Below are 55,622 nucleotides of genomic sequence, written 5' to 3'. Positions count from 1 at the left end.
CCGAAGGACGCCCGCGTCGCCGTCGCCAAGACCGACTCGGCCACCGGCACCGCGACGATCAAGGACCAGGACCCGGCGAAGCTCGCGAAGTCGTTCACCGACGGGCTGATCTCGCTGCCGTCGATGCCCGCGCTGCCGTCCATCCCCGGCCTGCCCAAGCTCGACTTCGGGCTGCCGTCGAGCAACACCGCGTACGTCGTGGTGGACCGGCCGCTCGGCGTCGGACCCGCGGCGGACACGGCGGCGGAGGCGGCGGCCAAGGGCGTCGCCGACCACATCGCCAGCACGTTCGCCGAGGCCGAGGGCGTCGCGAACGGCGACCCGAAGGTCCAGGCGGGTGCCGAGGTCGAGATCGCGGGTGTGCCGGAACAGTTCTGCGGCAAGTGGTACGTCACCAACGCGCGGCACGTGTTCGACCCGGAGGAGTTCGGCTACCGCACCAGGTTCTGGGTGTCCGGGCGGCAGAACCGGTCGCTGCTGGGGCTCACCTCCGGCGGTGCCGCGGCGAAGCGGACCGACTTCGGCGGGCTGGTGTGCGGGATCGTCACCAACGTCGCCGACAAGGAGAAGCTCGGCCGGGTCAAGGTCTCGCTGCCGTGGCTCGCCCCGAACTTCGAGTCGGACTGGGCGCGGGTCGTGCAGTTCGGCGCCGGTGCGAAGACCGGCGCGCTGTTCCTGCCGTCGGTCGGCGACGAGGTGCTGGTGGGCTTCGAGTTCGGCGACTCGCGGCGGCCGTACGTCCTGGGTGGACTGATCAACAGCAAGTCCGACTTCGGTGAGCTGAAGACCGCCGTGGCCGGCTCGGGGATCGTCACCAAGCGCGGAATCGCGAGCCCAGCGGCGAACCAGCTGACGTTCACCGACGAGCTGCCGCCCGGACCGCCGGGCAGTCTGCCGCCGATCCAGTCGAAGGTCCAGCTCGGCACCAAGGGTGACAAGCTCGGGCTCGTCATCGACCAGGTGGCGGGCACGGTGACGCTGGCGTGCAACCCGAAACCACCGGAGTCCAAGTCCCCCAAGGGATCGCTGACCATCGAGTGCGGTGAGCTCGGCGGCATCACGATCAAGGGCGGCATGGGCGGGATCAAGATCGAGACCGACGGGCAGCTGTCGCTGAACGGGAAGATGGGCGTGAAGATCGAGAGCAGCGCCATCGTCGAGGTCAAGGGCTCTCTGATCAAGCTGAACTAGGGGATTTCGTGACCACACAACAAGACTTCATCGGTGCCGGGTGGGCGTTCCCGCTCGGGGTCGCGCCGCAGGGCGGCATCGCCCTGGTGCGCAGGGAGATGGAGCTGGAGCAGGCGATGCGCCTGATCCTGTCCACCTACCCCGGTGAGCGGCCCATGCGCCCGCAGTTCGGCAGCCGGATCCGCGACTTCGTGTTCCGGCCGATCAACATCGAGACGATCGGCGAGCTGTCGCAGGTGGTGCGCGAGGCACTGCTGCGCTGGGAGCCGCGCGTGGACGTCGAGGGGGTGCTCGTCACGCCGCACCCGGAGGAGGACGGCGTGCTGTACATCGACATCCAGTACCGCCCGAAGGACACCAACGACCGGCGCAACCTGGTCTTCCCCTTCTACACCATCCCAGAGGACGGGAGTGACTACTGATGGCGCTGCCTGCCCCGAACCTCGATGACCGCCGGTTCCAGGACCTGGTGGACGACGCGAAGCGCATGGTCATGCGCCGGTGTCCGGAGTGGACGGACCACAACGTGTCCGACCCGGGCGTCACGCTGATCGAGACGTTCGCGTTCATGACCGACCAGCTGCTGTTCCGCCTCAACCAGGTGCCGGACCGGCTGTACGTGAAGTTCCTCGAGCTCATCGGGCTGCGGCTCATCCCGGCCACCCCGGCGCAGGCGGACGTCACGTTCTGGCTGTCCGCGCCCGCGATCACCCCGGTCGGGGTGGCCATGGGCACGAACGTCGCGACGCTGCGCACCGAGACCGACGAGTCGGTCGTGTTCGCCACCGGCGCGGACCTGCGGATCGTGCCGTGCGCGCTGAACTTCGTCGCCACCAGGGCGGCCGACGCCGACGCGCAGGTCGACCGGACCGACGAGCTGAAGATGGGCCAGTCGTTCCAGGCGTTCTCTGCTGTCCCGCGCTCGGGCGACACGGTGCTCGTCGGCCTGTCCGACCCGGTGCCGAACTGCGTGGTGCGCCTCGACCTCGACTGCCGCGTCGAGGGTGTCGGCGTGCACCCCGACCACCCGCCGCTGGTGTGGGAGGCGTGGAACGGCAAGGAGTGGCGCAAGTGCGTGGTCAGCACCGACGGCACTGGTGCGCTGAACACGGCCGGTGAGATCCACCTCCACGTGCCCGCCGACCACGAGTCGGCGGTGCTCGGCGGCAACGCGGCAGGCTGGCTGCGGGCGCGGGTGATCGAGGTGGCCGAGGACTGGCCGACCTACCAGGCGTCGCCGCTCGTGACCGCGCTGTCGGCCAGCACGATCGGCGGCACGGTCGAGGCGAACCACTGCGAGATCGTCGAGGAGGAGGTGCTCGGCGACTCGGAGGGCGTGCCAGGTCAGGAGTTCCGGACGACCCGGCGCCCGATCGTGATCGGCGCGGGCGAGACGGTGCTGGAGACCACGTCCGAGGAGGGCTGGCAGGAGTGGACGCAGGTCCACAACTTCGCGGGCAGCGACCCGTCCGACCGGCACTACCTCCTCGACGGCACCTCCGGCACTGTCCATTTCGGACCGGTGATCCGCGAGCCGGACGGGGGTCTGCGCCAGTACGGCGCGGTGCCGCCGTACGGGTCGACGGTCCGGCTCCGCAAGTACGCCACCGGTGGCGGCCGCGTCGGCAACGTCGGCAAGGGTGCGATCCAGACGCTGAAGTCGTCCATCCCCTTCGTCTCCCGGGTCGAGAACATCGAGGCCGCGTGGGGCGGGGTCGACGGCGAGAGCGTCGACGAGGCGAAGGCGCGCGGCCCGATTCTCCTGCGTACGAGGAGTCGTGCGGTCACCGCCGAGGACTACGAGGCGATCACGCAGGAGGCGGCGCCGGACGTGGCCCGCGTGCGCTGCGTGACCGCGGGCGACGAGGACACCGACCCCGGTTCGGTGCGGGTGCTGATCGTGCCCGCGGCCGCCGAGGTGGAGGGCCGGATCGACTTCGCCGAGCTGGTGCCGGAGGAGGAGACGCTGCGGCGGATCTCCGAGCGCCTGGACGAGGTGCGGCTGATCGGCACGCGAGTGCTGGTGTCGCCGCCGAAGTACCGGGGCGTGACGGTGGTGGCGCGGGTGATCGCCCGGCCACGACTGGACAAGGCCCGCGTCCGCGCCGATGCGTTGGCGGCGCTGTACGAGTACCTGAACCCGATCAGCGGCGGGCGCGACGGCCGCGGTTGGGACTTCGGCAGGCCGGTGCAGTCCGGGGACGTCTACGCGCTGCTGCAACGGGTGCGCGGCGTGGACCTGGTGGAGGACGTCCGGCTGTTCGGCGCGAACCCGGTGACCGGCGAGCGCGGTGAGGAGTGCCAGCGGCTCGACGTCGACCGGCACAGCCTCATCTTCTCCTTCGAGCACCACGTCAGGGTGGAGGACCACTGATGCGCGGCATGGTGACGGGCATGGCGAACGCGTCGCCGTTCATCAGGATGCTGCCCGCGGTGTACCAGGAGGACCCGTTCACGGACCGGTTCGTGGGCGGCTTCGACGACGTCCTCGCGCCGGTGTTGTCCACTTTGGACTGCCTGGTGTACTACTTCGACCCGTACCTGGCGCCGGAGGACTTCCTCGAGTGGATCGCCGACTGGGTGGGGATCTCCCTCGAAGAGGGCTGGCCGATCGAACGCCGCAGAGCGGTCGTCGCGACGGCGGTCGAGATGTACCGGATGCGCGGCACGGTAGCGGGCCTGCGCGCGAACCTGCAGGTCCTGACCGGCGGCCGGGTGGAGATCGCCGACAGCGGCGGGGTGGGCTGGTCGAAGAACCCGGACGCCGGGATGCCGGGCGAGGCGTCGCCCCGCCTGGCCGTCCGGATCCGCGTGCACGACCCGTCCACCGTGCCGATGGACCTGGTCGACTCCGCGGTGGCCGCCGCGAAGCCCGCGCACGTGGTGCACAGGGTGGAGGTGGACAGACCATGAGCGACGACGCACTTCTTTCCGCGGAGGAGCCATCATGATCGTGTGCAAGACGTGCGGTTTCCACAACAAGGAAACGGACGCGTTCTGCGGTTCGTGCGGGGCGTTCCTCGAGTGGACGGGGGAGAAGCTGGCCCCGGCGCCGGTGCCCGCGGCGCCGCAGGAGGAGGAAGAGGAGACGCCCAAGCGGGGCTGGCTGTCCCGGCTGCAGTCGGCGCTGTACCTGGATGTCGGTGAGCGGGAGCCGGTGCAGACCCCGGCGAAGCCGGGGATGCCAGGGCGTCCGGGTGCCGGTCCGCCTGGTCCGCCCGGCGCGAAGCCCGGGCCTCCTGGACCGCCGAGGCCACCTGGTGCCGGCGGGCCGCCGGCCGGGCCGCCCAAGCCACCGGGCGCGGGTGGGCCACCGCCGCCGCCCGGACCACCGAAGCCACCACCGCCCCCTGGACCACCGAAGCCACCGCCTCCGCCGGGCGCGGGTGGGCCGCCGTCTCCGCCCGGGCCGCCGAAGCCACCGCCGCCCCCCGGACCACCGAAGCCGCCCCCACCACCGGGAGCGGCCGGGGGACCGCCTGCCGCACCGCCGAAGCCCCCGCCCCCGCCGGGCCCCCCGCCCGCGCCACCGGGGCCGCCGACGGCGGCTGGTCCGGCGCTGCCACCACCTCCGCCACCGAAGCCGCCGACGGCTCCGCCGACGGCTCCGCCGTCCCCACCCGGCGGGGCGGCCGCGCCACCTGCGCCGTCCGGCGGGCTCGCGCTGCCCCCTCCGCCACCGCCGAAGCCGCCCGCACCGCCGTCATCGGACGACGCGAAGGCGCTGGTCACCCCGGTCACCGGAACGGCGACCGCACAACCGGACGCGGTCGTACCCCAGGAGGCGCAGAAGAAGCCACCCCAGGTCCGCAAGCAGCCGCCGTCCAAGAAGCTGCAACCGGGCGAGCTGGTCTGCGGCGACTGCGGTGAGGGCAACGCCCCCACCCGCAAGTTCTGCAGCCGCTGCGGCACGTCCCTCGCCGCGGCGGAGGTCGTCAAGACGCCCTGGTGGCGCAAGCTGCTCCCCAGGCGTGGCGCGAAGGTCCGCACGGCGGGCGAACGGTCGAAACGCCGTGGCCGGGGCGGCAAGTCCAAGCTCGGTGTCGCGTTCAGCACCGTCTTCAAGGTCGCCCGCCGGGTGGTCGCGCTCGCGCTCGTGCTGGGTGGCATCGCCTACGGGCTGTTCGCGCCGTTCCGCGGCTGGGTGAACGAACAGGCGGCCGAGGCCAAGGGCACGTTCGAGCGGCTCGTCTTCCCCCAGTACGCGCCCGTGTCCGCCGCCGAGGCGCCCACGGCGTCCGTCGCGTTGCCCGACCACCCCGCCAACAACGCGGTGGACGGTGCTTCCGACAGCTTCTGGGGCGCCCCCATGGGCGGCGCGGAGCCGAACCTGGTCGTGAAGTTCGACCGCACCGTGGACCTGGCCCGCATCATCGTCCACAACGGCGACGGCAACGACTTCAAGGCGACGGCCCGCGCCCAGAAGCTGCACCTCGTGTACTCCACCGGCAAGACCACCGACGTCAACCTCCAGGACCTGCCCGACCCGCAGACACTGGAGTTGGAGAACGGCGACGGCGTGTCCAGCGTGGAGGTCCACGTGGTGTCGACCTTCAAGTCGGTCACCGGCAACACGTTGGCGATCAGCGAGATCGAGTTCTTCGAGGAGGTGTAGAAGCTGCCGCCGCCCTGAAGGACGCTTCGGGACAGCTGCGATGCCACGAAGGGCCCCTTCATAACGCCCGGCGCGATGAAGGGCCCCTTCGTTGCGCTCAACATAATGAAGGGGTCCTTCATGACATCGAGCCACGTCCCGGCTGCACAACGGACGTCGTGAGGGTGCGAAAGCAAGGGGGGCGCAAGCCCCACACCACCCCCGAGGCTGCCTGCCATCCCGTCGACCTGGCAAAGCCCGATCACACCGGATCAAGGGGGCACCCAGCAACCAAACCGGCGCCAAACGCTGGAACCGCCCCCTTGAGCCGGTGTGATAGCCCGAAGGGAGGTCGACGGGATGGCAGGCAGACCGATCCTCGCCAAAGAACCGAAGATGCCAACCCGCAAGGCCATCCCGGAGACCTGCCCCTCCGGCGAGGACCCGCCGGAGGCAAACCCGCCGGAGGCAAACCCTGTCCGGCGAGAACACACCACGAACCCACCCCGGCCAACGCAAGCAGACACAGCTAGCCCAGCAGCGCACCCAGATCGATCGCCGCTCGCGCGAACTTGAAGCCCTCCGGGGGCACGCCGTCGGGGGAGTTGAGCCAGTCGCCCTTGCCGCGGGCGTGGAACTTCGCGTCGTCGAGCAGCAGTGACACGTAACAGCCGTAGTCGATGGCGAACCCGTCGTAGAGCGCGCCGGGGTTGCCGGGGTCGGCGATCCCGCGGCGCAGCAGGTGCAACAGGCGTGCGTCGTGCAGGTCCTCGACGACCCCGGCGCGGTCGACGGCCAGCTGGTCCACCACGAACGTCCGCGCTCTGCGGTGCCCGACCACCTCGTCGACCAGGGCACGCAACGCGGTGCGGGCGTCCTCGTTGCCGCGGATCGCGGTCTGCTTGTCGCGCAGGTACCAGTCGCGGGCGGCGCGGCGGACGTCGGCGACCGTGACCTGCTTGTCGTGCGCGTGCTGCGCGGCGAGCGCGGCGATGTTGATCGCGTCCCTCGGCACGCCCTCCGCGGCCCGCACCAGCTCGGCGAACGCGTTGCGGCGGAAGCATTCCTCGACGAACTCGGGCACGTCCCGCGGCGGGTCCTTGACCATCGTCGCCAGCCAGACCGCTGTGTGGTTGTGGAACAGCCGCGCGAAGAACTCCCGCGCGCGGGCCCCGCTGTTGTCGAACACGAGGAACTCGTCCAGGTCCACCGCCGACGCCGCGTCCGAACCGACCTCGATGCCGACGTACTCGCCTGCCCCGGTCGGCGCCGCGAACCGCGACCGCCGCTCGATCGCCGCGATCTTCACCGTCAGCCCGCCCACCGCCAGCACCGCTCGGCGCAGCAGGTCGGCGAGGAACGGCTGCAGGTCCTTCGGCACGCTGCTCCACTCGTCGAGCAGCAGCCACAGCCGCGCGGGCGCGAGTGCGCGGGCGACCCCTCGGACGGCACGGCTGAGCGGCCCGAACATCACCTGGTGCCGCTCGACACCGGTGCGCAGCAGCCTGCTTTGCGCCGACACCGACCGCCTGCTCGCCGCCGCGCCGCGCAACCCGGGCCCACGTGACAGCGTCACCTCCGCAGACCGCGTCGACTCCGCCGCACCGGAGTACGTCGTCTCCCGCTCGACCTCCCCGACCACCTTCACCGTGGTGGCGGCCTCGGCGAGCCCGTCCAGCTCGCGGAGCAGCGCGGTCGGGTCGCGCAGGTCACGTTCCATGGCGACGGTGAGCAGCCCGTCGTGCACCTCCTCGAGGGTGTCGATGAGCAGCTGCGTGCCGCGCTCGGCCGGGGTCTGCGTCCTGTCGGCGTGCATGCCACCGGCCGACCCGATGGTCCGCAGGTCGACGTACACGGCCACGTCGTCCATGCCGGTGAGCAGGTCGGCGAGGTGCAGCAGCGCGTGCGTCTTCCCGGTGCCGCGCCTGCCGTACAGGATCTGGTGGTCGCTGGAGTGCAGCAGCGCGGCGAACGACCCGGCCTCGACGTAGGTCTTGGACACCGTGTGCGGCGCGGAGTTCTCCGCACGCCGCGGGATCCGCAGGAGTGCCTGGTTGAGGTGCTGCTGCCGACCAGTGACCAAGCGCGCTCCCCGACAGGCTGGATGCCGTGCCTTTCCAGCCTGCCCCGCACACCCGGGGACGGGGAGCCGCCACCCGGGTGAAGATCAGTTCCGGATCACGAAGTCCGCCGGGCTCACCGACGGGGCCACGATCAGGACCGGTTTGGCCGCGGCGATGGCCGGGTCGGTGCCGTCGATGGTGGCGACCACCGGGTGGGTGCCGATCGAGGACTTGGGCATGATCAGCAGGTTCACGCGGAACGCGCCCGTCGCGTCTGGGGTCACCGTTGCCCTCTCCACCGAGCCCGTCACCGCGATCGTGGTCGGACGGTTCGGGGCGAAGCCCGTGCCCGACACCGTGATCGCGCGGCCCGGCTGGGTCACGCCGGGGGAGACCTCGACCGCAGGGGTGCTGCCGGTGCCCGTCAGCGCGATCAGGTGCGGGGTGCCGCCGGGGATGTCGTCGGTGAAGCGGAGCACCGCCGCCCGGGGGCCTGCGGCCTGCGGCGAGAACGTCACCGCCACCTGGCACGTGCCGTCCGGGGGGACCGGACCGTCATCGCACGTGTTGGTCTCGATCGTGTAGTCGGCAGGCGTGAGCGGCGGCGCCACGACGGCGACACCGGTCACCGTCAGGTCCGAGCCACCCGTGTTCGTCACCGTCACCGCCTGGGCGGGCGCGTTCGACAGGAGCAGCCGGTCACCGAAGGCCAACGGGTCCGGGCTCGCCGCGAACCGGGCGTCGTCCGGTGGCGGGATCTCCTCCTCGAACCCCGTGCCGCGCAAGGGCACCGTGAACTCGCGGCCGTCGCGCAGCCTGATCACCAGGGTGCCGGTCCGCTCGCCCTCGGTCTCCGGCGCGAACGTCACCGACACCTCGCAGCTCCCGGTCTGTTGCAGCACAACGGTTTCCTCGCCGGTGCACGTCTGCGCGCCGACCGTGAACTCCGCCGACCCGTCGACCGCCAGCTCGGTCACCGCGAGCGGGCCGAAGCCGACGTGGTCGAGCCGCACCACGCGGTCGAGCGTCTCGCCGAGTGTCACCTCGCCGAACTCGAGCGGGGTCGGGTCCGCGCGGAGCTCCGGCCGGAACGTCCGCACGAACACGTCGGTCTGCTCGTTGTCGTCCACCGCGTCCGGCACGAGATCGGTCGCATCAGAGTCGTACGCGACGGTGGAACCGTTGCGGGACAGCGAAGGCGCGGTCGCGCGGTACGGCGGCGAGTTGTCGTCGCCCGCGCACGTCGCGTCCTCGGGCAGCGTCTCCGCGCAGCCCGTGCCGGTGCCCGGCGACGCGAGCGTGCCCGGCAGCCTCGGCTCCCCGGTGACGAGCCGCTCCCGGTCGACCACCAGGTCCCGCACCACGACCTGGCACACGACCCGCTGGTCCCGCTCCTCGGTGACCGGCGGCAGCGCCCGCTGCACGGAGTCCGTCGAGTCGTCGTAGAGGCAGGTGTAGTCGTAGTAGTCGAGGGCGCGGTCGACGCCGTCGTGCGCGCCCGCGTTGTCGGTGACGAACGCGAGGAACCGGCCGTCGCCGGACAGCGCGGGGCGGAAGCCGTTGACGATCTCGTTCTCGTTGTCCCGCGACGCGATGGCGGAGTCGACCGGCGTGCCGTCCTCCCGCACGCGCACCACGTACACGGTCGGCTGGTCGGCGACCGAACGCCAGCAGGAGCCCTCGGAGCAGTTGTCCTCGTACGCCTCGGCCTCGAACGCGACCGTGCCGCCGTCACCGGCGATCGCGGGGGACGCGAGGTGCACCGACTCGTCCTCCGACAGCGGCGCGGGCTCCTCCGGCGTGGTGTTCACGTCCAGGTCCACGCGGGCGACCGAACCCGTCACCGTGTCCTTGCGGACGACCGCGTGGAACGGGATGTAGTCCGGGAACTCGCCGCCGCCCTCCTGCCGGACGTAGTCGGCGACCAGCACCACGAACCGGCCGTCGGCGGACACGTCCGGCTGCTCCTGGTGGGTCGGCGACAGCTCGCCGAGCGACGTGCCGAGCACCTCGGCCGGGCCCGCGCCGGCGGGCGTGACCGTGGCGGTCCGCACCACCTGGTGGTACGTGCCGTTGTCGTCGGTGAACTCGTCCTCCCACACGACCCGGTTCGCGTCGTCGGACAGCTTGGGCCGCTGCGGGAAGTCGCTGCGGTACACGTACCCGTCGCCCTGCTCCCACTGCGGCTCGTTGGCGCGGAAGTACCGGTAGTCCAGCTCGCCGTTCTCGCGCTCCTCGTCGAACTCGCCGTCACCGTCGGGATCGCGGTCGCACACCAGCAGGTCCTGGTCGCTGTCGGCGTCCTCGACGATGATGTTGTCGGCCTGCGTGATGAACGCGACGAAGCGGCCGTCCGCCGACACCGTGGGATCGCTGCTGCCGCCGTTCGGCGCCACCTCGCCGTACTCCGGCTGCGGCTGCTGACGCCGCCCGTTCAGCGACACCAGCGGTTTCCCGGCGAGGTGCGGCGGTTCGAAGGTCGGCTCGCTCGGCACGGACGTCCCGGGTTCCGGTTCCGGCTCCGGCTCTGGTTCCGGCTCCGGCGGGCGCACCAGCTGGCCGCGGCTGATCATCACCGTGCGGCCGTTGCGCAGGTCACGCAGGTACACGGCCTCGTTCTGCTCGTTCGACAGCGCGTCGAGCCGCGCGTAGCTCGTGAACACCACGGACGTGCCGTCCGAGGACAGCTCCGAGTACGCACCGCCGCTCGCGGTGCCTTCCACGCCGTCGTCGGAGACGGACGCGCGTACGGTGGAACCGGGCGCGGCCGCGGCACGCGCGGTCGTGTTCTGACCGGACAGCAACACCGCGGCGGAAACGCCGACCAGCGTCGCGGCGACGACAACGGCGACGGCACGTTTGCCGCGGAGCAGGGATTCGGGCACGGGGACCTCCATATTCACCGCGCCCGACCGTATGGTGGATGGCGTGGCGCCGGTCCCGGCGCGTGGGTGGCGTAGTGGACGCCCGGGTACGCCCCATCGGGCAGCCGGGGCCGCCCCGCCACACTCCCCCGCGCAAGCTGTCCCGGCAGGCCCGCGCCGCGACACTGCTCTCTCATGGGAGCAACCACGTCGCTGGCCAACAGGCAGCTGTCCGTGACTCCGGGTCAGGCGGTCGAGGCGACGGTCCTGGTGCGGAACAACGGCACACTGGTCGACCAGTTCACCTTGGACATCGTCGGTGATTCTCGGGAATGGTCCGAGGTCACACCGCGCGTCATGAACCTGATGCCGGGGCAGGACGGCGAGGCCACCGTGCGGTTCGAGCCGCCACGGAACTCGTCGGTGCCCGCCGGGCAGGTGCCGTTCGGCGTACGGGTGATCTCGCGGGAGGACCCGCCGAACTCGTCGGTCGCCGAAGGTGCGGTCGACGTCGAGCCGTTCATGGACCTGCAGCTGGAGCTGTCGCCCAAGTCGTCGCGGTGCCGCACCAAGGCCGTGCACGAGGTCGTCGTCGAGAACTCCGGCAACTACCCGATCCCGGTCGAGGTCATCACGAACGACCCGGAGGAGCAGCTGAAGCTGTCGCTGGACCACAGCGCGCTCACCGTGCAGCCGGGTACCTCCGCGTTCCTCAAGCTGAAGGCCAAGCCGTACGACCGGTTCCTGCGCGGCGCCGACAAGCGGCTGCCGTTCGGGGTCACCGCGATCGCGCCGGACCAGCCACCGGTCAACATGGACGGCACGGTCGTGCAGCAGCAGATGCTGCCGAAGTGGCTGCTGCCCGCGGCGGTCGCGGTGCTCGCCGCCGCGGTCGTGCTGGCGGTGCTGTGGTTCACGCTCGTCAAGCCGACGGTGCAGACCGCGGCCCGCGAGGCGGGCAAGGCGGCGGCCGAGGAGGCACAGGCCGAGCTGCAGGAGCAGGCGAACCTGGCCGAGCGGCGTGCCGTGGCGGCGGAGGAGAAGGCCAACGCGGCGGAGAAGAAGGTCGACGAGATGGCCGCGAACGGTGGTCCCGGCGACGGCGCGGCCGGTGGCGGTGCCCGGGGCGCGACGACGGACGATCAGGGCGTGGACATCTCCGACGGGACCGCTGTGGACTTCCGCATCACGACCGACGCGGACGCGCAGGCCGACCCGGCCGAGTTCGAGTCGTTCGCCGTGCCGAACGGTGCGATTCCGCCGGACAAGACGTTGGTGCTGACCGACATCATCCTGCAGAACCCGCGCGGCGACAGCGGCACGCTCGCGATCAAGCGCGGTGACGACGTCCTGTACGCGACCGGGTTGCAGAACTTCCGGGACATGGACTTCCACTTCCTGGAGCCGTGGACGTTCAGCCCCGACCAGCCGCTGACCGTGGAGGTCAGCTGCCAGCTGCCGGGCGCACCGGAACCGGCGACGGGCAAGTGCACGCCCGCGGTGTCCTTCTCGGGCAGGCTTTCCGGTCCGACACCCAACTGAGATCTCCGACCCGTAACGGGGCCTCCGGCGACGCCGGAGGCCCCCGCTGTGTGCACGGGCGGGCACGGTCCGTGGTACGGACGGGCAAACCCGGGACACCGGTCCCATGTGCCTGGGACGCACGTTCGGGCAACCTTCTCGGTGCGCGGGCTTCGACGTGCTGGGCGTCGGGTCGGGGGCGTGCTAGAGAGCGGAAGAACGATGTTGGAGCAAAGCCGTATCCCGGTCGTCGTGCGTGCGACCGATCCCATCCTGCAGAGCGGTGTCCAGATGGCACTGCGGACGCGGCAGGAGGTGTGGCTGGTCGACGAGGAGGCGGCGACCCCGGAGGCCGTGGCGCTGGTGGTGACCGACCGGTTCGACGACCGGGGGGCCCAGGTGCTGCGCACGCTGCAGGTGCGGGGGTTCACCAGAGTGGTGCTCATCGCGGGGGAGCTGGAGGACACGGAGATCCTGACGGCCGTCGAGGGCGGCGTGTGCGCGGTCGCTCGCCGCGCCGACACCACACCGGACGTGCTGGTCCGTCTGATCAAGGCTGCTTCGGCAGGCGAGGGCGCGTTGCCGCCGGACCTGCTCGGGCGCCTGCTGAACCGGGTGTCCCGGCTGCAGCGCCACGTGCTGGAGCCCCGTGGTCTGCACCTCGCGGGCATCACGAACCGCGAGACGGAGGTCCTGCGCCTCGTCGCGTCCGGACTGTCCACCAAGGAGATCGCTGACAAGCTCTGCTACTCGCAGCGAACCGTGAAGAGCATTCTTCATGACGTGACCAACCGTTTCCAGCTCCGGAACCGGTCGCACGCCGTTGCCTACGCCTTGCGCGAAGGCCTTATCTGAGCGCGCATGCCTTGAGGGGCCATTCAGGACGTTCCATCTCTGTCGTGCCCTCCGGGGGCTCCTCGCCGGAGGGGCAGGTCTCTGGGATGGCAGGGAGCCCCTTGTGGCGGGCTCCGCCTTTGCTCGGTTGGCCTTCGTGCCCTGAAAGGTCCTTTCAGGACGCGGACCGATGTCATGAAGGGCCCCTTCATTACACCGGGCGCAATGAAGGGGTCCTTCATCACGCCGGACGTTATGAAGGGGTCCTTCATCACGCCGGACGTTATGAAGGGGTCCTTCATCACGGTGGGCGCAACGAAGGGGCCCTTCGTCACGCCGGGCGCAACGAAGGGGTCCTTCATCACGGTGGGCGCAACGAAGGGGTCCTTCATCGCACCGGGTGTGACGAAGGGGTCCTTCATCACGCCGGGCGTGACGGCACCTTCAGTGCTTTCCGCCTTCTCCCATCCCTGCCTTGCGGGCACGGACTATCGCTTGTGCGCGGTCTGCCACGTGGAGTTTCGTGAAGATGCTCGACACGTGGTTGCGGACCGTCTTCGGGGACAGTGACAGCCGCCGTGCGATGGTGGAGTTGCTCTCGCCCTCCGCGATCAGTGCCAGCACCTCCCGTTCCCGCGACGTCAGCTCCGGGAACATGGTGTCGGTCTGTGTCATCGGGCCGCTGTTGAAGAAACCGAGCACCCGGGTGGCGATGTCGGGGCCGAAGATGGCCTCGCCACGGCCGACCGCGTGCACCGCGCGCACGATCTCCTCCTGGCCCGATCCCTTCAGCAGGTAGCCGCGTGCGCCGGCCCGCATCGCCGCGAAGACGGACTCCGTGTCGTTGAACATGGTCAGCACCATCACGCCGGTGCTCGCCCGTTCTCCGACGATCTGGCGGGTCGCCTCGATGCCGTCGATGTCGGGTAGGTGCAGGTCCATCACGACGACGTCGGGTTCGAACGTCCGGGCCGCGGACACCGCGTCCCGGCCGTTCGCGGCCTCGCCGATCACGTCCAGGGACGGTTCGGCCGCCAGTACGGTGCACAGTCCGAACCGGAACAGGGGATGGTCGTCGACCACCAGGACCCGCAGCTGTGGTGCCCCCTCCATCACGCGCCCTCCTTCGGCAGTGGAAGCGTGGCGAAAACCCGTGTCCCGCCTTCGGATTCCGCTTCCACCAGACACTCGCCCCCCAGTTCGGTCGCCCGTTCCCGCATCGACGAAAGGCCGACGCCGCCGTTCGTCACCGTGGGCAGCCCGACCCCGTCGTCGACGACCTCGATGTGCAGGTCGTCATCCACCCACAGGCGTACCGCGCACGAGCTCGCCGCCGCGTGCCGCGTCACGTTCGTGAGTGCCTCGCAGATGATCCGGTACGCGGCCACGTCCACCGGCGCCGGGAGCTTCGGCATCGCCGACGGCACCTCGAGCACGATCGTCACACCGGCGGCCGACGCGTCCCCGCCGCCGGTGCGGCTGGCGAGCGCGCCAGCGTACTCGCGGATCGCCGGGATCAGCCCGATCCGGTCCAGCACCGGCGGTCGCAGGCCGTGCGCGAGCCTGCGGATCTCCACGATCGCGGCCTGCAGCTCGTCGCGCAGTCTGCCCAGCAGCTCACCGGTCGGCGAGGTGTCGCCCACGGTCCGCCTGCTCACGTCCAGTCCCAGCGCCACCGCCGCCAGTGTCGGGCCGACCCCGTCGTGCAGCTCGTGCAGGATCCGCCTGCGTTCCATCTCCCGCGCCCGCACCAGCCGGTCGCGGCTGCGGCGCAGGTCGCGGGTGAGGCGCGCGGTGTACACGGCGGCGCCCGCGTGGCGCGCCACCTCGGCGAGCGCGATCCGGTCCGGCCGCGTCAGCTCCCGCTGCGCCGACCGCCTGCCCACCACCAGTGCGCCGACCCGCTCGCCGTGGAACGTCAGTGGCATCCGGTGCGGCTCGCCGGTCGGGACGCCGACGGTCGCCGCGGTCTCGCTGCGGCCACGCGCCTGGATCTCGATCGCCATGTACGGCAGCCGCAGCGCCGCGGACACCGTGTCGACGATCTCCGGCAGCATCGTGGCCGCGGTCGGCGTGTTCTCCAGCCGCGACGCGAGCGCCGACACGACGCGGTACGGGTCGTCCCGGTCGCCGTAGAGCCGCCGGTTGATCAGCGCCTGCAGCCGTCTGCGCACCGGCTGGGACAGCACGGCGATGCCCGCGACGACGACCGCCTGCCACCACACGCTCGTGACCGGCCCGAACAACGCGGTCCACGCCGAGACCACGCCGACGTACACCCCGATCGCGCCGATGGTCAGCGCGCCGTAGACGACCATCCTGCTGACCGCGACCTCGACGTTCAGCGCCCGGTACCGCAGCACGGCCGCCGACATCGCGATCGGCACGGCCATGAACGGCAGCGCCTGCATCTCGTACGGCACGAGCGGGCTCCCGGTGGCGAGCACCGGCACCACCCAGATCGTGAAGTACGCGACCACGCTCGCCAGGAGTGCCACCAGGAGCCACAGGATCGGCCTGCGTGTCGGCTCACCGCGCAGGCCGAGGTACTTGCGGACCAGCACGGTGGCGATCAGCGGCGGGTACACGAACAGGGCTGGCAGCACCGGCACGACGAGCGCGTGGACCCGTTCGAGCGGTTCGCTGTACACGACGAGCGTCACGAGCCACAGCAGCCCGTACAGCACGAGCGGCCCCGCGTACCCGCCCGCGATCAGCCACTTCTGCCTGCGCGTGATCGTCGTGGCGGGGAACGCGACCGCGAAGTGCAGCACCGCACCCCACAACATGGCGAACGCGACCTGCCCGGTGTAGTGCCGCCAGAACTGGTCCCCGGCCACGAGGTCCACGGCCATCAGCGGGAAGAACCCGGCCCCGGTGATCGCGACGATGCCGACCGCCGAGGTCAGCAGCGTGGCGTGCGCGGCCGGGTCCCGAGGGCGGGCCCAGAAGACGGTGACGCTCGTGGCCACGAGCAGCGCCGCCACGACCACCATGGGCCACCACTCGCCCATGGCACGCAGGATGGGGAACTGCTGCAGCGTGACGCGCAGCGTCAGCGCTTGCCCATCCCGCTCGACGAGGTAGCTGAGCACGTCCCCCGCCTGTGTCCTGGCACCGCCCGGCCGCTCCACCGGCAGCTCCGCGAGCCGCTGCCCGTCGATCGCGATGACCTCGTCACCCAGCCGCAGCACACTGCCCGGCTCGATGTCGGAGACGATGATGTGCCCGATCGAGACAGCACTCACCGCGGGGCTGACGGTGGCACCGTCCGTGGGCGAGGCGGCCCTGGACCAGACGCACCAGCCGGCGACCCCGAAGAGGGCGAGAGTGAGGAGGAGGAGCGAGGCGGGTACACGCCGCGCACCCACCGGGCCGATCACTCCCGGATCATCCCGCACCACCGGGGCTCACGACAGAGCATTTCGGCTCCGCTGCCCGATGGTGCGTTATTAAGTGACCTGCCGGTTCGGGGGCTACTTGTCGCTCTTGTCGTCCGGAGAGGACAGTTCGGGAGCCGGGGGAGCGGCGGGCAGGTCGGACAGTGGCGTCGGCTTGGCCGCCTCGGCCGGCTTGTCGGCGGTCGGCGCGTCGGCCCGCGGCTCGGTCGCGGGCGCGGCTGCCGGCTCGGCCGGGGCAGCGGGTGCCGCGTCGGCGGGCGGCGTTGCCGGGGACTCGGCGGGCGTTGCCGGAGCCGCGGGCGTCGCCGGAGAGGCGGGTGCCTCGGCCGAGGACGTGGCCGGAGTGGACGGTTGCGCTGGTGCCTGCTCGGGCACCGACGTGGTGGCCGGGGTGACCGGCGGCGCGGCCGCGGGTGACTCCGCCTCCTGGGTCGCGGGCGCTTCGGCCGAAGACGCCGGCGAGGTGGACGGCTCCGGCACCGCCGTGGTCGCCGGGGTGACCGGCGGCGCGACCGGGGCGGGTGGCACGACGGCCGCCGGGGGCACGACCGGCGCGGGCGACGACGGCGTGACCGGGGCGGCAGGCGCCGGGGCGTCCGCGCCACTGGCCGTGGCCGCGCTCACCACCTGCGTGTCGGCGGCGGCGTCCTCGTCGGAGATCTGCACATCCGTCGGCCGCTCCGCGACGGGCGGCTGCGGCCGGTAGCCGTACGGCGCCGGGAAACCCATGCGCGGCGTGTTCGGCTCCACACGAGCGGCGGCGGACCGCTGGCCCACGTGTGCCAGCACCACGGCGACCACGCCGAGCACGAGACCGCCCAGCGGCAGCCACAGGCCCAGCCCGGCCGTGAACTCGAGCGACTCGCCCGCGTCGAGTTCCTGCTCGTTGTACCGGTCCATCTGCTTCAGCACCGCCAGCAGCTGCAGCACGGTCACACCGGCGATGACGCCGACGCCTGCCGAGATCAGGGACCGGCTGCCCGACACGGGACCGGACGTCCTGGTCCGCGCCGCGACGAACGCGAACACCGCGCCCAGCACGAGAAGAGCGCCCGCGAGCACGAGCGTCAGGCCCGTGAGGACGCTCTCCTCCTCGACCGGGCTGCTGCTGCCCGCGTCGTGGAAGCCCCACCACGTGGTCGACGTGGCGTAGACCGATGGGTCGTCGTCGATGCGGTAGCTGTTGCGGTACTCGGTGATGGCGCCGAACGAGCCGCCCACCACCAGCCCCGCGGCGACGAGTGCGAGGAGACCCGCCAGCAACGTGGTGAGACCGCCTCTTGACCGCTTCGGCGGCGCAGGGGGAGCCATCATGGGCGCCATCGGCTGGTACGGCTGGTAACCACGTGCGGGCTGAGTCACACGCGCATGATGCCAGTGCCCGTAAGTGACGCGTTCGTCGCCCGAACGGTCTCCCGCGGCCCACTGCCCGGTCGTCGCGCGACCTGAGGTACTGGGGCCATGAGCGAGACGACCATCGTGCTCGGCGCGGCCATCTTCCGCGACCACCGGCTGTTCGTGGCACGCCGGTCGCAACCGCCGTCGATGGCGGGGTTCTGGGAGCTGCCGGGCGACGAGTCGACCGGTGACGAGCGCGGCACGCTCCAGGACCTGTTCGCCACCGAGTTCGGCGTCGCGCTGCGACCGGTCGACCAGATCCTGAGCGACCGCGTGCTCCTGAGCTGGCGGGACGCGGACAGCCAGACGGTCGATGCCGCGCTGCGGGTGTGGCGCTGCCAGTTCCCCGCGGAGGTCACCTTCGCCGATGGCGAGCCGCGGCCGAACATGTACCGCTACGACGACACGAGCTGGGTGCCGGTCGAGGAGCTCGACAGCGTCGGCCCGTGGCGGGACGAGGCACGGATCGCCGCGGGCGAGATCGCCGACTGGTTCCTCAGCGACGAAACGTGGCAGGGCGCCGACTGAGTGCAAACAGTTGCGCCTGCAAACGTCACGTTTCGCGTCCGATGCCCTCTTCTCTGTCAGTGCGGTGAGCGGCCCGCGCGAGGGCCGGGCCGCTCACCGCCTATCCATGCCAGTCCGCCGGCCGCGCGACCGGTACGAGCATCGGCCAGTCCTTCCAGTGCTTGTACGCCTCGCGGATCGTGTACGCGGCGGCGACCAGCGCGATGGACCAGCCGACGAACCCGACGGGCAGCGCGCTGCCACCGTTGGGGGCCGACAGGTAACCGATCGCGTAGTTGCCGGCGAGGTACAGGAAACCCAGCCAGGGCTGGCTGCCGCGGTTCTGGATGTTCATGCAGGTGATGGACCCGAGGAGCACGCCGGCGAGGGCGAGGATCCCGCCGACCGCGGAGTCGCCGATGGCCATGCCGAGCACCACGAGGGCGATGGCGACCAGCGACGACGGCTGCCGCAGCGCGTCGAACGCGGCGCCCCGGGTCGGCCACGCGAACAGCATCACCACCAGCAGCACGAAGCTCACGATGCCGGGACCGCCGACGACGCCCAGTACACCGAGGGCCAGTTCGTCCTTCTCGGGCTTGTCCCCGCTGATCAGCCGAGGTAGCAAGCCGCTCAGGAACAGCATGCCGTCGATGGCCGCGCCGACCAGCCACAGCTTGACGGCCTCCTTCGGCCTCAGCCTCTCGATCTGCGCCCGCTCCACGGCGATCCCCCTGGTCCGCAGCCACGGCACCTCGTGCGTGCGGCGGAACACCCGCGCGCTGTACCCGGCCCCGGCGAGCACCATGAGCCCGGCGAACAGGAACAGCACCGGCAGCGGGTAGTCGGCGAGCCCTTGCCGGTAGGAGTCCTCCTCGACGGGCTTGGTGGCGAAGAACGTGCCCATCACCATGCCGCCCGCGCCCGCGATGAGCACCCACGCGATCAGCGTGTAGGCGAACACGGGCGATCCGGAGAACGTGCGGTCGACCTCCGCTCTGACCAGGTACCGCTCGGACGCCCGTTTCCGCAGCCAGTAGCACCCGGCGTAGCCGACGACGGCGATCGCGACCACGACCAGCGCCGGTGTCCAGGACACGGCGGCCGGCTCGGTGCGGCCGATCAGCACGGTGGCCGGGGCGCCTGTGAGCAGGATCGCGACGAAGCAGAACGCGGCCACCTTGAAGTTCCCCATGACCCACGTGCGTACCGCACCGGGGCGGCGTGCGCGCCCGAAATACCGCGAAGGATCAGTCGTCGTGGGCGGCGAGCTCGGCGAGCATGCGCGACTTCCACTCGCGGAGCAGCGCGGTCCGCCGCGTCTCGTCGCCACCGATCATCGCGTCCAGCGCCAGCCCCCGGATCAGGTTGACGGTCAGCAGCAGCAGCGTCTCCGTGCGGTGCTCGTCGGCGTCGTTGCCGATGATCTGCCGGTAGAACTGCAGCGTGGCGTGTCCGAGCGCGCGGTCCACCGGCAGCAGGCTCCTGCGCAGCTCCGGTTCGGTGCGTGCCGCGACCCACAGCTCGACGGCCGCGGTCGACAGCGTCCCCGAGTACGCCGCCCACAGCTGGTCGACGCCGATCTCGATGCGTTCCGGACCGGGCGGCAGGTCCGCCGTGGTGTGCAGGATTTGTGCGGACAGCCGCGCGAACAGGTGCTCGAGCGCGCTGGCCATCAGCTCGGCCTTGGTCGTGAAGTGGTGCTGCTGCGCACCGCGGGACAGGCCGGCGCGCTGACAGATCTCCTGCACGGTCGTGTGCGCGTACCCCAGCTCCACCAGGCACTCGACCGTCGCGTCGAGCAGCAGCTCACGCGTGCGCTCACTGCGCTCGGCCTGCGTCCGGTGCTTGCGGGCGGTCGGGCTGGCCATGGTGCTCCTCTGCTTTACGTGCAGGTCTGCACGCAGGTACATTCGAGCCAGACTTTACATGCCATCCGGATTGTTTTTGGAGTCGTCAATGCCGATCACCCAGCGTTCCTCCTGGTTGGACCCCGATCTCGACTCGTTCCGCGAGCTCGCCCGATCGTTCTGCCAGAAGGAGCTGGCGCCCAACATCGAGCGCTGGGGTGAGCAGAAGCAGGTCGACCGCGAGCTGTGGAACAAGGCGGGCGAGGTGGGCCTGCTGTGCCTGTCGATCCCGGAGGAGTACGGCGGCGGTGGCGGCACGTTCGCCCACGAGGCGATCCTGCTGGAGGAACAGGCCAAGGCCGGGGACGACTCGTGGGGCAACTCGGTGCACTCCGGCATCGTCGCCCACTACATCGGCTCGTGCGGCACCGAGGACCAGAAGAAGCGGTGGCTGCCGAAGCTGGCGTCCGGTGAGCTGGTCGGCGCGATCGCGATGACCGAGCCCGGCACCGGCTCCGACCTGCAGAACGTCAGGACCAAGGCCATCCGGGACGGCGACCACTACGTGCTGAACGGCGCCAAGACGTTCATCACCAACGGCGCGCAGGCCGGGCTGATCGTCGTGGTCGCGAAGACCGACCCCGGCGAGGCCGCCAAGGGCGTGTCGCTGCTGGTCCTGGAAACCGAGGGAGCCGAGGGCTTCCGGCGCGGCCGGGTGCTCGACAAGATCGGGCTGAAGGGCCAGGACACCTCGGAGCTGTTCTTCGACGACGTGCGCGTGCCCGTGGAGAACCTGCTCGGCGGGCAGGAGGGCCTCGGCTTCGTCCACCTCATGCAGCAGCTGCCGCAGGAACGCCTGATCATCGCCGTCGGCGCGGTCGCGGCCATGGAGAGCGCGGTCGAGCAGACCATCCAGTACACCAAGGAGCGCACGGCGTTCGGCCGCGAGATCTTCAAGTTCCAGAACACGCGGTTCAAGCTGGCGGAGGCGGCGACCGAGGTCGCGGTGAGCAAGGCGTTCCTGGACCAGAGCATCGAGCGGCACCTGAAGGCCGAGCTGGACGTGACCGGCGCGGCGATGGTCAAGTGGTGGACCACCGACCGGCTCTCCCGCGTTGCCGACGAGTGCCTGCAGCTGTTCGGCGGCTACGGCTACATGAACGAGTACCCGATCTCGCGGGCCTGGACGTCCGCGCGCGTGCAGCGGATCTTCGGCGGCACGAACGAGATCATGAAGGAAATCATCTCCCGCTCGCTCTGACCTTCTCTGGACAAGGGGACGCTCCATGGGACCGCTCTCATCGCTGAAGGTCGTCGAGCTGGCCGGGCTCGCCCCCGCGCCGTTCGCGACGACCGTGCTCGCCGACCTCGGCGCGGACGTCGTGCGGGTCGACCGCGCCAAGCCGGGCTTCGACGTGCTCACGTTCCCCCACGACCCGCTGTCCCGGTCGCGGCGGTGGATCGGCGTCGACACGAAGAGCCAGGAGGGCCGCGACATCGTGCTGCGGCTGGTCGAGGACGCGGACGTACTGATCGAGGGCTTCCGCCCCGGTGTGACCGAGCGGCTGGGCATCGGGCCCGACGACTGCCTGGCCCGCAACCCAGGGCTGATCTACGGCCGGATCACGGGCTGGGGCCAGGACGGCCCGCTGGCGCAGGCGGCGGGGCACGACATCAACTACATCGGGCTCGCGGGCGCGCTCGAGCCGATCGGGCGGGCGGGGGAGCGGCCGGTCCCGCCGCTGAACCTGCTCGGTGACTTCGGTGGCGGCGGCATGCTCCTGGCCATGGGTGTGCTGGCGGCCCTGGTCGAGCGCTCGGTGTCGGGCCGGGGCCAGGTCGTCGACGCGTCGATGGTCGAGGGCTCGGCGCTGCTGACCGCCGGGATGCACGGGCTGAAGAACATCGGCCTGTGGAGCAAGGGCCGCGGCGAGAACATGCTCGACGGCGGTGCTCCCTTCTACGACACGTACGAGACGTCGGACGGCAAGTACGTGGCGGTGGGCGCGATCGAGGAACGCTTCTGGGGCGACCTGGTGAAGGTGCTGGAGATCGACCCGTCATCGGTGGCCGGACGGCTGGACCCGGCGCAGTGGGAGCCGGTGCGCTCGATCCTGGCGGCCGCGATTCGCACCAGGACCCGGGACGAGTGGACCAAGCGCGCGGAGGGCACGGACGCCTGCCTGACGCCGGTGCTCGACACGGCGGAGGCGGCGGCGCACCCGCACAACGTGGCGCGCGGGACGTTCGTGGCACTGGACGGGCACACCCAGCCCAGTCCGGCGCCGAAGTTCTCCCGCACGACCGCCGAGACGCCGACGCCTCCGGTCGAGCCGCGCTCGTCGACCACGGAGGTACTCACTGACCTGGGTTACGCGCAGTCGGAAATTGACCGTTTGCGTACAAATGGTGTCATTGCGTGATTCAGGGTCACACCCGGATGTGTGAACGCAGGGTTTCGACATAGTCTCCGCGTCATGACCTCCACAGGGCCTGAGAAACACTCGCCGGTGACGATCTTCGTCGACGGCACGTCGGGGATCAGCGTCACCGGCACCCTGGACGCGACCACGATCGCCGAGCTGAACCGCTCGGTGACCGACTTCTTCGAGGTGACGGACACGTCCGACCTGGACATGCTGACCCTCGACCTGAGCACGGTGTCCGCCTGCGACCACGCGGTGTCCGCCGCCGTCCGCCACGCACAGTCCGTGTGCGCGGAACGCGCGGTGGCGTTGCGCGTGGTCCCGAGCGAGGCGGTTCGGCAGGTCATGACAGCCCGCCACTGAGGCAGCCCCCCGACTTGTGATGAAGGGGTCCTTCGTCACGTCGGGCGCGATGAAGGAGTCCTTCAGCGCAGCCAGCGCAACGAAGGGGTCCTTCGTCACGCCCAGCGGATGAAGGGGTCCTTCAGTGCGCCCAGTGTGAGGAAGGGGTCCTTCGGTACGCCCAGCGCGACGAAGGGGTCCTTCATGTCAGCCGAAGGCGCCGTGGCGGCCCTCGCCCGCTGCGAAGCGGGCCGCCCCGGACAGGCCTTCCGCCAGCGCACGTCCGCCGTGCGCGAACTCCGCCGCCATCGGGTCCGGCGCGTCCCACTGCGACAGTGCCGAAGCCCGGTCCGACCGCAGGCACGTCTGCGGGAAGGCGGCCAGCGACAACGCCAGCTCCCGCGCCGAGGACAACGCCGTCCCGGCCGGGACCACCCGGTTCGCCAGTCCCATCGCGAACGCCTCCGCCGCGTCCACCGCCCGCCCGGTCAGGATCATGTCCATGGCCCGGCTCTGGCCGATGAGACGCGGCAGCCGCACCGTCCCGCCGTCGATCAGCGGCACGCCCCACCGGCGGCAGAACACCCCGAACACGGCCGTCGTGTCCGCCACGCGCAGGTCGCACCACAGCGCCAGCTCCAGCCCGCCCGCGACCGCGTGGCCCTGGACCGCCGCGATCACCGGCTTCGTCAGGACCATGCGGGTGGGGCCCATCGGGCCGTCACCGTCGGCCACCGGGGTGAGCTGGTTCCCTCGACCGGTACCCACCGACTTGAGGTCCGCACCCGCGCAGAACGCCTCGCCGACACCGCCGAGCACCGCCACCGACGACGAGTCGTCCGCGTCGAAGGCGCGGAACGCCTCGGCCAGTGCCTCGGCGGTCGGGCCGTCGACCGCGTTGCGCGCCGCTGGGCGGTTGATCAGGACCGTCGTGACCGGCCCTGCCTTCTCGACGCGGACTTCCTCCACCATGGGTAGGCCTCCTCGCTGGTTTGGATGAAGATGCTGTGCGCAGCGGTGTACGCACCGTAAGCTGGGGCTCAGCCATCTGCATGAACGCGGGTCCAACCGCATGGGATGGTTGAACCACGGGCGACCGACGGGGTAGTAGGCGGGACGGAGAGTCTGATGAACGCGAAGAAGGCCATGATGCTCGTGGGCGTGGCGCTGATCCTGTTCTACGTGATCACACAGCCTTCCCAGGCAGCTGAGGCCGTGCAGGGCATCCTCGGCTGGCTGCGCGACGGCGCCGAGGCGATCATCACCTTCGTCAAGAACGTGTTCGCCTGAGCCACTGGCACCCACGAAGCGCCGCCCGGCAGACGCCTGGCGGCGCTTCTCTGTGTCTGTACCACGCCGGATCACGGAACGTGACTGTCTTCGGGTCAACTACGCGCCACATTGGACCGTACGGGTGGATTCTGGCCCAGTACGCCCTGTTGGCGGCCTTTCCTCGAGATCAGGTCTGGCGAATTGTCGGTGGTGGCCTTTACGGTTCCCGCATCGACTTCGCGAAGCTCGCGAGGCGATCATCAGACACAGCCCGCGGGGCAGTCCGCAGTTCTCGGAGGAGGCAGGATGCTCGACGATCCCGGTGTGGATGACCTGGTGCGGCAGTGGACTGAGGACCACTCGAAGGCCGCCGAGTCGGACGAGATCAGCCGCATCGCGTCGGAGTGGCTCGCGGAGGTACCGGTCCAGCCGCGGGGGATCCCCGGCCAGCGCGCACGCGGCGGCAACAGCAGCAACCCCTGGGCCGCCGTCGAGGCGACGGACCCGAGGTTCTTCGCGGCCATGCGTGAGCGGCTGCCGGATGTGCCGGCCGAGCTGATCTCCGCGGCCGCGGGCTGGTGGCAGATGGTGGGCGGTCTCGCCGAGGCCAAGGAGTGGTGGGACGCCGGCATCAGCCCGCTCGACCAGCGCGCGCTGGACTACCGTGCCGCCGGTCTCGCGCCGTCCGACCTCAGTCGTCGCCTCGGTCCCCTGACCGTCCTCGACCACCTCCGCCGCGGCAGCGCCCCGGCCTGGTGCGTCAACCGGCTGCAGCGCGCCAACGAGCGCCGGTCGGCCTGATCTTCGTTTCGTAACGTTGTGGCACGGCCGTCGTTGACCTTGTGTGACCGACGGCCAGCTACCTGACATCCGAGGCGTGCTCGTCCGCGCCGGCCTGGTTCTGCTGGTCATCGCGGTCGCCGGTGGCGGCGTGTGGCTGTACAAGGCGGCGACGGCACCCGAGCAGAGCCCCATCGAGGTTCCGGCCGCGTCGGTTCCTGTCGCGAACGTGCGACCCGGCGCCGTGGCCCCACCGCAGCCCCAGGCGGGCGCGGTAGGCGAGGACCCCCTGCGGGCCTGGGCAGGCCGCGTGTCCGGCGGTATCGATGTCCCCGCCAGAGCACTCATGGCGTACGGCAACGCCGAACTGGTCCTGCGCACAGAACAGCCGGCCTGCCATCTCTCCTGGGCGACACTCGCGGGCATCGGCCGCGTCGAGTCGAACCACGGCCGCTACGGCGGCGCCCGGTTGAACGACGACGGCCGCCCCTCCAAGCCGATCATCGGTGTCCCGCTGGACGGTTCGCCGGGCGTGAAGGCCATCTCCGACACCGACAACGGCCGCTACGACGGCGACGCCGAGCACGACCGCGCCGTCGGCCCGATGCAGTTCATCCCGTCGACCTGGAAGCGCTGGACCGCCGACGCCAACCTCGACGGCATCGGCGACCCCCAGCAGATCGACGACGCCGCACTGGCCGCCGCCCGCTACCTCTGCGTCGGCGGCCGCGACCTCGCCACGCCGAAGGACTGGTGGGCGGCGGTGTTCTCCTACAACAACTCCGTGCCGTACGGCCAGAAGGTCTTCGGCCTCGCCGACGGCTACGCCAAGGCCGCGGTCTGACTGGGATTCCCACTCACGCCCTCCCGCCTGCGATCATGCTGTGATCGTTCGGCTACGGGAGGTAATCGGGGTGACGCCCACGTTCCGGCGGCGACGCCTGGCGCGGCGGCTGCGGCAGATGCGGGAGCAGGCGGGGCTGACCCTGGCGGAGGCCGCACTGCGGCTGGACAAGACCCGCAGCTCGTTGGGCCGCGTCGAGACCGGCCAGTCGAGGGCGGACGTGCACCTGGCCCGCTCGATGATGGACTTCTACGACATCTACGACCCGGAGCTGCTCGACCTCGTCCGGGAGGCCAACCGCCCGGGCTGGTGGACGAAGTACAACATCGACGACCGCGGCTACATCAGCACGGAGACCGAAGCCTCGACTGTCTACGAGTTCAGCCTCATCCAGATCCCGGGGCTGCTCCAGACCGAGGCCTACATGCGCGCGCTCTTCGCCGCGCACCGGCTGCCCGCGGACCAGGTCGAGAACGAGGTGATCGCCCGGCTGATGCGGCAAGGGCGGCTCGAGGACGAGGAGTTCCCCCTCGAGCTGACGGCGATCATCGATGAAGCGGCCCTGCGCAAGCTGGTCGGCGGAGCCGAGGTGATGCGTGCGCAGCTGCGGCACCTCGTCGAGTGTGCGGAGCTGCCCACGGTCAGCATCCAGGTGCTGTCCGACGCCGCGGGGGCTCACACCGGCACGAGTGGCGCCTACATCGTCCTGAGTTTTCCCGACGGGGACCCCGCTCTGCTCTACGTGGCGCACGTGACCGGCGCACTTCACATCGAGAAACCCGAGGAACTCGACCAGGCTAGACTGATGTTCGATCAGCTGCGGTCCGAAGCGCTGAGCCCGAACGAATCCGTGGCGCTCATCGAGCGGCTGGCCGGCGAACTGTAGTCCCGAGAAGGCGGTTGTGGTGTCCACGGTTGAGTTTTCCGGCGCGGTCTGGCGCAAGAGCAGCCGCAGTGGCGGCGGCGCCAACGACGCCTGTGTCGAAGTGGCTTTCGCCGGTGTCGCCGTCGGGGTGCGGGACTCCAAGAACGTGGCCGCGGGGCACCTCGTCTTCGGTGGTGCGGCCTGGCAGGCGTTCGCCGGGGGAGTGTTAGCGTCACGGTCGTGAACGTGGTGGCTCGCCGAGCCGGGATCGTCCTGCTCTGTGTGGTGTCGCTCGTCGCGTGTGTCGGGCTGGCCTGGTGGCAGTGGCAGCGCTTCGAGAACGGCGGGACCTGGCAGAACCTCGGGTACGTCCTGCAGTGGCCGCTGTTCGGGCTCTTCCCGGCGTTCATGTTCTGGCGGCTGCGCAAGCTGAGCCGCGAACACCCCCGAGAGCAACCCGTGTCACACGTGGCACCCCCGCCTGAACCGGACAAAACACCGCTCAGGCAGGATGAGGCGCACAGCGACACGCACGATGACGACCCTGAGCTGGCCGCGTACAACCGCTACCTCGCCCAGCTCAACGCACGACACGAGCAGGAGACGCGATGACCGCCGAGTCCCCCGTCACCGACGAGGAGAACCCCGCCCAGGCCGTCGGCGACCCCGGTGTCCGGGGTGCGCTGGCCCGGTTCCGGGTGCTCGCGTACATCGTCGGCGTCGGCCTGCTGGCGCTGTGCTTCGCGATGATCATGAGGTACGTGTTCGACGAGCCGCGGTTCTCGGCGATCGTCGGGCCGGTGCACGGGTTCCTGTACATCGTCTACCTGGTCGTGATCGTCGACCTCGCGCTGAAGGCCCGCTGGTCGCTGAAGGGCACGATCCTGGTGATGCTGTCCGGCGTCGTGCCGATCGGCTCGTTCTTCGCCGAGCGCAAGGTCACGCACAAGGTCCGCGCGGGCGAAGCGATCTAGCTCGGGGTGGATGCCCCCGCTTTCTCATCGATCCGGCGCGATCCCGCACCAGGTAGTTAGTGCTGTGTCCACTTACGTTGGCCGGGTTCGTGGTTTGTTCTCGCCGGACGGGTTTGCCCCCGGCGTCTCCCGCACCCTGACGACGTCCGTTGTGCTGTGAAAGGCGCTTTCACAGCGTCGGCGATGTCCTGAACGCGTCTTTCACGGCAAACCCAGCCCCACCACGGGTACGGCGATCCCCGTCGGCTTGGCCGGACCCGCCGCAGGACCCGGCAAACGTTGGTGGACACAGCACTAGAGCCCGACCCGGCGCAACGCGAGCGCGACGAACCCCCGCATGGACCGGTCCCAGCCGGGCGGCGCGGGCGGCGGCGCCTCGTCGACGAGCAGGTCGAGCGCCTGCCCCGGCAGGTCGGACCCCAGCCGGAACGCGAGCGCGACGGCCGCCGTCATCCGCACGTCCCTGGCCGACGACTCGAGCGCCGCGGTGAGGTGCGCGTCGATGGGCGGGTAGCCCGTCACGTAGCCGAGGGTGAGGTTGGCGCTGGCCGGCACCGCGGCGGCGAGCAACGCGTCGACCACCCGCTGCGAGACGGGGAAGTAGGCGAGCATCTCGGCCGCCTGGGCCGCGAGCAGCGGCTCGGAGAGCCAGGCGACATAGGAGTCGACGTGCTTGGCGGCCGCACGGAAGGCGTCGTCGGCCTCGAAGTCGTCGGGCAGGGGCAGATCGATGTCCCGGAGCGCGACGTCGTGCAGGAGGCTGACGAGCGCCTCCCGGTCCGGTGTCCCCGGATCGTCCACCATCGCCACGAGAAACTCGACGACAGCCGCGCCCGCTGTCGACCCGGGCAACCGGGAAAGCCAGGTCAGCGCCCTGGTCCGCGTGTCGAGGTTCTCGGACCGCAACATCCGCAACCGATCGGGCACATCCGAGGCGTCGCCGCCGTCGGCATGGTTCAACTGCCGCCACGGCACGTCCGCCAGACCAGCGAGTGGGTCACGCACACAACCGTTCTACCGCACCGCGGGCCGTTCGTCAGTGAACGAGGTCTCACCGGTACCTGAAGCGCGGGCCCGCGCCTCGGTGAGCGCGTCGACCGCCGCCCGCAGTTCCCGCCGCAGCCCGGCCAGTTCATCGGCCTGCTGTCCGGCCCCCTCGATCGTGCGGACGAACCAGGACGCCACCAGCCCGGTGACCACGCCGAGCAGGGCGATGCCACCGACCATCAGCGTCGACATCGCCACCTGGCGGTGCACGGAGTGCATCAGCTGCCGGTCACGACGGTGACCAGCCGCAGGGCACGCCACGGCCGCAACATGGGCAGCGCGACCACCGCGAGGTCGAAGGTCGTGCGCACGAGGAAGCGGCCCTTGTGGACGGCCAGCAGGAACCGCACGACGTAGTCGCCGACGAACAGCGCCCACGTGCCCCACAGCACGACTTTCAGGCCGTTCCGGCGTCGAGCGGCGATACCTCACGCACTACTCCGGACAGCGGTGTGCCCCTGGCGGCGGTCGGCGCAGCCGCTGCCAGGGGCACAGTCCGGGTGGGCGCAGGCCCGGGTCAGCTCACTGACCGATCCCGGTCAGCGCGCGGACCGCCATCTCCTTCTGCAGGGCCTCGTCCGGTTGGTCCTTGGACAGCACCGTGCCGAGGTACCCCGCCAGGAAGGAGATCGGGATCGAGACGATGCCCGGGTTCGTCAGCGGGAACAGGTGGAAGTCCACGCTCGCGAAGATCGACGTCGGGGCGCCGGACACGACCGGCGACAGGAACACCAGCAGCAGGCACGAACCGAGCCCGCAGTACATGCCCCACAGCGTGCCCGTCGTGTTGAAGCGCTTCCAGAAGAGCGAGTACAACAGGGTCGACAGGTTCGCCGACGCCGCGAACGCGAACGCCAGTGCCACCAGGAACGCGACGTTCTGGCCGTTGGCGAGGATCCCGCCGATCATGGCCAGGACGCCGACGACCACCGCCGTCCTGCGGGCGACCTTCACCTCCGAGCGGGGGTCGGCCTTGCCGCCGCGGAAGATGTTCGCGTACACGTCGTGGGCGAACGACGCCGACGCGGTCAGCGTCAGCCCCGCGACCACGGCGAGGATCGTCGCGAAGGCGACCGCCGCCACGATGCCCAGCAGCAGGGTGCCGCCGATCTCGAACGCCAGCAGTGGCGCCGCCGAGTTCTCCTTGCCCGTCGACGACAGGATCCGGTCCGAACCGACCAGCGCCGACGCGCCGTAGCCGATCACCAGCGTGGCAAGGTAGAACACGGCCATGCAGCCGATCGCCCACACCACCGACCGGCGGGCCTGCTTCGCGTTGGGCACCGTGTAGAACCGCATCAGCACGTGGGGGAGCGCCGCCGCGCCGAGGATCAGGGCCAGCGACAGGGACACGAAGTCCAGCTGGGTGATCGCGGTCTTGCCGTACTGGACGCCCGGCACGAGCACGGCCTCACCCTTGGCGTTGTTCGCGGCGGCCTCGTCCAGCAACGCGGACACGCTGAAGCCGAACTTGCCCAGCAGGAACACGGTCATCAGCACGACGCACAGCACGAGCAGCGTCGCCTTGATGATCTGCACCCACGTGGTGCCCTTCATGCCGCCGACGAGCACGTAGAAGATCATGATCAGGCCGACGACGCAGATCACCAGCGCCTGCCCGCCCTTGCCGTGCACGTCGAGCAGCAGCGCCACGAGGCCACCGGCGCCCGCCATCTGCGCCAGCATGTAGAAGAACGAGATCACGAGCGTGGACGTCGCGGCCGCGGCGCGGACCGGGCGCTGGCGCATCCGGTACGCCAGTACATCACCCATCGTGAAGCGGCCCGTGTTGCGGACCAGTTCGGCGACCAGCAGCAGCGCCACGAGCCACGCGACGAGGAACCCGATGGAGTACAGGAACCCGTCGTAGCCGTGGACCGCGATCGCACCGGCGATGCCGAGGAACGACGCGGCCGACAGGTAGTCGCCGGTGAGGGCGACGCCGTTCTGCGAGCCGGTGAACGTGCTGCCCGCCGCGTAGTAGTCCGCTGTGGACGTGTTGCGGTGGCTCACCCGGTACACGACGTACAGCGTGATCGCGACGAACCCGGCGAACACGGCCAGGTTCAGCAGCGGGCTGCCGACCTGGCCGGACTGTGCGGAGATCATGGTCATCGGTCGGTAACTCCCGCGCCGGCGCGCAGTTCCTCGACCGCGGGGTCGAGGTTCCTGCGCGCGAACCGCACGTAGGCGGCGGTGATGGCGATCGTCGAGACGAACTGGAGCACGCCGAGCACGAGGCCGACGGTCACCAGTCCGAACAGGCGGTGGCTCATGAAGTCGTGGGCGTAGGCGGCCAGCAGCACGTAGGTGAGGTACCAGCCGAAGAACAGCGCGGCCATGGGGAACACGAAACGCCGGAAACGACGGCGTAGCGCCGCGAACTGCGGGCTGTCGTGGATTGCCGCGTAGTCGGGACCGTCCGGGGGGACCGGGGGAGTGCCGTGCTGTGTGGTGATTCCGCCGAAACCGGCACCGGCCTGTTCCGGTGCGCGTGCCGTTATCGGGGTGTGAACCACCTGCGTCATGTGTTCCTCCGTTGAAGTGGCCGCAGCACATTAACGCATGCGGCCGGAATTCAAAGTGGAGATGCGTCGGAGAGGGCGTTCTCAAAAACGCAACACCTCTCGCGGGACCGAAGTAGACACTACAGAACGAGCCGTGTCCAGGCGTTCACACCTATCGGTGAATCTTCGAGTGACGTTGCGTTGCGAAAGTTGCACACCGCAGGATCGAGGTGACGGATCGTGGTCACAAGGGCCGGTTGTGCTGGGTGCACAGTATCCCGGAAGTCTGGCTCCGACCAGCGCGTCACGCGTCAGGGTGAAGCTGGGCTACGGCCTGTTTGTCCTGCTGAGAGCGTCGCTGACGGTCACTGCACGTGCATCTGCACCTCACTTGGGGGACACGTCATGATCGTCCGAGGGGTTGTCGCGAGTGGCGCGAGAGGCAACGTAACCCGATCGGGGGATTAAGTAAGTCCTATCCAGACCCACAGTAGAACCGCCATGATCGAAAGGGCGGCGAGTGCGCCGCGGCGACCCTTGCTTGATCGCTTTTCGGTCGGTTTTCGCAGGTCAACACCGAACTTTTCGAATGCTTTCGTGACCGGCTGACTGGGGTACGATCGATCCTCAGTTCTCGCCGCGGCGGCAGTCCCGACGCAAGCCGCGCGGTGCGCTCCACTGGGAATTGTCGTCTCCTCATTCTGAAATGAGGCGCTGCCTTGAAACCTGCGACACAAAACGTGTCAACCGAGGAAGGGAACGGTGCGGCGCTACGCGCCGACGAGTCCGTCTCCCGGTGGTCGGCACTGATGAGCGTGCTCGCGAACTGGCGGGACTGGAACCTCCCCGTCAAGCTCGCCGCGGTCACGCTCGTGCCGGTCGTCTTCGCGATCGTGCTCGGCACCATGCAGATCTCCGACCAGGTCGAGAAGGCGAGCTCGTACCGGCGGGTGGACCGGCTGGTCGTGGTCGACCAGGAGCTGCGCGAGCTGGTCGGGGCGCTGCAGGCCGAGCGCGGCGCGGCGGGCGCGCTGCTTGCCGCCCGCGCGGAGGACCTGCCGCGCAAGCTCACCGACGAGCGGTTCAACACCGACAACGCGCGGGCCGCGTTCGTGCGCGCCGCGGGCCGCGTCACGCTCGACCACGAGGCCGCCGCCGCGCGGTTCGCCGACGCCCAGCGGTGGCTCGGCGAGCTCCCCGTCATCCGCGAGCAGGTCGCGGTGCCCGGCTTCGACGCGGCCAACGCCGTCGTCCGCTACTCCGCGGTCGTCGGCGCGCTACTGCGGTTCGACCGCACCATGGCGTCCGAGGCGATCGACCCGACCCTGGCGTCGACGGCCTCCGCACTGCACGACCTCGAGGCGATCAAGGAAGAGGTCTCCTTCCAGTACGCCGTGATCGCGGTCGGTGCCGCGCGCGGCAGCCTCACCGGCCCGGAGGTCGAGGCGCTCACCGCGTCCGTCGGCAGGCAGGCCGACCGGCTCGCCGACTTCTACTCCCTCGCCGGCGCCGACCGCGTCGACCTGTACGACACCACCGTGTCGGGCACCGGCATCGCGGGCCGCAACAACATCGTCGCGGCGGTGATCGCGAACCCGCCCGGCGCCCCGCTGCCGACCAGCCCGCAGGTGTGGGAGGAAGGCTCGACGCTGACCGCCAAGCGGATCGCCGACGTCGCGGCCGTCCTCGGCGAGGACCTGCGGGACCGGTCCGCCGCGCTGCAGGACGAGGCGAGCGACGGCGCGGGCCTCGCCGCGGTGATCCTCCTCGTCGCGCTCGTGGTCGCGATCGGCGTGATGTTCGTCGTCGGCCGCCACCTGCTCAGCTCGCTCGCCGCGCTGCGCAACGGCGCGCTCGATGTCGCCGAGCGCGCGCTGCCCGTCGCCGTGATCCGCATCCGCGACCGCGGCGAGCTGGCGGGCGACATCGAGCTGCCCCCGGTGCCGGTGACGTCGATGGACGAGGTCGGGCAGGTGGCCCGCGCGTTCGACGCCGTGCAGCGCCAGGCGCTCAAGCTCGCCACCGAGCAGGCAGGCCTGCGGGCGACCTACTCGTCGGTGTTCGTGAACCTGTCGCGCCGCAGCCAGGGCCTCGTGCAGCGCCAGCTGCAGCTGCTCGAGCGGCTGGAGCGCGACGAGGAGGACGCCGACCAGCTCGCGACGCTGTTCCAGCTGGACCACCTCGCGACCCGCATGCGCCGCAACAACGAGAACCTCATGGTGCTGTCGGGCAACGAGGGCGGCAGGCGTCCGCAGCGGCCGACCAACCTCGCCGACCTGCTGCGCGCGTCGGTGTCGGAGATCGAGCAGTACCAACGGGTCGTGCTGCTGCCGCCGCCCTCGGTGCAGGTGGTCGGGTACGCCGTCGGCGACCTGGTGCGCCTCACCGCGGAGCTGCTCGACAACGCGACCGCGTTCTCCGCGCCGGACACGCAGGTGACGATCGCGAGCCACTCCTTCGAGGACGGTCAGGTGTGCATCGCGGTGCTCGACGAGGGCATCGGCATGAACCAGGCCGAGCTGGACGAGGCCAACGCGAAGCTCGCCGACTCCGGGCTGATCGACGTGGCGACCTCGCGCCGCATGGGCCTGTTCGTGATCGGCCGTCTCGCCGGGCGGCACGGCATCGAGGTCCGGCTGAACGGCGGCCACGACGTCAAGGGCGTCCGGGCGACCGTGACCGTGCCCGCCGACGTGATCGTGCCCGCCGAGACCCCGGCCGAGCCGGAGCGGGTGAAGGCCCAGCCGAACGGCACCAGCCTGCTCGTCCCGTTCTCGCTGGCCGGTGAGCGGTCGACGACCGTCAACGGCACGAACGGCACGAACGGCACGAACGGCACGAACGGCACGCACGTCAACGGGACCAACGGGCGCACGAACGGGCACGCCAACGGTCACAGCAACGGGCACGCGAGCGGTGCCAACAGCACTAGCGGCACCAACGGCGTGAACGGCGTGCACGGTCTCAACGGGATCAAGCCGTCGCCGCTGCCGCGCCGCGAGCAGCCCGCGCCGGAGGAGCCCACGGCCCGCGAGACGGCCCGGGAGAGCACGCAGGACGAGCGGTCGGGCAACCCGCCGCTGCCACGCCGCTCGCCCAGCGGGAAGATGCCGGGGCAGCGCGGTACGGGACGGACCGAACAGTCCGGCCCCGGCGAGATCGCGGGCCCGCGCGGCCCGTTCGAGCCACCCGCCCGCCAGACGTCCGGTGCCGGGTTGTTCTCCCCGGCAGAGGGGGATGAGCAGGACACCACCGGGTGGTGGACCGCGAGCACCCCGGTCGACCGGTCGGCGATCGAGGAGACCACGCCGATCTTCGACGAGATGGTGTCGGCCTGGTTCCGCGCGGTCTCCGACCCGGCGGTGGACGACGCGACCGCGGCCGCCATGCTCGCGTCGGATGTTCGCTCCGCCAGCTCCGCGAAATCCCAGCCGCCGAGCAAGGACGATCAGCAACGCGGTCGCGACGCCTGGAACTTCGCCGCCGACTCCGGCTTCGACACCGCCCGTGCCGTGTCGAACGCCGAACCGTCCGAGTTCACCTCGGGTGGGCTGCCGCGCCGCAGTCCGAGGCAGAACCTGGTTCCCGGCAGCGCGGACGCGCCCGGCGAACTGCCTCGGCACGCGCGCGACGCGGACGACGTCCGCAGCCGGTTGAGTGACTACCGGCAGGGCGTCCGCAAGGCGCGGGATCACCGGAGCGGCGCCGAACCCGCCTCCGCTGACGTCGCTCCGGTGACCCCGCCCCGTCCGACCACTGACCCGCCCGCGCCGGCAGGCCCGCCTGTCCCGCCCCCGCCCGCGAAGTCCGCTGTGGACGCGGCCGACGCGGAGACCGTGCGGCTGGACCTGTCCCACGCGGGCTGGCGGTTCGCCGCGGACATCGGCTGGCGGGCCGCGAACCAGGTGTCCACGGCGACCCCGGTGGACTTCACCTCGGGTGGCCTGCCGCGGCGCAGTCCGAGGCAGAACCTGGTGCCCGGCAGCGTTTCCCACTCCGGCAACGGGAACGGGAGCGGGGCCGCGCAGCCGAGGGCCGAGCGCGCCGAGGAGATGCGCGGGCGGCTCGGGAGTTTCCAGAAGGGGCTGTCCCGCGGTCGCAGGAGCCTCGCGGAACGTTCCTCCACGAACGGCCTCCTCAATGGACAGCACCGTGATCACAAGCAGCAACAGGAGAGTGAATGACTTCGCCGCAGGCCCAACCAAGTCAGTTCGGATGGTTGGTCAACGACTTCGCCGAGCGGGTCCCCGGGGTTGCGCACGCCGTCGTGGTGTCCGCGGACGGGATGCTGCTCACCTGTTCCGCCCGGTTGCCCATCGACCGCGCGGACCAGCTGTCCGCCGTCGCGTCCGGTCTCGTGTCGCTCACGCAGGGCGCCGCGCGCTGTTTCGAGGCCGGCACGGTCAAGGAGACCATCGTCGAGATGGACGGCGGGATCATGCTGCTGATGGCCATCAGCGACGGTTCCGCGCTGGCGGTGCTCGCGTCGCCGCTGTGTGACATCGGGCAGGTCGCGTATGAGATGACGCTGCTCGTCGACCGTGTCGGGGTGATCCTCACGCCGGAGCTCAGGGCACAGCTCCAGGGTGCCGGCGGGAGGATGGCTGGGCTGCCGGCGTGAGCACCGACGGCACCGACCACGACGCCGGGTTCGCCGACGTCCTCAACGGGCTGACGCTCGGGGGCGGCAGGCGCAAGCGGAAGAAGAAGGCCGAGCAGGACGGTCAGCCCGCGTCCGCCGACCCGGCCGACCCGGTGGGCCCGTCCGGCCAGGAGATCGTCGACCGCGCGGCGTGGTCCTGGACGATTCCGTCGTCCGCGCCGGTCGTGACCCCGTCGATCTACCCGGTGACCGACGAGGACCTGGTCGCGGACGCGCAGATGGTGCGCCCCTACGCGTGGACGCGGGGCCGCACGAAGTCCACAGTGGACCTGCGGATCGAGACGATGGTGTCCACGAGCGAGCACGGCGAGAACATCGAGGCCCTGACGCAGACCGAACACCGCTCCATCGCGGAGATCTGCGGCGAGCCCAGGTCGGTCGCCGAGGTCGCCACCCTGCTGGCGGTACCGCTCGGCGTGGCCAAGGTGCTGCTCGGCGACATGGCCGGGCTGGGCTTGGTGATCGTGCACAAGACCGCCACCGGTGGCGCCAACAAAGCACATCTCACGTTGATGGAAAGGGTTTTGAGTGGACTCCGTCGGCTTTGACGCCCCGTCGCTCACATCGGTGAAGATCGTCGTCGGTGGCGGCTTCGGCGCGGGCAAGACCACGTTCGTCGGTTCGGTGTCGGAGATCATGCCGCTCACCACCGAGGCGGTCATGACCGAGGCCAGCGTCGGCATCGACAACCTCGACGCCACACCACGCAAACAGACCACCACGGTCGCCATGGACTTCGGCCGCGTGTCGCTGGACAAGGACCTGGTGCTCTACCTCTTCGGCACCCCAGGCCAGGAACGCTTCTGGTTCATGTGGGACGACCTGGTCCGGGGCGCCATCGGTGCCGTGGTCCTGACCGACACCCGACGGCTGGCCGACTCCTTCTCACCGATCGACTTCTTCGAGGACCGCGGACTACCGTACGTGGTGGGCCTGAACTGCTTCGACGGCGAGCAGACACACGGCATCGACGAGGTCCGCGACGCCCTCGCCATCGCGGAAACCGTACCGATAGTCCAGTGCGACGCCCGCGACCGCGAGTCGGTGAAGAACACACTGATCACGATGGTCGAGTACTCGATGGAACGCTGGGTGTCCGCCCACGGCGCGGGCGTGAGCTGATCGAGGGGCGGGCTCGCCGGGAGGCGAGCTCGCCACGGCATTCAGCGAACCTGCCGCAGCTGCGCGGCACGCACCGCGGCCGAGACATCCGCGGGAACGTCGATCACGATGACCTCGACGTCGAAGGCGCGAAGCGCGTCGGCCGCCCACGATCGCGCGGTACTGAAGTGGCGTGCGGCTTCGGCGTCGCACAGACACAGGATGAGCCTCGGCGATGTCCTGAGAACCCTGCCGACGTGGATCAACTTGAGCGCATCGGCCAGAACCTTGTGTTTCTGAGCGGGTTTCGGCGGGCCGTGGCGCGCCCACACCTCGACGAGGGTCGTGAACGCTTCGTCGACTCCGTCGACTTCCGCCCGAACGCCGTCGCCGAGTGGGATGTTGCACGGTCGCAGCGTCAATCCGAGACGTTCGCCGAGCAGTTGAAGGACCATGGCCTCCGCTTGGCGTTGTTCGGTGCTGTCACCGGCAGGAAGTTCCCTGACAAGGACCTCGCCGTCCGTGAGTTGGAGTTCGTTGACGATCTTGCCGTCGGGACCGTCGAATCGCCGCAGACGGCCTTCGGCCGCCAGGCGTCGGCAGACCTGGTTGATCGTCTGGCGTGGGCTGACACTCAGCCGCTTCGCCAACTGGTCGTCGTCGAGGGGGACGCTGCAGCGGCGTAGCTCGTCCAGGACTCGGATCGCCACGGTCATATGACGTGAGTCGTTCGGCAGGGGCTAGGTGTGACAGCCGTTCTCAAGGCGGTGGCCCGCGTGGCGTGTGAGCACCGCGCGGGCCTGCCTGGGCGGGGTCACCAGAAGTGGGCCACGTCCACGACGATGCGGTTCGGGAGGGTGAAGACGCGGAACGGGAGGCGGGCCCGCACGCCAAGGCCGACCGTGGTCGAGCCCTCGAACGAGCCGGCGAACGCGACCTGCCGGAACGTCGAGTACCCGGTCACGTTGACCAGTTCGGCCCGGTTCGCGTAGAAGTACGTCCGCGCGCCGGACATGTCGTACGACGGGGCCTGGACCGTGACCGACAGCTTCGCCCCGCCGCGCAACGGGACCACCGCCCCGGTCGGGTCCTCGTGCATGACGTCCACATAGGACACCCAGTACCCGTTCGCCGGGCCGGTGGTGTCGAAGACGAGCCGGTCGTAGCAGTCGTGGCGGCCGGCTCGGACGTTGGTCAGGTTGCCGGTCGCGGTGGGGTTGGCCGACTTCGCGGTCGAGCCCCACGTGATGCCGCAATACGGGGCCGCCGACGCGGTGGCCGCCGGGATGAGGGCGAAGATGATCGCCAGTAGGGAAACCAGTAGGCCGGATCTTCGTAACATTTCTCGACTCCCCTCGGAAAGAGGTTATTTCGGGAGTCAGACGTGTGGCGGGCGCTGTGGTTGAGTACTCCGCCGTGAGCGACGGAAAAGCCACGGTGCGGACATTCCCGACCTCGCAGCGTGACCGCGTTCACACCATCCTGGACGGGCTCGACGGCGTGACCGGCCGCGCGCCGAGGTAGGGCTCCGTGCACAGGGTGGTTGGGCGGAGTAAACGGTCTTTCCGGGCGCTGTCACGCAGCCACCGCGGATGAACGTAAGGTGCAGGTCATGGACTTGTCGCTCACCGAAGAGCAGGCCGCGCTGCGGGAGCTCGCGCGGGACTTCATCGACCGGGAGGTCGTGCCTCACGTCCGTGACTGGGACCGGGCAGAGCAGGTCGACCGGGCGATCGTCGGCAAGCTCGCCGACATCGGGTTCCTCGGGCTGACCATCTCGAACTCGTACGGCGGCTCGGGCGGGGACCACCTGTCGTACTGCCTGATGATGGAGGAACTCGGCCGGGGTGACTCGGCGATCCGGGGCATCGTGTCCGTCTCGCTGGGACTGGTCGGCAAGACGATCCAGACGTACGGCACGGAGGAGCAGAAACAACGGTGGCTCACCCGCCTGTGCTCCGGCGAGTCGCTCGCGTGCTTCGGACTGACCGAACCGGACACCGGCTCCGACGCGGGCAACCTCGCCACCAAGGCCGTCCGCGACGGTGATGGCTGGGTCCTCTCCGGCTCGAAGATGTTCATCACCAACGGCACGTGGGCCGACCTGGCACTCGTCTTCGCCCGCACCGGTGAGGGGGGACCGCGGGGCGTGACCGCGTTCCTCGTGCCGACCGGCACCGAGGGGTTCACCCACCGCGAGATCAAGGGCAAGCTCGGCCTGCGTGGCCAGTCGACGGGCGAGCTCGTCCTCGACGGCGTGCGGGTCGGCGACGACGCGGTGCTCGGTGAGCTGGGGCAGGGCTTCAAGATCGCGATGGCGGCGCTCGACAAGGGACGCATGTCGGTCGCGGCCGGGTGCGTCGGCCTCGCGCGCGCTGCGCTCGAGGCGTCGGTGAAGTACGCGGGGGAGCGCAACCAGTTCGGCAAGCCGATCGCGTCCTTCCAGCTGGTGCAGCAGATGCTCGCCGACATGGCCGTCGGCACCGACGCGGCGCGGCTGCTCGTGTGGCGGGTGGCCGACCTGGTCGACCGCGGGCTCCCGTTCAACTCCGAGGCCTCCATGGCCAAGCTGTTCGCGAGCGAGAACGCGGTGACGGCGGCGAACCTCGCCATCCAGGTGTACGGCGGCTACGGCTACCTCGACGAGTACCCGGTCGCGAAGATCCTGCGCGACGCCCGCGTGATGACGCTCTACGAAGGCACGAGCCAGGTGCAGAAGCTGCTGATCGGCCGCAAGCTCACCGGCATCAACGCGTTCGTCTGATCCACACCGGACACGGAGCCGCCGGCGACCCCCAGTCGCCGGCGGCTCCATTTGTGTTCCCCTTCAGCCGAGCAGCAGGACCAGCACAAAGTGACTTTCCACTTTCGGCCTCCTTTTCCTTTGCCTCAGACGTGGAGGCCGATAAAGAGCCCGCAGGCCACCCCGGTCAGAAACAGCCAGAATCCCAGCCGCATTGCCACGGAAACCGTGCACAGGTACTTCATCTCGACCTCCCCGCCCCCAGTGAGAATCCGGAGCTACCGGATCAAGGAGAAGAATGCGCCTGTGGGGAGGAAACCTCGACGACCGATGACACCTTCGCTATGTGCCATTTGGCATGTTGCCGGAGAACGACCGCAGCACCTCGGGCGTGGTGACGACGAACTCGCGGCGCGCGGTGATGAGCAGCCCGCGTTCGCGGAACGCCGCGACGGCCCGCGCCACGGCGCGCAGTGAGCCACCCACCCTGTTCGCGATGTCCTGCTGTGTCAAGGGCATCCGCACTTCCACCCCGCGCGACGTCATGCTGCCGTGGGTGTCGGCGAGGTGCACCAGCAGGGACGCGACGCGCTGCGCGACGTCCATCGCGGCGAAGTCCACGCGTGCCGCGTCGGAGTCCCGCAGCCGCGCCGCCATCTGCTTGAGCAGGGCGAAGCCCAGCGCGGGCCGCTCGTGCACGCACGCCAGGAACTCGTCGTGCCGGAACTGCATGAAACCGGTGTCCTGCATGGAGTCCACGGTCGCCGTGCGCGGCACGTCCATCATCGCGGCGATGTCGCCGATCACGTCGCCCGGCCCGCGCAGCGCGAGCAGGACCACCTGCCCGTCCGGGGTGGTCCGGTACACCCGCACCCAGCCGGACAGCAGCACCAGCACGTGGTTGGTCGGGTCGCCCTCGTGCATGAGCACGGTGTCGGCGGGCAGCCGCCGCGTCGTGCCGCGGCCGAGGAGGAACTCGTGGTCGGCGGGATCGAGGTAGCTGAGGAACGTCTCGGGAACCAGTTCGCCTGTCGTCACGGCGCCGCCCACCGGACGCCGTAGCTCAGCCCCTGCTGCAGGCGGGAGAACTCGAGCGCGACCTCGCCGAACCGGTCGGCGGACACGAGGGCGTCGTCGGGGGCGTAGTCGTCGATGGCGCGCGGCGGGATGCCGTCGACCCGCCAGATCCGGGCGGGCACCGCGGCGAACCGCACGCGGACGCTGAACTTCGCGCACGGCTGCAGCGGCGTCAGCACGTAGTAGGGCGGCATGACCGCACGCGGGTGAGCGGTGAACCGTACACCGTACTCGTGCTGCTCGCCCGCCCGCAGCGGCGCGGGCAGCCGCAGCGCGAACTTGCGGTGGCTCGGCGCGACCCGCTCACTGCCGGTGATCTCCCCGCCGTACAGGACCGTCGCGTTGATCGGGCTGTCGTCGTCCCCGCCGGGGGCGGACAGGCGCAGCTCGACCTCCTCCAGCCCGTCCGCGGTCGACACGATCGTGCGTTCCTCGAGCAGCTGCGGCGGGTCCACGTCCATTCGGAGCAGCGCGCGCAGCGAGACGGCGTGCCAGCCCTGGTTGATCGTCGGGTCGTCGACGAGGTCGTCGAGCTGCTCGGCGATGATCCGGAACCCGACCTTCATGCGCCGCACGGCGGCCCTCGGGTGGTCGCGGTTGATGTGGTGCGCGGCCCACCCCATGCGGTCCTGCATGAACTGGTGGTCGGCCTCGGGGTGCAGCGCGAGCGCGGCCAGCACGGAGATCCGCAGGTCGGTGGGCAGTCTGCCGCACAGCTCGCCCAGCCGGTCGCCGACCTTGCGCCGGACCAGCGCGGGGGAGTCGTCCGGGGCGACCCCGCACGCGACTCGCAGCCCCGGGCCGATCCGGTCCGCGACGTCGTTGGCCAGCATCCCGCGTCCACGCGGTATTTCCAGGAGTTCGTCGTACGTGCTCGCCGCCACCTGAACATGGTTACAGGTCGGCGATTGTCAAGTCCACCGGCGAAGTGTCCAGAAAATGTCTCCGGACATATCTTTGACAAATCCGGGTCGTTTCCCGGCAGCGAAATCAATGCCCGCTACGGTCGAAATCATGCCGAGGGAACCCGCTGACCCCACGGCGCCGTACCCGCCGGCGAGGGGGCGGCGGGTCCGGACCGACCGGCTCGGGTTCGCGGTGGACGTGGTCAGCTACGGCAGGCGCACCGAGCAGGCGCAGGTGCACCTGGGGGCTCGGCTGCACGCGTTGTTGCGGCAGGTGGTGACCGACCTCGGCGACGCCGTCGACGAGGTCGACCACGACAGCGACAGCGGCACCGGTGACGGCACGGTCGTGTGCCTGCCTGCCCACGGCGACCCCGCCGGGCTCCTGCCCGCGGTGTTGCGTTCCGCGGCCACCCGGCTCGCGGCCGACAACGCCGCCCACGGGGACCGGATACGGCTGCGGATGGTCGTCGGGTCCGGTCGGGCGGACCGCCTCACCTGCCCGCTCGTGATCAACATCAGCAGGCTGGTCGACAGCGAGCCGCTGCGCCGCGCCGCCGCCACGAACCTCGACGCCGACCTGGTGGTGCTGGTGCTCGACACGGCGAACGGCGACTTCGCGCCCGGCTACCTGCCGGTCGCCGCCGACCAGGTCCCGCTGGTCGACCTCACGATGAAGGAGTCACCGCGGCGCGCGTGGCTGTGGGTCAGCCTGCCTCAGGGCCGGTAGGTGCCGAAGGACCACAGGTTGCCCTCGGGGTCGCGGGCGGAGTACTCGTGCGAGCCGTAGTCCGTGTGCTCCAGCCCGCGCACGACGTTCGCGCCCTCGGCCACGGCGTGGTCGTGGTGGGCGACCGGGTCGTCGACCACGAGGTAGAGGCTGATGGGCGAGGCGAGCGGCGTCGCGGCGGTGCCGCCGAGCCAGCCGGGCTCACGCGGGCCGCTGACCATTGCCTTCCCGGCGCCGAACGACAGGACGGCGTGCTGGACCACCCCCGCGTCGTCGTGGAAGACCTCGTCGGCGGTGAACCCGAACGCCTTGCACAACCAGTCGACGGCGGCGTTGGGGTCGGAGTAGTTGACGGCGGCGTAGATGCTCATGTCGCGACGCTAGGTCGCGCGCACCCACGGGTATTGGACGGAAGGGAACCGGGCCAGCCACGCGCCCGGCGTGGTGCCCGCGAACTCACGGAAGTCGCGGTTCATGTGCGCCTGGTCGTAGTACCCGCACACGGCCGCGACCTCGGACAGCTCACCGCCCGGCAGCCGCCGCAGCAGCTCGGAGAACCGCAGGACCCGCGCGAGGGTCTTGGGTGGCAGCCCGGTCTGCGCGCGGAACCGGTTGACCAGGTGCCGCCTGCTCCAGCCGACCTCGGCGGCCAGCGCGGCGATCGGCAGGTTCCCGTGCGCCGCGTGCAGCCGCCGCCACACCCACGCGACCTCGCCCGCCGGTGCCCTACCCGCGTCGGCGAGCCGCAGCAGGCCCTCGTCGAGGCGGTCGGGGCGCAGGTCGGCCAGCTCGGTGAGGTCGACGACCTCGCCGGTCAGCTCGGACACCGGCACCCCGAACAGGCGGTACGCGCCGAGCGGCGTGAGCTTCACCTCGACGCAGTCGATCTCACCGGCCATCGACACCACGCCGCACGCGTCGGACGGCCCCGCCACGAACGCGTGGGGGAGACCGCCGAACGCCGCACCCATGTTGATGATCACAGTCACCACGGCCGACGGCGGCGCGAGCCACGCGGCACCGTCCTCGGCTGGCTGGCGGTAGCGCAGGTAGTCCCTGGTCAGCAGGGGGCGCAGCCGCTCGTCAGGCTGGATCGCCACCGACAGCGCCGAGGACATTCCCCCAGCGTATGCCGGATCCGCCCGGTCGCTCCGCGCCACATCGTTGTTGCAAACCACTGGTGATTGCCTGTATGTGGTATCTAGGCTGACCGGTGTGTCCGCAACCGTAGCCATGCACATGAGCGATGGCCTGATCAACGCTCCGACCTCGCTGATCTTCGGCGGGGTCGCGGTGATCGGCATGGCGGTCGCCATGGTCGGCGCCCGCCGCGACCTCGACGACCGCACCGCGCCGATGGCAGGTCTCGTCGCCGCCTTCGTGTTCGCCACCCAGATGCTCAACTTCCCGATCCTGCCGGGAGTGAGCGGGCACCTGCTCGGTGGTGCGCTCGCCGCGATCCTCGCCGGGCCCTACGTCGGCGCGTTGTGTGTCGGCATCGTGCTGGTGGTGCAGGCGCTGGTGTTCGCGGACGGCGGGCTGACCGCGCTGGGCGCCAACATCACCAACATGGCGATCATCGGCACCGCCGCCGGCTACCTCGTGGCCGTCGCGCTGCGGTCGGTCGCCACGCGGAGCAAGACGGGGCTCGCCGCCGTCGCGTTCCTGGCCGCGTTCCTCAACACCGTGATCGCCTCCCTCGGGTTCGTGCTCGAGTTCGCGATCGGCGGCGACGCGGCGTTCTCCCTGGGCGGCGTCACCGCCACCATGGTCGGGCTGCACGCGCTGATCGGCATCGGCGAGGGGATCATCACCGCGCTGACCGTCACCGCGGTCGCCGCCGCCCGGCCCGACCTCGTGCACCTGCTGCGGGGCACGGAGAAGCCACTCGAGATCCGGAGCGCGGCATGAGCACCCCGACGACGAAGAAGACCGGGCTGTTCTTCGTGGCCTTCGCGCTCGTGGCACTGGTGTTCGCGGGCGTGTTCTCCTACTTCGCCGACTCCGACCCCGACGGCCTCGACTCGGCCACCCTGAAGGGCTGCGAGGTCGTCGAGACCGACGCGGGCGAGGAACTGACCGGCGACTGCATCGCCAAGAACGCGAAGGACCACGATCTGGCCGACGGCCCCCTGGCCGACTACGCGGTGGGCGGCGACGACCGGTTCACCGGCGTGGCCGGGGTCCTGGGTGTCGTCGGCACGCTGGTCGTCGCGGGCGGCCTGTTCTGGGTGCTGCGCAGGCGACCGGCCAAGCAGGCTGACAGCCGCGACGAATGAGCCAGCCCACCGGTGCCTGTGACGAAGGGGTCCTTCGTCGCACTGAGCGTGATGAAGGGGTCCTTCGTCGCATCGGGGGTGCGTCGTGAGCGCCGGGCACGCGGGCACGAACGTCCTGCACCACCCGGGTGACTCACCCGTGCACCGGCTCCCTCCGCAGGTCAAGATCGTCGCCGCGCTGCTCACGGTCATCGGGGTCGTCGCCACACCGCGCGAGGAGTTCTGGGCGTTCGGGGGCTACCTCGTGCTGGTCGTCACCGTGTGGCGGATGGCGCGGGTGCCGGTGTCGCACTTCGCGAAACGGGCGCTGATCGAGGTGCCGTTCGTGGTGATCGCGCTGCTCATGCCGCTGCTCGGCGGCGCGGCCGGTGCGCTCGCGGGGTGGAACATCCTCGCCAAGGGCACGCTCGGCGTCCTCACGTCACTGACCCTGGCCGCGACGACCACCCCGCGCGAGCTGATCGTCGGGCTGCAGCGGCTCCGCACGCCCGCCATGCTGACCACGATCGCGACGCTGATGCTGCGGTACCTGGAGGTCATCGCGGCCGAGGCGCGGCGGATGCGGCTCGCCAGGATCTCCCGTGGGCACGACCCCCGCTTCCTGTGGCAGGTCGGCGCGACCGCGCGCGGCATCGGCGCGCTGTTCATCCGCAGCTACGAGCGCGGCGAGCGGGTGCACCTCGCCATGGTGTCCCGCGGCTGGCGGGGCGCGATGCCGGACCGGGGCGTGGCGGCGAGCCCGGCGACCTGGCTGGCCGGTCTCACCCCGGTGCTGGTCACCGCGGCCGTGCTCGGCACGGCAGTATTGGTCCCGTGACACCCGCGCTGCTCGTCAAGGGGCTCGCCTTCGCCTACCCCGACGGGCACCAGGCCCTCTACGGCATCGACCTGCGCGTCGAACCGGGGGAGCGGGTGGCCGTGCTCGGCCCCAACGGCGCGGGCAAGACGACGCTGGCGCTGCACCTCAACGGCGTGCACACCGCAGGCGCCGGGACCATCGAGGTCGCCGGGTTGCCGGTGACCAAGGTGAACCTGCACGAGATCCGCCGCCGCGTCGGCCTCGTCTTCCAGGACCCCGACGACCAGCTGTTCATGCAGACCGTCGGGGAGGACGTGGCGTTCGGTCCCGCCAACTTCGGGCTGAAGGGCGCCGAGCTGGACGCGCGGGTCCACCAGGCGCTCGCCGCGGTGGGCATGACCGACCACATCGACCGGTCGCCGCTGCACCTGTCCGGCGGGCAGCGCCGCCGCGTCGCGCTCGCCACCGTGCTGGCGTGCGACCCGGAGATCCTCGTGCTGGACGAGCCGTCGGCGAACCTGGAGCCGGTCGCCCGGCGCGAACTGGCCGAGGTGCTGCTGTCGCTGGGCCGCACGACGCTGATGGTCACCCACGACCTGCCGTACGCGCTGCAGCTGTGCCCGCGCAGCGTCCTGATCGACGACGGCGTCGTGGTCGCCGACGGCCCGACCGGCGACCTGCTGGCCGACAGTGAGCTGCTGGCCGCGCACCGGCTGGAACTTCCTTTCGGTTTTCGGCTGGACTGAGCGGAGCTCGCGGAGCGAACTTCGTCTCCGGAGCAACCTCGCCGCACCCAGGCCGCGTTCCTGATGTTGTAGAGGCACGACACAGGAGGTCACTGGGGTGAAACGGTCCGAGGAGAACGCGTACCGCGAGTACGTGACGGCTCGGATGGAGACCATGCGGCGCACCGCGTACCTCCTGTGCCGGGACTGGCACACCGCGGACGATCTCGTGTCGATCACCATCAGCAAGCTGTACCGGCACTGGGCGCGCGTCGGCGCGACACCCGGCATCGACGCGTACGTCCGCAAGGCGCTGCTGCGCACCTGGCTGGACGAGAAGCGCAGGCCGTGGCGCCGCGAGCAGGCCACCGAGATGCTGCCGGAGCTGACGGGGCTGCCCACGGCGGCCGAGTTCGCCGTGGTCAGCCGGGCCCAGCTGCTCGACCTGCTGGACGGGCTGCCGCCCAGGCGCAGAGCAGCGGTGGTGCTGCGCCTCTACTGCGATCTCTCGGTGGAGGAGACCGCCGAGATCCTCGGTTGCTCGGTGGGCACCGTGAAGAGCCAGACCGCGCGGGGGCTCGACACGTTGCGCACCAAGGCAGCGCGAACCGACTAGCGAGAGGTGCGGAATGGACAAGCGAGTCTTCGACGACGCGATCGGGGAGGTGCCGCCGTCCACGGTCGACGTGGACGCGGTCATCGTCCGCGGCCGCCGCGCGGCCATGGTTCGCCGGGTGGCGAACCCGGCGGTCGCTGCCGGGGTGGCGGTGGTGCTGCTGACCGGCGCGGTCGCGTACACGATGATGCGCGACACCGGCGGCGGCACGACGGTCGGCACGGCACCGCCGCCGGTGTCCTCGTCGACGACGGCGCCACCCAGCTCGTCGACAGCGCCGCCGTCGTCGACGCCCAAGGGCATGCCAGACGCGGTGCCGCCGCCGCAGTGCGCAGGCGAGCTGGAGAAGGCGACCGTGGCGGCCGCGCGGCTCACCCAGGCGACCACCGAGGCGGTCGCGGCGCAGCGCGCGGACCTGCAGCTCCTGCCCAACGCCATGGGCGACTACCCGGCGGGCACGCCGCACGGGCCGCTCGAGTACCACCAGGTCGACCCGCAGGCGTCGGTCGAGGAACTGTCCATCTGCGACCCCATGGCCAGTTTCGAGGCCATGGCGACCACACGGGCGGGCGAGGGGGACGGCAACATCCTCGTCGTCATGCAGCCCGCCTGGACCGAGCACCTGGGGATCTCCTGCGATGACCTCACCATCGGCGAGCGGACATTCTGCGAGACGACGACCGGGCCGCTCGGTGAGGAGATCGCGAAGCAGGTCCTCCAGTTGGAGGGCGGGGCCACCATGCACCGGGTGGAGATCCTCCGCGAGGACGGCGTCGAGATCCTCGTCCAGGCGGAGAACATCGCCACGACGAGCAAGACCGGCGGTGCCCCCACCGCGACCGCGCCGCCGCTGGGCCTCGACCACCTGGTCGCCATCGGCACCGACCCGCGGCTGACGCTGTTCCCCTGATCACCGGGCGAGGAAGTGCCACCCGAGCCAGCCCCAGACGAGCACCGTCAGGACCCGGCCGGTTCGGGTGGCCACCAGCATCGCGAACAACTCGGCGGCCAACCTCGGGTTCATGAGTTGCACGATGAGACCGACGATGCCGAGCACGACGAAACCGACACCGAAGATCATCGGCGCACCAGCAGCCACCCGGCCCACAGCCAGAGCGCCCAGCCCGCGACCCGCAACGGGTAGATCACCAGCACCGGGTCCATGAGCAGGCTGATCGTCAGGTCGCCCGCGAACAGCGCGGCCAGCTCCCAGGCCCCGAACGCGAGTACCCACACCAGCCAGGGCAGGTGCGCACGGCCGGGTCTCGCACACTCACCGCGGGGGCGGCGCAGCACCAGGACCGCGACCAGTACGGCGGTCGCCGGGACCAGCACCGCGACCAGCGCACCCGTGCTGTGACTGGGGAACGTGGCGCCGAACGCGGCGTAGGCGAGACCCGCGGCGAGCGGGGCGGCACGCCGGATACCCCCGTTGTTCCGGGCGGGCGTCCCAGCAGGCAGGATCGGGGTCATGAGCACACTGTCGCCGCTGCACGAGGTGCATTCCAAGCTCGGTGCGTCGTTCACCGACTTCGCAGGCTGGTCGATGCCGCTCCGGTACGGCAGCGAGCTGGCCGAGCACAAGGCCGTGCGGGAGGCGGCCGGGCTCTTCGACCTGTCGCACATGGGGGAGATCGAGCTGACCGGCCCGGAGGCGGCGCGGGCGCTGGACTACGCGCTGGTCGGCAAGCTGTCCGCGGTGAAGCCGGGCCGCGCCAGGTACACCATGATCTGCGACGTCGACGGCGGTGTGCTCGACGACCTGGTCGTGTACCGCATCGGCGAGGACCACTACATGGTGGTCGCGAACGCGTCGAACGCCGCCGTGGTGTTCGCCGAGTTGAAGGCCAGGGCCGAGGGCTTCACCGTCGAGGTGACCGACCGGTCCACGGACTGCGCGCTGATCGCGGTACAGGGCCCCGTTTCCGCCGAGATCATCGGCGCGGTGTGCGACGCGGACCTTCCTTCGTTGCCCTACTACGGCAGCGTCCCGACCCGCATCGCGGGCCACGACGTGCTGCTCGCCAGGACCGGTTACACCGGCGAGGACGGGTTCGAGGTGTACGCGGAGGCGCCGCACGCCCCGGAGGTGTGGGAAACCCTGACTGCCGCAGGCGAGGGCAAGGGCCTGCTGCCCGCGGGCCTGGCGTGCCGGGACACGCTGCGGCTGGAGGCGGGGATGCCGTTGTACGGCAACGAGCTGACCGCCGACATGACCCCGTTCGACGCGGGTCTCGGGCGGGTGGTGAAGTTCGACAAGGCGGCGGACTTCGTCGGCCGGTCGGCGTTGGAGCGCCGTCGGGACGCCGGGGACGCGGTGGAGCAGGTGCTGGTCGGCCTGATCGCCGAGGGCCGCCGCGCCGCGCGCCACGGCTACCCGGTGCTGAACGGCGACGAGCAGGTGGGCACGGTGACCAGCGGCGCCCTGTCCCCGACCCTCGGCCACCCGATCGCCATGGCGTACGTGCCGCCTGCGCTGACCGAGCCCGACACCAGGCTGGCGGTCGACATCCGCGGCAAGGCGATGCCGGTGTCGGTCGTGAAGCTCCCGTTCTACAAGCGCGCCGAGTAGCGCATCCGGGCCGGGCGCCGCGCGCCCGGCCCGCATACCAGGGACCGGCGGACCCTACGAAGCAGCCGCCGTGCTCTGGGCGTCCGCGACGGCCTTGGCCAGCTCGTCCCGGTTCATCTTGGACCGGCCCTTGATGTCCAGCTCCTTCGCGAGCTTGTCGAGGTCGGCCTTGCTCAGGTCGTCGAGGTCCTGGGACGAGGACCGGCCCTTCTTGCGGGTCTCCACGCTCCGCGACAGGGCCTCGAACAGGTCGACCACCTTCGTCGGCTCGGAGGGCTCCTCGGACGCGACGATCTCCTTGCCCTCCCGCTTCGACTCGATGAGCTTCTCGACCTGTTCGGTGTACGTGTCGTGGTACTCCTCTGGGCGCCACTCGTCCGACATGGACTCGACCAGGTTCACCGCCATGTCGAGTTCCTTGCCGCGCGCGGACGTGATCTCCGGCAGCGACTTGAGCTCCTTGGCCGGGTCGCGGATGTCCTCGGGGAACAGCAGCGTGTTCAGCACGAGGAGCCCGTCACCGGCCCGCACCGCGGTCAGGTACTCCTTGCCACGCATGACGAACGACGCGATCCCGGCGCGGTTCGTCTTCTCCATGGCCTGCAGCAGCAGCGAGTACGACCGGCCGTACTCCTCCTTGGCGGGCGCGAGCCAGTACGTCTTCTGGAAGTGGATCGGGTCGATGTCCTCGACGTCGACGAAGGAGTTGATGTCGATCGTGCGGGAGCGGCCGGGGGCGATCTGGTCCAGCTCCTCCGGCTCGATGATCACGTACTCGCCGCCGCCGACGTCCGCGCCCTTCACGATGTCGGAGAAGGCGACCTCCTTGCCGGTGCGCTCGTTGATCCGCTTGTACCGGATCCGGTCCGAGGTCCCCCGTTCGAACTGCCGGAAGCTGATCGTGTGGTCCTCGGTCGCGCTGTACAGCTCGACAGGGATGGTCACCAACCCGAAGTTGATGGCTCCGCTCCAGATCGGTCGCGCCACTGCTACTGCCCTCCACCTGGCCGTTGCGTCATGGTCATGATGGCCCCTTTCCTGCCGCAACGCACCAACCGCCACTTTTGCCGCGTGAAGTTTGCGTCCCGAACGCCCCGGGTACCACCTCGGCGAACAGGTCAAGCGCGAAGGTGAGAAGGAGCAGGCCATGGTGGACGTCTCCCGGTTGCCCGGTCCGATCTCGGAAACATGGGACTGGCAACGACTGGCTGCCTGCCGAGGTCAGAACAGCGACATGTTCTTCCACCCGAGGGCCGAGCGGGGGCAGGCGAGGGAAGAACGGGTCGCGCGGGCGAAGGAGGTCTGCCGAGGTTGCCCGGTCATCGTGGAGTGCCGCCACCACGCGCTGACCGTGTACGAGCCGTACGGGATCTGGGGCGGGCTCGACGAGTCCGAGCGTCGCGCCGCCTACGCACACCGTAAGAAACTGCAGGTCAGCGAGGCGGGCTGACCAGACCCACGACGGCATCGACCACCGGCGACCCGGCCAGCAGGCCCGGGTCGTTGTGGTGTGCGCCCCGGATCTCCACGACCCGCACCGGTCCCGCCGCCGCGTCGGCGACCGCCCGGCTCTGGCCGGGCGGCACGACCGAGTCGGCCGTCCCGTAGACCACGGCCGTCGGCACGTCGAGCCGCGCGACGTGCTCGGCCACCGGCAACCGGTCCCGCAGCAGCATGCGCACGGGCAGGAACGGGTAGTGCTCGGCCGCGGTATCGGCCAGCTCGGTGAACGGGGAGCGCAGCAGCAGCCCGGCGGGCGGGTGTGCCCTGGCCAGCTCGGCCACCACGGCGCCGCCGAGGCTGTCCCCGAAGTAGACCAGCCGGTCCTGCGGCACCCGCAGGTCGCCGACCAGGTACTCGCGGGCGGCCCGCACGTCCAGCGCGAGCCCTTCCGCACTCGGGTCGCCGGGGTTGCCGCCGTAGCCGCGGTAGTCGAACAGCAGCACGGCGAGCCCTTCGGCCCGCAGTGCGGCCGCCAGCTCGGTCCGGTGTGACCGGTCGCCGCCGTTGCCGTTGGCGACCAGGACGGTGAACCCCAGGGCAGGGCCCGTGGGCGGGACGTACCAGGCGCCCAGGGTGAGCCCGTCGGACGTGGTCAGCCGCACGTCACGGGCACCGGGCAGCACCTGCGCGGCGGGCGGTACCGGGCCGTCGGAGGGCAGGTAGATCAGCCTGCGCTGGAAGACGTACGCCATGGCGAGCACGAGCACCACCGCGACGACCACCACGGTCGCGCCGACCCACAGCCATCGAGGCACCCGCCCAGTGTCGCTCAAGGTTCGGTCATTAGGGTTTTGTGGGTGCTGACCATGCAGGACGCGTTGCTCGCCTTGACCAAGTACTGGACCGACCGGGGTTGCATGATCGTGCAACCGTTCAACACCGAGGTCGGTGCAGGCACGCTCAACCCGGCGACCATCCTGCGTGTGCTCGGTCCGGAGCCGTGGCGGGTGGCGTACGTCGAGCCCAGCGTGCGGCCCGACGACGCCCGGTACGGCGAGAACCCCAACCGGCTGCAGACGCACACCCAGTTCCAGGTCATCCTGAAGCCCGACCCGGGCGACCCGCAGGAGCAGTACCTGGCGAGCCTCGAGGCGCTCGGCATCGACATCCACGCCCACGACATCCGCTTCGTCGAGGACAACTGGGCCAACCCGGCGACGGGTTCCTGGGGCCTTGGCTGGGAGGTCTGGCTGGACGGGCTGGAGATCACCCAGTTCACGTACTTCCAGCAGGCCGGCGGCATGAGCCTCGACCCGGTGTCGGTGGAGATCACCTACGGCGTCGAGCGCATCATCATGGCGCTGCAGGGCGTGAGCCACTTCAAGGACATCCAGTACGCGCCGGGCATCACCTACGGCGAGGCGTTCGGCCAGGCCGAGTACGAGATGAGCCGCTTCTACCTCGACGACGCCGACGTGGAGACGCAGAAGCGCCTGTTCGAGGACTACGCGAACGAGGCCCGCCGCATGCTCGACGCGCGGCTGCCCGTGCCCGCCCACCTGCACGTGCTCAAGTGCTCGCACACGTTCAACGTCCTGGACTCCCGCGGCGCGGTGTCGACGACGGAACGCGCGAAGGCGTTCGCCAGGATGCGCGGCCTGGCCCGCGAGGTGTCGACCCTGTGGGCCGAGCGCCGCGAGGAGCTGGGCCACCCGCTGGGCCTGTCCTCGCTGCCGGCCGCGGCGACGGCGCCGGCCTCCTTCGCGGAGGTCACCGAGCCCGCGCCGCTGCTGTTCGAGATCGGCACCGAGGAACTGCCCCCGCACGAGGTCACCCGCAGCGCGGCGGCGGTCCGCGAGGCGGTGGCGTCGAAGCTGGCCGCGACCAGGCTCGACCACGGTGACGTCGTGGCCCACGCGACCCCGCGCAGGATCGTCGTGCTGGTGGAGAACGTGGCCCCGCGCGAGCCGGACGCGGAGCGCTTCGTCCGCGGCCCGCGCGCGTCGGCGGCGTTCGACGCCTCCGGTGAGCCGACGAAGGCGGCGCAGGGCTTCGCACGCGGCCAGAAGATCGACCCGTCGGCCCTGGAACGCGTCGAGCAGGACGGCGTCGAGTACGTGGGCGTGACGAAGACCGACCACGGCCGCGGCGTGCTCGAGGTGCTGAGCGGTCTGCTGGGCGAGGTCGTCGGCGAGCTGCGTGCCGACAAGAACATGCGGTGGAACGACCGGAAGCTGTCGTTCACGAGGCCGGTCCGCTGGCTGGTGGCGCTGCTGGGCGACCAGGTGGTCCCGGTGACGGCGTCGTCGCTGACGGCAGGCCGCGAGACCCGGGTGCACCGCACGGCCGCCGAGCCGGTGGTCCCGGTCGCGACCGCGTCTGGCTACCTGGACTTCCTGGCCGACCACGGCATCGTCGCGTCGGTCACCGTCCGCCGCGACCGGATCGTGCTGGCCGCCCGCGACCTGGCGGCCACGGTCGACGGCACGATCGACGAGCAGGGCGAGAGCGGCCTGATCGACGAGATCACCAACCTGGTCGAGGACCCCAACGCCATCCTGGGCGGCTTCTCGGAGACCTACCTAGAGCTGCCGCAGGAGATCCTGACGACGGTCATGCGCAAGCACCAGCGCTACCTGCCGGTGCGCACCACGTCGGGCGACCTGCTGCCCCACTTCGTGGCGGTGGCCAATGGTTCGTGCGACCAGGACGCCGTGCGCGCCGGCAACGAAGCGGTGCTCCGGGCCAGGTACGAGGACGCGAGCTTCTTCTGGCGCGCGGACCTGAAGGTGGCCCCGGAGACGATGAAGGCAGGCCTGGCCCGCCTGGCATTCGAGGAAAAGCTCGGCTCGATGGCCGACCGGGCAGCACGCATCGCCGCGGTGGCAGGGGATCTGGGTGCCGCTCTGTCCACTGCGGACCGCTCTACATTGGACCGCGCGGCCGCGCTGGCCAAGTTCGACCTGGCATCGCAGATGGTCATCGAACTGACGAGCCTGGCGGGCGTCATGGCCCGCGAGTACGCGGCCCGTTCGGGTGAGCCGCGGGCGGTGGCCGAGGCCCTGTTCGACATGGAGCGCCCGCGTTCTTCCTCGGACCGTCCACCCGCGACAGTGCCGGGCGCGGTACTGGCGCTGGCGGACCGGTTCGACATGCTGGTCGGCCTGTTCGCGGTCGGTGCCGCGCCGACGGGCAGTTCGGACCCGTTCGGGCTTCGTCGTGCCGCCGCCGGGGTCATCGCCATCCTGCGTGCGCACCCGGCGCTGTCCGACATCACGTTGGAGCGCGGGCTGGCCGCGGCCGCCGTTCACGTGCGGGCGCAGGGCATCGAGGTCCGCGACCTGGGTGACGTGGAGGAGTTCGTCGTCCGGCGGTACGAGCAGCAGCTGCTGGACGCCGGGCATGACCACCGGCACGTGGCCGCGGTCCTTCCCCTCGCCGGCGCGCCCGCGTCCGCCGAGTCCACGCTGCGGGAGATCGAGCAGCGGGTCGGGGACGCGGAGTTCGCGGCGCTGGTGGCGGCTTTGCAGCGCGTCCGCCGGATCGTCCCGGCCGACACCACGGCTTCGTATGACCCGGCGAAGCTGACCGAGCCTGCTGAGGTGGCGCTGCACCAGGAGCTGGTGACGGCCTCGGATGCCATGGCGGCCCCCGCTTTGGCCGACTTCGTGCTCGCCGCGACTCCGCTGACCGGGCCCATCAACACGTTCTTCGACGACATTCTCGTGATGGCGGAGGACTCGGACGTGCGCGCGGCTCGGCTGGGACTGTTGGCGACGATTCGCGACCTGGCCGCGCCGGTTCTGGATTGGCAGGCGCTGGGGACCAGTTTCGCGGCGGAGTAGCCACCGAGGGGCCTTTCGTATCACCCGGTGCGATGAAGGACCCCTTCGTTGTGCTCACCGTGATGAAGGGCCCCTTCGTCACGCGCGGTGTGATGAAGGGCCCCTTCGTTGTGCCCACCGTGATGAAGGGCCCCTTCGTAACGCCGGGCGTGATGAAGGGGCCCTTCATGACACCGCCACAGCCCCGAAAAGCGCCTTTCACGGCTCAAGGCCAACCGAGCGCGGGGCGGAAGCCCGCCACAAAGGGGCTCCCTGCCATCCCGTCGACCTGGCGAAGCCCGATCACACCGGATCAAGGGGGCACCACCAACCCAAACCGGCGGCAAACGCTGGAACCGCCCCCTTGAGCCGGTGTGATAGCCCGTAGGGAGGTCGACGGGATGGCAGGCAGACCCGCACCCAACCGCAGCCAAACAGTCCCCCCGCCACCCCAGAGACCTGCCCGTCCGGCGAGGACAAACCACACCACCGATCAGCGGAACCCGCAAAAAGCTCAACCCGGCAAGGAAACCCAATCGACCCAACCGGCCGAAGATGCCTCGCAACCCGCAGACCAACTCAGAGAAGCACGACTTCCCGAGACCCCTCAGACCCCTTCACGATCAACTGCTCCCGGTCCTCCCGGACAGCCCGGTAGACGAAATCCCCGTACCCGACCAGCCGTCGAAGGGCCTCGGTCAGCGTCACGCCCTCCCGCTCGATGACGTTCTCCAGGGCACGCACCGTGTCCGGCGAGACAGCGACGTTGATCCTCTTCGGCTCAGCCTTGGTGGCAGTCGACTGTTCAGCGGAATCGGTGTTGGCACCCTTGGCTGTCATGTCACATCCCGTTGCATGAGGTTGG

57 protein-coding genes (1 of these 57 only partly in view) are annotated in these 55,622 nt (G+C 70.5%); 33 read left to right on the top strand and 24 right to left on the bottom strand.

Going from position 1 to position 55,622, the window contains the following annotated elements; genetic code table 11:
- The 5 genes in view from FHR82_RS31750 to FHR82_RS31730 are tightly spaced (at most 34 nt apart) and all read left to right on the top strand, a layout consistent with a single transcriptional unit that may run on beyond the window.
- Positions 1–1,191 carry the 3' portion of a phage baseplate assembly protein V gene (locus FHR82_RS31750; RefSeq protein WP_184814283.1) on the top strand. Its footprint begins 768 nt before the window's first position, so only the last 1,191 of its 1,959 coding nucleotides appear in the window; the start codon falls outside the window, past its left edge; it ends in the stop codon at positions 1,189–1,191.
- 8 nt (positions 1,192–1,199) lie between these two features.
- Complete coding sequence (locus FHR82_RS31745; protein ID WP_184814282.1) at positions 1,200–1,613, top strand: gp25 family contractile injection system sheath assembly initiator; 414 nt, start codon at positions 1,200–1,202, stop codon at positions 1,611–1,613.
- A complete protein-coding gene (locus FHR82_RS31740) occupies positions 1,613–3,565 on the top strand; it encodes a putative baseplate assembly protein (protein ID WP_184814281.1) in 1,953 nt (650 codons plus the stop codon). Before FHR82_RS31745 ends, FHR82_RS31740 begins: the two co-directional genes overlap by 1 nt.
- Positions 3,565–4,104, top strand: coding sequence for a phage tail protein (locus tag FHR82_RS31735; RefSeq protein ID WP_184814280.1), 540 nt, complete (start codon positions 3,565–3,567; stop codon positions 4,102–4,104). Before FHR82_RS31740 ends, FHR82_RS31735 begins: the two co-directional genes overlap by 1 nt.
- Positions 4,105–4,138: 34 nt before the next feature.
- On the top strand, positions 4,139–5,806 hold the full coding sequence (locus FHR82_RS31730) for a discoidin domain-containing protein (RefSeq protein WP_184814279.1): 1,668 nt from the start codon (positions 4,139–4,141) through the stop codon (positions 5,804–5,806).
- Between the two features lie 508 nt (positions 5,807–6,314).
- On the opposite strand, the gene FHR82_RS31725 is transcribed toward FHR82_RS31730, so the two are convergent.
- Positions 6,315–7,868, bottom strand: coding sequence for a hypothetical protein (locus tag FHR82_RS31725; protein WP_184814278.1), 1,554 nt, complete (start codon positions 7,866–7,868; stop codon positions 6,315–6,317).
- An 84-nt stretch (positions 7,869–7,952) separates the two neighbouring features.
- Positions 7,953–10,733, bottom strand: a complete 2,781-nt coding sequence (locus FHR82_RS31720) for a choice-of-anchor D domain-containing protein (protein ID WP_184814277.1) — start codon at positions 10,731–10,733, stop codon at positions 7,953–7,955.
- A gap of 174 nt (positions 10,734–10,907) precedes the next feature.
- On the opposite strand from FHR82_RS31720, the gene FHR82_RS31715 reads away from it, so the two are divergent.
- Together FHR82_RS31715 and FHR82_RS31710 are read left to right on the top strand one after the other, a co-directional pair.
- Entirely contained in the window at positions 10,908–12,254 is a 1,347-nt protein-coding gene (locus FHR82_RS31715; RefSeq protein ID WP_184814276.1) for a COG1470 family protein, read from the top strand.
- Positions 12,255–12,455: 201 nt separating this feature from the next.
- Positions 12,456–13,088, top strand: a complete 633-nt coding sequence (locus FHR82_RS31710; protein ID WP_184814275.1) for a response regulator transcription factor — start codon at positions 12,456–12,458, stop codon at positions 13,086–13,088.
- Between the two features lie 423 nt (positions 13,089–13,511).
- Here the strand turns inward: FHR82_RS31710 and FHR82_RS31705 are convergent, their stop codons facing one another.
- The 3 genes from FHR82_RS31705 to FHR82_RS31695 form a co-directional block, all read right to left on the bottom strand.
- Positions 13,512–14,180 (bottom strand): response regulator, encoded by a 669-nt coding sequence (locus FHR82_RS31705; protein WP_184814660.1) that lies wholly within the window; start codon positions 14,178–14,180, stop codon positions 13,512–13,514.
- Positions 14,180–16,315 (bottom strand): histidine kinase, encoded by a 2,136-nt coding sequence (locus FHR82_RS47705; RefSeq protein ID WP_184814274.1) that lies wholly within the window; start codon positions 16,313–16,315, stop codon positions 14,180–14,182. Before FHR82_RS47705 ends, FHR82_RS31705 begins: the two co-directional genes overlap by 1 nt.
- 228 nt (positions 16,316–16,543) lie before the next feature.
- Entirely contained in the window at positions 16,544–17,830 is a 1,287-nt protein-coding gene (locus tag FHR82_RS31695; protein ID WP_184814273.1) for a hypothetical protein, read from the bottom strand.
- A gap of 99 nt (positions 17,831–17,929) precedes the next feature.
- On the opposite strand from FHR82_RS31695, the gene FHR82_RS31690 reads away from it, so the two are divergent.
- Entirely contained in the window at positions 17,930–18,394 is a 465-nt protein-coding gene (locus FHR82_RS31690) for an NUDIX hydrolase (protein ID WP_184814272.1), read from the top strand.
- Positions 18,395–18,494: 100 nt separating this feature from the next.
- On the opposite strand, the gene FHR82_RS31685 is transcribed toward FHR82_RS31690, so the two are convergent.
- Together FHR82_RS31685 and FHR82_RS31680 are read right to left on the bottom strand one after the other, a co-directional pair.
- Entirely contained in the window at positions 18,495–19,568 is a 1,074-nt protein-coding gene (locus FHR82_RS31685; protein ID WP_184814271.1) for a hypothetical protein, read from the bottom strand.
- A 55-nt stretch (positions 19,569–19,623) separates the two neighbouring features.
- Positions 19,624–20,244 carry a TetR/AcrR family transcriptional regulator gene (locus tag FHR82_RS31680; protein ID WP_184814270.1) on the bottom strand — a complete coding sequence of 207 codons (621 nt, stop codon included), beginning with the start codon at positions 20,242–20,244 and terminating at the stop codon, positions 19,624–19,626.
- A gap of 88 nt (positions 20,245–20,332) precedes the next feature.
- Between FHR82_RS31680 and FHR82_RS31675 the strand changes: the two genes are divergently transcribed.
- From FHR82_RS31675 to FHR82_RS31665, 3 genes are read left to right on the top strand one after another with little or no spacing between them, the layout of a single operon-like run.
- Complete coding sequence (locus FHR82_RS31675; RefSeq protein WP_184814269.1) at positions 20,333–21,484, top strand: acyl-CoA dehydrogenase family protein; 1,152 nt, start codon at positions 20,333–20,335, stop codon at positions 21,482–21,484.
- A gap of 25 nt (positions 21,485–21,509) precedes the next feature.
- Positions 21,510–22,646 carry a CaiB/BaiF CoA transferase family protein gene (locus tag FHR82_RS31670; protein ID WP_184814268.1) on the top strand — a complete coding sequence of 379 codons (1,137 nt, stop codon included), beginning with the start codon at positions 21,510–21,512 and terminating at the stop codon, positions 22,644–22,646.
- Positions 22,647–22,700: 54 nt separating this feature from the next.
- Positions 22,701–23,012 carry a hypothetical protein gene (locus tag FHR82_RS31665; RefSeq protein WP_184814267.1) on the top strand — a complete coding sequence of 104 codons (312 nt, stop codon included), beginning with the start codon at positions 22,701–22,703 and terminating at the stop codon, positions 23,010–23,012.
- Positions 23,013–23,198: 186 nt separating this feature from the next.
- On the opposite strand, the gene FHR82_RS31660 is transcribed toward FHR82_RS31665, so the two are convergent.
- On the bottom strand, positions 23,199–23,963 hold the full coding sequence (locus FHR82_RS31660) for a crotonase/enoyl-CoA hydratase family protein (protein WP_184814266.1): 765 nt from the start codon (positions 23,961–23,963) through the stop codon (positions 23,199–23,201).
- 156 nt (positions 23,964–24,119) lie between these two features.
- Here FHR82_RS31660 and FHR82_RS31655 point away from each other — a divergent pair, with 156 nt between their 5' ends.
- The 7 genes from FHR82_RS31655 to FHR82_RS31625 all read left to right on the top strand — a co-directional run bounded on the left by FHR82_RS31655 (position 24,120) and on the right by FHR82_RS31625 (position 27,726).
- Positions 24,120–24,281: a hypothetical protein gene (locus FHR82_RS31655; RefSeq protein ID WP_184814265.1), complete on the top strand. Its 162-nt coding sequence runs from the start codon at positions 24,120–24,122 to the stop codon at positions 24,279–24,281.
- A 288-nt stretch (positions 24,282–24,569) separates the two neighbouring features.
- Positions 24,570–25,064, top strand: a complete 495-nt coding sequence (locus FHR82_RS31650) for a helix-turn-helix transcriptional regulator (protein WP_184814264.1) — start codon at positions 24,570–24,572, stop codon at positions 25,062–25,064.
- A gap of 76 nt (positions 25,065–25,140) precedes the next feature.
- On the top strand, positions 25,141–25,887 hold the full coding sequence (locus FHR82_RS31645; protein WP_221464534.1) for a lytic transglycosylase domain-containing protein: 747 nt from the start codon (positions 25,141–25,143) through the stop codon (positions 25,885–25,887).
- Positions 25,888–25,957: 70 nt separating this feature from the next.
- Positions 25,958–26,773 carry a helix-turn-helix domain-containing protein gene (locus FHR82_RS31640; protein ID WP_311771361.1) on the top strand — a complete coding sequence of 272 codons (816 nt, stop codon included), beginning with the start codon at positions 25,958–25,960 and terminating at the stop codon, positions 26,771–26,773.
- Positions 26,774–26,792: 19 nt separating this feature from the next.
- Positions 26,793–26,996 carry a DUF397 domain-containing protein gene (locus tag FHR82_RS31635; RefSeq protein WP_184814262.1) on the top strand — a complete coding sequence of 68 codons (204 nt, stop codon included), beginning with the start codon at positions 26,793–26,795 and terminating at the stop codon, positions 26,994–26,996.
- Positions 26,993–27,364, top strand: a complete 372-nt coding sequence (locus FHR82_RS31630) for a hypothetical protein (RefSeq protein WP_184814261.1) — start codon at positions 26,993–26,995, stop codon at positions 27,362–27,364. Before FHR82_RS31635 ends, FHR82_RS31630 begins: the two co-directional genes overlap by 4 nt.
- Positions 27,361–27,726: a DUF3817 domain-containing protein gene (locus FHR82_RS31625; protein WP_184814260.1), complete on the top strand. Its 366-nt coding sequence runs from the start codon at positions 27,361–27,363 to the stop codon at positions 27,724–27,726. Before FHR82_RS31630 ends, FHR82_RS31625 begins: the two co-directional genes overlap by 4 nt.
- Before the next feature lie 294 nt (positions 27,727–28,020).
- Here FHR82_RS31625 and FHR82_RS31620 read toward each other — a convergent pair whose 3' ends face one another.
- From FHR82_RS31620 to FHR82_RS31600, 5 genes are all read right to left on the bottom strand, one after another.
- Entirely contained in the window at positions 28,021–28,731 is a 711-nt protein-coding gene (locus FHR82_RS31620; RefSeq protein WP_184814259.1) for a hypothetical protein, read from the bottom strand.
- A 9-nt stretch (positions 28,732–28,740) separates the two neighbouring features.
- Entirely contained in the window at positions 28,741–28,992 is a 252-nt protein-coding gene (locus tag FHR82_RS31615; RefSeq protein WP_184814258.1) for a hypothetical protein, read from the bottom strand.
- Entirely contained in the window at positions 28,992–29,165 is a 174-nt protein-coding gene (locus FHR82_RS31610) for a hypothetical protein (RefSeq protein WP_184814257.1), read from the bottom strand. The genes FHR82_RS31615 and FHR82_RS31610 overlap by 1 nt, the downstream gene beginning before the upstream one ends.
- 130 nt (positions 29,166–29,295) lie before the next feature.
- Complete coding sequence (locus FHR82_RS31605) at positions 29,296–30,888, bottom strand: monocarboxylic acid transporter (protein ID WP_184814256.1); 1,593 nt, start codon at positions 30,886–30,888, stop codon at positions 29,296–29,298.
- A complete protein-coding gene (locus FHR82_RS31600) occupies positions 30,885–31,301 on the bottom strand; it encodes a DUF485 domain-containing protein (RefSeq protein WP_184814255.1) in 417 nt (138 codons plus the stop codon). Before FHR82_RS31600 ends, FHR82_RS31605 begins: the two co-directional genes overlap by 4 nt.
- Before the next feature lie 719 nt (positions 31,302–32,020).
- Here FHR82_RS31600 and FHR82_RS31595 point away from each other — a divergent pair.
- From FHR82_RS31595 to FHR82_RS31580, 4 genes are read left to right on the top strand one after another with little or no spacing between them, the layout of a single operon-like run.
- Complete coding sequence (locus FHR82_RS31595) at positions 32,021–35,464, top strand: sensor histidine kinase (protein WP_184814254.1); 3,444 nt, start codon at positions 32,021–32,023, stop codon at positions 35,462–35,464.
- Positions 35,461–35,901 (top strand): roadblock/LC7 domain-containing protein, encoded by a 441-nt coding sequence (locus FHR82_RS31590; protein ID WP_184814253.1) that lies wholly within the window; start codon positions 35,461–35,463, stop codon positions 35,899–35,901. Before FHR82_RS31595 ends, FHR82_RS31590 begins: the two co-directional genes overlap by 4 nt.
- Positions 35,898–36,491, top strand: a complete 594-nt coding sequence (locus tag FHR82_RS31585) for a DUF742 domain-containing protein (RefSeq protein ID WP_184814252.1) — start codon at positions 35,898–35,900, stop codon at positions 36,489–36,491. The genes FHR82_RS31590 and FHR82_RS31585 overlap by 4 nt, the downstream gene beginning before the upstream one ends.
- Positions 36,472–37,065, top strand: a complete 594-nt coding sequence (locus FHR82_RS31580) for a GTP-binding protein (RefSeq protein WP_184814251.1) — start codon at positions 36,472–36,474, stop codon at positions 37,063–37,065. Before FHR82_RS31585 ends, FHR82_RS31580 begins: the two co-directional genes overlap by 20 nt.
- 41 nt (positions 37,066–37,106) lie before the next feature.
- On the opposite strand, the gene FHR82_RS31575 is transcribed toward FHR82_RS31580, so the two are convergent.
- Entirely contained in the window at positions 37,107–37,760 is a 654-nt protein-coding gene (locus FHR82_RS31575; RefSeq protein WP_184814250.1) for a helix-turn-helix domain-containing protein, read from the bottom strand.
- 98 nt (positions 37,761–37,858) lie between these two features.
- A complete protein-coding gene (locus FHR82_RS31570; RefSeq protein WP_184814249.1) occupies positions 37,859–38,386 on the bottom strand; it encodes an AMIN-like domain-containing (lipo)protein in 528 nt (175 codons plus the stop codon).
- Positions 38,387–38,656: 270 nt separating this feature from the next.
- Here FHR82_RS31570 and FHR82_RS31565 point away from each other — a divergent pair, with 270 nt between their 5' ends.
- The gene (locus FHR82_RS31565; protein ID WP_184814248.1) at positions 38,657–39,808 is read left to right on the top strand and encodes an acyl-CoA dehydrogenase family protein; all 1,152 of its coding nucleotides are present in this window, start codon (positions 38,657–38,659) and stop codon (positions 39,806–39,808) included.
- A 321-nt stretch (positions 39,809–40,129) separates the two neighbouring features.
- Here the strand turns inward: FHR82_RS31565 and FHR82_RS31560 are convergent, their stop codons facing one another.
- Positions 40,130–40,825 (bottom strand): Crp/Fnr family transcriptional regulator, encoded by a 696-nt coding sequence (locus tag FHR82_RS31560; protein ID WP_184814247.1) that lies wholly within the window; start codon positions 40,823–40,825, stop codon positions 40,130–40,132.
- Entirely contained in the window at positions 40,822–41,748 is a 927-nt protein-coding gene (locus tag FHR82_RS31555; protein WP_184814246.1) for a hypothetical protein, read from the bottom strand. Before FHR82_RS31555 ends, FHR82_RS31560 begins: the two co-directional genes overlap by 4 nt.
- A 130-nt stretch (positions 41,749–41,878) precedes the next feature.
- Here FHR82_RS31555 and FHR82_RS31550 point away from each other — a divergent pair, with 130 nt between their 5' ends.
- Positions 41,879–42,499, top strand: a complete 621-nt coding sequence (locus FHR82_RS31550; RefSeq protein WP_184814245.1) for a hypothetical protein — start codon at positions 41,879–41,881, stop codon at positions 42,497–42,499.
- Here FHR82_RS31550 and FHR82_RS31545 read toward each other — a convergent pair.
- Together FHR82_RS31545 and FHR82_RS31540 are read right to left on the bottom strand one after the other, a co-directional pair.
- Positions 42,487–42,870 carry a VOC family protein gene (locus tag FHR82_RS31545; RefSeq protein ID WP_184814244.1) on the bottom strand — a complete coding sequence of 128 codons (384 nt, stop codon included), beginning with the start codon at positions 42,868–42,870 and terminating at the stop codon, positions 42,487–42,489. The genes FHR82_RS31550 and FHR82_RS31545 overlap by 13 nt on opposite strands.
- A 9-nt stretch (positions 42,871–42,879) precedes the next feature.
- Entirely contained in the window at positions 42,880–43,617 is a 738-nt protein-coding gene (locus tag FHR82_RS31540; RefSeq protein WP_184814243.1) for a helix-turn-helix domain-containing protein, read from the bottom strand.
- 97 nt (positions 43,618–43,714) lie between these two features.
- Here FHR82_RS31540 and FHR82_RS31535 point away from each other — a divergent pair, with 97 nt between their 5' ends.
- The 6 genes from FHR82_RS31535 to FHR82_RS31510 all read left to right on the top strand — a co-directional run bounded on the left by FHR82_RS31535 (position 43,715) and on the right by FHR82_RS31510 (position 47,828).
- Positions 43,715–44,410 carry an energy-coupling factor ABC transporter permease gene (locus FHR82_RS31535; protein WP_311771360.1) on the top strand — a complete coding sequence of 232 codons (696 nt, stop codon included), beginning with the start codon at positions 43,715–43,717 and terminating at the stop codon, positions 44,408–44,410.
- On the top strand, positions 44,407–44,778 hold the full coding sequence (locus tag FHR82_RS31530) for a PDGLE domain-containing protein (protein ID WP_184814242.1): 372 nt from the start codon (positions 44,407–44,409) through the stop codon (positions 44,776–44,778). The genes FHR82_RS31535 and FHR82_RS31530 overlap by 4 nt, the downstream gene beginning before the upstream one ends.
- Positions 44,779–44,863: 85 nt before the next feature.
- Positions 44,864–45,595 carry a cobalt ECF transporter T component CbiQ gene (cbiQ, locus tag FHR82_RS31525; protein WP_184814241.1) on the top strand — a complete coding sequence of 244 codons (732 nt, stop codon included), beginning with the start codon at positions 44,864–44,866 and terminating at the stop codon, positions 45,593–45,595.
- Positions 45,592–46,323 (top strand): energy-coupling factor ABC transporter ATP-binding protein, encoded by a 732-nt coding sequence (locus FHR82_RS31520; RefSeq protein WP_184814240.1) that lies wholly within the window; start codon positions 45,592–45,594, stop codon positions 46,321–46,323. The genes cbiQ and FHR82_RS31520 overlap by 4 nt, the downstream gene beginning before the upstream one ends.
- Before the next feature lie 97 nt (positions 46,324–46,420).
- Positions 46,421–46,918 carry a SigE family RNA polymerase sigma factor gene (locus tag FHR82_RS31515; RefSeq protein WP_184814239.1) on the top strand — a complete coding sequence of 166 codons (498 nt, stop codon included), beginning with the start codon at positions 46,421–46,423 and terminating at the stop codon, positions 46,916–46,918.
- Between the two features lie 13 nt (positions 46,919–46,931).
- Positions 46,932–47,828 (top strand): hypothetical protein, encoded by an 897-nt coding sequence (locus FHR82_RS31510; RefSeq protein ID WP_184814238.1) that lies wholly within the window; start codon positions 46,932–46,934, stop codon positions 47,826–47,828.
- Here the strand turns inward: FHR82_RS31510 and FHR82_RS31505 are convergent, their stop codons facing one another.
- The gene (locus FHR82_RS31505) at positions 47,829–47,999 is read right to left on the bottom strand and encodes a DUF6186 family protein (RefSeq protein ID WP_184814237.1); all 171 of its coding nucleotides are present in this window, start codon (positions 47,997–47,999) and stop codon (positions 47,829–47,831) included. It lies immediately after the preceding gene.
- Positions 47,996–48,391: a hypothetical protein gene (locus tag FHR82_RS31500; RefSeq protein WP_184814236.1), complete on the bottom strand. Its 396-nt coding sequence runs from the start codon at positions 48,389–48,391 to the stop codon at positions 47,996–47,998. Before FHR82_RS31500 ends, FHR82_RS31505 begins: the two co-directional genes overlap by 4 nt.
- Here FHR82_RS31500 and gcvT point away from each other — a divergent pair.
- A complete protein-coding gene (gcvT, locus tag FHR82_RS31495) occupies positions 48,390–49,490 on the top strand; it encodes a glycine cleavage system aminomethyltransferase GcvT (RefSeq protein ID WP_184814235.1) in 1,101 nt (366 codons plus the stop codon). The two genes, FHR82_RS31500 and gcvT, sit on opposite strands and share 2 nt — an antisense overlap.
- Positions 49,491–49,544: 54 nt before the next feature.
- On the opposite strand, the gene ku is transcribed toward gcvT, so the two are convergent.
- A complete protein-coding gene (gene ku, locus FHR82_RS31490) occupies positions 49,545–50,477 on the bottom strand; it encodes a non-homologous end joining protein Ku (RefSeq protein ID WP_184814234.1) in 933 nt (310 codons plus the stop codon).
- A gap of 160 nt (positions 50,478–50,637) precedes the next feature.
- Between ku and FHR82_RS31485 the strand changes: the two genes are divergently transcribed.
- Complete coding sequence (locus FHR82_RS31485; protein WP_184814233.1) at positions 50,638–50,940, top strand: WhiB family transcriptional regulator; 303 nt, start codon at positions 50,638–50,640, stop codon at positions 50,938–50,940.
- Here the strand turns inward: FHR82_RS31485 and FHR82_RS31480 are convergent.
- Positions 50,924–51,748 (bottom strand): alpha/beta hydrolase, encoded by an 825-nt coding sequence (locus FHR82_RS31480; protein ID WP_311771359.1) that lies wholly within the window; start codon positions 51,746–51,748, stop codon positions 50,924–50,926. The genes FHR82_RS31485 and FHR82_RS31480 overlap by 17 nt on opposite strands.
- Before the next feature lie 51 nt (positions 51,749–51,799).
- Here FHR82_RS31480 and FHR82_RS31475 point away from each other — a divergent pair, with 51 nt between their 5' ends.
- The gene (locus FHR82_RS31475) at positions 51,800–54,778 is read left to right on the top strand and encodes a glycine--tRNA ligase (RefSeq protein WP_184814656.1); all 2,979 of its coding nucleotides are present in this window, start codon (positions 51,800–51,802) and stop codon (positions 54,776–54,778) included.
- Positions 54,779–55,336: 558 nt separating this feature from the next.
- On the opposite strand, the gene FHR82_RS31470 is transcribed toward FHR82_RS31475, so the two are convergent.
- Entirely contained in the window at positions 55,337–55,597 is a 261-nt protein-coding gene (locus FHR82_RS31470) for a hypothetical protein (protein WP_184814232.1), read from the bottom strand.
- Positions 55,598–55,622: the final 25 nt, after the last annotated feature.

The sequence above is a fragment of the Actinophytocola algeriensis genome (assembly GCF_014203735.1).
GTDB lineage: Bacteria > Actinomycetota > Actinomycetes > Mycobacteriales > Pseudonocardiaceae > Actinophytocola > Actinophytocola algeriensis.
The sequence above is the reverse complement of the archived record's forward strand: the minus strand, read 5'-3'. Positions and strand labels throughout refer to the sequence as shown.

What these genes read in the sequence shown, in the direction of transcription:
- FHR82_RS31625 (WP_184814260.1), top strand. Translation starts at nt 27,361, where the DNA reads ATGACCGCCGAGTCCCCCGTCACCGACGAGGAGAACCCCGCCCAGGCC.
- FHR82_RS31550 (WP_184814245.1), top strand. Translation starts at nt 41,879, where the DNA reads ATGCCGAGGGAACCCGCTGACCCCACGGCGCCGTACCCGCCGGCGAGG.
- FHR82_RS31590 (WP_184814253.1), top strand. Translation starts at nt 35,461, where the DNA reads ATGACTTCGCCGCAGGCCCAACCAAGTCAGTTCGGATGGTTGGTCAAC.
- FHR82_RS31665 (WP_184814267.1), top strand. Translation starts at nt 22,701, where the DNA reads ATGACCTCCACAGGGCCTGAGAAACACTCGCCGGTGACGATCTTCGTC.
- FHR82_RS31680 (WP_184814270.1), bottom strand. Translation starts at nt 20,244, where the DNA reads ATGGCCAGCCCGACCGCCCGCAAGCACCGGACGCAGGCCGAGCGCAGT.
- FHR82_RS31575 (WP_184814250.1), bottom strand. Translation starts at nt 37,760, where the DNA reads ATGACCGTGGCGATCCGAGTCCTGGACGAGCTACGCCGCTGCAGCGTC.
- FHR82_RS31570 (WP_184814249.1), bottom strand. Translation starts at nt 38,386, where the DNA reads ATGTTACGAAGATCCGGCCTACTGGTTTCCCTACTGGCGATCATCTTC.
- FHR82_RS31710 (WP_184814275.1), top strand. Translation starts at nt 12,456, where the DNA reads ATGTTGGAGCAAAGCCGTATCCCGGTCGTCGTGCGTGCGACCGATCCC.
- FHR82_RS31565 (WP_184814248.1), top strand. Translation starts at nt 38,657, where the DNA reads ATGGACTTGTCGCTCACCGAAGAGCAGGCCGCGCTGCGGGAGCTCGCG.
- FHR82_RS31650 (WP_184814264.1), top strand. Translation starts at nt 24,570, where the DNA reads ATGCTCGACGATCCCGGTGTGGATGACCTGGTGCGGCAGTGGACTGAG.
- FHR82_RS31615 (WP_184814258.1), bottom strand. Translation starts at nt 28,992, where the DNA reads ATGCACTCCGTGCACCGCCAGGTGGCGATGTCGACGCTGATGGTCGGT.
- FHR82_RS31605 (WP_184814256.1), bottom strand. Translation starts at nt 30,888, where the DNA reads ATGACCATGATCTCCGCACAGTCCGGCCAGGTCGGCAGCCCGCTGCTG.
- FHR82_RS31670 (WP_184814268.1), top strand. Translation starts at nt 21,510, where the DNA reads ATGGGACCGCTCTCATCGCTGAAGGTCGTCGAGCTGGCCGGGCTCGCC.
- FHR82_RS31655 (WP_184814265.1), top strand. Translation starts at nt 24,120, where the DNA reads ATGAACGCGAAGAAGGCCATGATGCTCGTGGGCGTGGCGCTGATCCTG.
- FHR82_RS31715 (WP_184814276.1), top strand. Translation starts at nt 10,908, where the DNA reads ATGGGAGCAACCACGTCGCTGGCCAACAGGCAGCTGTCCGTGACTCCG.
- FHR82_RS31730 (WP_184814279.1), top strand. Translation starts at nt 4,139, where the DNA reads ATGATCGTGTGCAAGACGTGCGGTTTCCACAACAAGGAAACGGACGCG.
- FHR82_RS31475 (WP_184814656.1), top strand. Translation starts at nt 51,800, where the DNA reads ATGCAGGACGCGTTGCTCGCCTTGACCAAGTACTGGACCGACCGGGGT.
- FHR82_RS31600 (WP_184814255.1), bottom strand. Translation starts at nt 31,301, where the DNA reads ATGACGCAGGTGGTTCACACCCCGATAACGGCACGCGCACCGGAACAG.
- FHR82_RS31685 (WP_184814271.1), bottom strand. Translation starts at nt 19,568, where the DNA reads ATGGGGAACTTCAAGGTGGCCGCGTTCTGCTTCGTCGCGATCCTGCTC.
- FHR82_RS31690 (WP_184814272.1), top strand. Translation starts at nt 17,930, where the DNA reads ATGAGCGAGACGACCATCGTGCTCGGCGCGGCCATCTTCCGCGACCAC.
- gcvT (WP_184814235.1), top strand. Translation starts at nt 48,390, where the DNA reads ATGAGCACACTGTCGCCGCTGCACGAGGTGCATTCCAAGCTCGGTGCG.
- FHR82_RS31545 (WP_184814244.1), bottom strand. Translation starts at nt 42,870, where the DNA reads ATGAGCATCTACGCCGCCGTCAACTACTCCGACCCCAACGCCGCCGTC.
- FHR82_RS31505 (WP_184814237.1), bottom strand. Translation starts at nt 47,999, where the DNA reads ATGATCTTCGGTGTCGGTTTCGTCGTGCTCGGCATCGTCGGTCTCATC.
- FHR82_RS31470 (WP_184814232.1), bottom strand. Translation starts at nt 55,597, where the DNA reads ATGACAGCCAAGGGTGCCAACACCGATTCCGCTGAACAGTCGACTGCC.
- FHR82_RS31735 (WP_184814280.1), top strand. Translation starts at nt 3,565, where the DNA reads ATGCGCGGCATGGTGACGGGCATGGCGAACGCGTCGCCGTTCATCAGG.
- FHR82_RS31660 (WP_184814266.1), bottom strand. Translation starts at nt 23,963, where the DNA reads ATGGTGGAGGAAGTCCGCGTCGAGAAGGCAGGGCCGGTCACGACGGTC.
- FHR82_RS31510 (WP_184814238.1), top strand. Translation starts at nt 46,932, where the DNA reads ATGGACAAGCGAGTCTTCGACGACGCGATCGGGGAGGTGCCGCCGTCC.
- FHR82_RS31500 (WP_184814236.1), bottom strand. Translation starts at nt 48,391, where the DNA reads ATGACCCCGATCCTGCCTGCTGGGACGCCCGCCCGGAACAACGGGGGT.
- FHR82_RS31740 (WP_184814281.1), top strand. Translation starts at nt 1,613, where the DNA reads ATGGCGCTGCCTGCCCCGAACCTCGATGACCGCCGGTTCCAGGACCTG.
- FHR82_RS31705 (WP_184814660.1), bottom strand. Translation starts at nt 14,180, where the DNA reads ATGGAGGGGGCACCACAGCTGCGGGTCCTGGTGGTCGACGACCATCCC.
- FHR82_RS31530 (WP_184814242.1), top strand. Translation starts at nt 44,407, where the DNA reads ATGAGCACCCCGACGACGAAGAAGACCGGGCTGTTCTTCGTGGCCTTC.
- FHR82_RS31540 (WP_184814243.1), bottom strand. Translation starts at nt 43,617, where the DNA reads ATGTCCTCGGCGCTGTCGGTGGCGATCCAGCCTGACGAGCGGCTGCGC.
- FHR82_RS31485 (WP_184814233.1), top strand. Translation starts at nt 50,638, where the DNA reads ATGGTGGACGTCTCCCGGTTGCCCGGTCCGATCTCGGAAACATGGGAC.
- FHR82_RS31675 (WP_184814269.1), top strand. Translation starts at nt 20,333, where the DNA reads ATGCCGATCACCCAGCGTTCCTCCTGGTTGGACCCCGATCTCGACTCG.